Raw genomic sequence first — 57,671 nt, 5'->3', positions numbered from 1 at the left:
TATTCAGGGTGATTTCATTAAGAGACAAGAGAATCTCATTCTCTATGGAGGTGTTGGGACAGGTAAAACTTATTTATCTACCCTCATTGCCATGAATGCCATACATAGATATGGCAGCCAGGTGAAGTTTTTCACTGTGGCAGGCTTAGTTAATAAGCTTATAGAAGCAAACCAACAAGGGCAGCTACCGAAGTTGATGAAACAGCTAGACAAGCAACACGCGATTATTTTAGATGAATTAGGCTATATCCCTCTCAACAAAGAGGGAGCAGAATTACTCTTTCAAGTCATTTCCATGTGTTACGAGAACAAGAGCCTAATCATCACAACGAACCTTCAATTCGGACAGTGGAATCACGTCTTTGGTGATCCGGTATTAACGGAAGCTGTCATAGATCGACTCATTCATCATTCACATTTATTAATGTTTAGAGGCGATAGTTTTCGTTATAAAGAGTCATTAATTCATGAGTAGATAGTGATGGCAAGTGGCATACAAAATTAATTGCCGTTTAACGCAATTGTCTATTGCCTAATACATTCTATTGATATCGTTTGTCTTGGCGTTGGTTGTTGGATTTATTTGTAAAAAGAAAAGTTCACGACTGACGTTTCTAGCTGTTGTTCTTGTCTACATCGTCATTATTGGCCTTTATCTAGGTATTTTACCTATAATTAATAAGGAAGTGCGTGTCTTTGGCTATACAGATACGTCTGTGCCGGTGATGCTTGGACTTATACCCATCAGCATCTGGTTAAATATTGTGTTGATTCGAATAAAATATAAGCGTTAAAAAATAATCAATAGTGTCTTTGAAATCTTTTTTCATGTACACTGATTCCAAACGATATTTGATTCCAAAAAAATAAAGCAAGGAGTATGTTATATGACACAAACAAGCGTATATTTGGAGATTGTGATGGAAAAGGAGGATGTAACAAACTAATCCTTACACCCTCCTTCCCTCGAAGTGAATAAGAGGAGGCTATCACTTAACATGAATAAATTAACGATGTATGGTTTAACCGAACAATTTACGCAGGAAGCACGTTTATATGAAGATTTGGCTTTAGCACGCGTGATTTCCCAGTATCAAGGTATGTATAAAGTTGCTACAGCGATGGGAGAGAGAATGGCAGAAGTATCAGGCAAGTTTCGTTATGCCGTGACTGACCGCGCCGAATACCCAGCTGTTGGTGACTTTGTCATGGTCGATCATGAGAGTCAGGCATCAGATATTGTGAGGATTCATCATATTTTAACACGGAAAAGTCTGTTGCTGCGCCGAGCCGTCGGTGTCAGTCATCAAGCACAAGTCATCGCAAGTAACCTTGATTACTTATTTATCGCGATGTCTTTAAATGAAAATTATAATTTAAACCGGCTTGAACGCTATTTAACGGTTGGATGGGATAGTGGCGCAACTCCGGTGATTGTACTCACAAAAGCAGATTTATCGAACCGTGTCGAAGAGGCTCTCGGTGAGGTAGAAGCTATGTCATTCTATTCCGATGTTATTGTGACGTCGAGTAAGGAAGATAATAGAGAAAAGTTTCACCCGTATTTAACAACGGGTAAAACCGCTGCTTTCATTGGTTCTTCTGGTGTTGGGAAAACAACATTGATCAATATGTTGCTTCGTGACCGTCGATTAGAAACGAAAGCGGTCGGTAAAGAAGCGAAGGGACGTCATACAACAACTAGTCGTGATAGCTACCCGACTATCTTTGGTGGTGTGGTGATAGATACTCCTGGTATGCGGGAGCTTGGTATTGATCAAGCAGACCTAGCAACGTCCTTTCAAGATATTGATATGTTAAGTAAGATGTGTAAATTTAAGGATTGTTCCCATACAAATGAGCCTGGTTGTGCCGTCCAACAAGCGATACAATCAGGTGAGCTTGATGAAAGACGGCTAGACAGTTATGTCAAGCTTAAACACGAAGCAGACTATGCCGGTTTAACAAGTAAAGCGATTGAACAAAAGAAAACGGAACGCATGTTTAAAGACGTCGGTGGCATGAAGCAGGCGCGCAAATTCGCAAAACAAAAACGAAAACAATGATGAGGGGGATACGCTTGAAGGTAACTGTTAGACAAGAACAACCTGAAGATTTCGACCGAGTGGAGACCGTCTGTCGCGACGCATTTTGGAATCTTTATATACCAGGAGCAGAAGAACATGCGGTGGTGCATAAACTTCATCATCATAAAGATAGCATTCGTGACTTGACCTCTGTCATAGAAGTTGATGGTGAGATTGAAGGGGCGATATTTTATACACCGTCACAAATTGTCACACCAGCCAATCATGTGATCGAGACCATTAGTTTTGGTCCAGTATTTATCTCGCCAAAGTATCAACGCCAAGGGTTAGGAAAAGTCCTCATCACAACAACAATCAAAGAAGCACAATCCTTAGGCTACCGGGCGATTATTACGCTCGGCTATCCGCATCATTATCAACCTTATGGCTTTAAAGGTGGAGAACATTATCACCTGTCAATGCCAGATGGTCTGTATTATCAAGGCTTATTAGTTCTGCCACTATATGAAAAGGCGTTAAATGGAATAGAGGGACATGTTGTGTTTTCTGATGCGTTAGAAGTTACATCAGAGGAAGTGGATCAATTTGATCAACGTTTCCCTCAAAAAGAGAAAGAATATCAGCCGAGTCAAGATGATTATGCGGAAGCGATTATGCTGTTGGATGAGTAAAACTTTGTGTTAATGAATATATTCAAAGAAAAAAGTTGATGGAAGGATAAAACCTCCCATCAACTTTTTTACTGCGCAATTGTCTGTGATAATCCATGATAGCCCCCCATGACGTGAGTGAAAAGGACGCTACGTTTGGATCAGAACAAGTGACAAAACGACATAAGTCAGGGGAGGTACTTGAAAACATGTCAGCGTCAAAACCCTTATACTTCATGTGTTACAAGACATTATTCGCAGTTGTCATATCGGTTATTTTAATCTTGTCAACAATTAGAGTGACAAATATGCGTTTACAATGTCTTGTATATCCCTATGTAAACGCTTTATTATTAAGGTGTACTTACTATTACTTTTATAATTTGAAAGGGGAATTTTATTATGGCTAAAAAGGGAGCAAGAGCAAAGATTCAACAGTTCGGTAGTTATTTAAGCGGCATGATTATGCCGAATATTGCAGCATTTATCGCATGGGGGCTAATCACGGCCTTTTTCATTCCAGATGGCTGGTGGCCAAATGAAACAATGGCCGAACTCGTTAGTCCAATGATCACGTATCTGTTACCATTACTCATTGGTTATACAGGTGGTAAGATGGTGTACGGTGCCCGTGGTGGTGTCGTTGGTGCCATTGCTACAATGGGGGTGGTTGTCGGTGCGGGAGGCACGCCAATGTTCTTAGGTGCGATGCTTATGGGACCACTTGCGGCATTCCTACTGAAAACAATTGACAAACCATTTTTACCAAAAATCCGTTCCGGATTTGAAATGCTTTACAACAATTTCTCAGCGGGTATTTTAGCCGCTATTCTAGCTGGTGTTGGTGTTGTCGGTATGGGACCAATCGTCAGTGCTTTAAACGAAGCGTTAGGTTCAGGTGTAGAGGCGATTGTTGATGCTGGGTTATTACCACTTGCAAGTTTACTCGTAGAACCAGCTAAGATTTTATTCTTAAATAACGTTATTAACCACGGGGTGTTTACGCCACTTGGTACAGAAGCAGCACTTGAAGCAGGTAAGTCTATTCTCTTCTTAATTGAAACAAACCCTGGACCAGGTTTAGGTATTCTGTTAGCCTTTGCGGTATTTGGTAAAGGGGCATCTAAATCTTCTTCATATGGTGCGATGTTGATTCACTTTGTCGGTGGTATTCATGAAATTTACTTCCCGTATGTGTTAATGAAGCCAAGCTTAATTATTGCAGCGATCGCCGGTGGTATGAGTGGTGTATTCACCTTCTCATTACTTGATGCAGGTCTGGTTGCTTCTCCATCACCAGGTAGTATCATTGCCTTACTTACAATGACACCACGTGGTAACTATATTGGCGTTCTTGCCGGTGTGCTTGTTGCTACAGCGGTATCGTTCTTAGTTGCGTCAGTTATCTTGAAGCGTGATAAGAGTGAAGATGACGGTGATCTTTCAGGTGCGGCAGAACAAATGCAAGCAATGAAAGGTAAAAAGAGTAGTGTATCTGACTCATTTACACCATCTGCTTCAAAAGAAATTAACCAAAACAATGTACAAAAGATTGTCTTTGCGTGTGATGCTGGGATGGGATCAAGCGCTATGGGAGCGTCTCTATTAAGAGATAAATTCAAAAAAGCGAATGTCGATGTCGAAGTAACGAATACAGCCATCAACCAATTACCGGAAGATGCTGATTTAATCATTACACATAAAGATCTAACGGATCGTGCGAAGAATAAACGACCAGATGCGATTCATGTATCGGTTGAAAACTTCCTAAACAGTCCGAAATATCAAGAATTAATTGATCAGCTTTCTAAATAGATAACACGTTCAACCTTACCTTCTGGTGATAAAGCTAAAGTATCAAGATACTGATAGCGCCAGAAGGTAAGGTTTCTTTTGACGTTTGAGGGGAATAAGGAAGTAGCGTATATATGTAGGCGGTCGGTAGAAACATTTAAACTTTGTCACAAAATATGTTTATAAAGGTAAGTCTTCATCACGTTTGTGACAAAACTTATTAAATCTTGTCATCTTGTCGCGCGACAAAATTGAAACTTCAATACATTGTAATCGCTTTATTTCTGTCTTATCATAAAAGTAAGGTAAGACTAAAAGCAAACAATGACTTGAGGTGAGGAGGTACACGGTGTATATATCAGGCAGAGAAAGAAGAATACTAGAAGAGTTATTAGCACATCCAGACGGTTTAACGGTTGAATCGATGGCGCAAACGTTAGATGTTAGTACACGTACGATTCACCGAGATTTAAAAATTGTCGAAGACATTTTGACGAGTTATGACTTAGCGCTAGATAAAAAATCAGGCGTAGGCATTCATATTACTGGAGCAAAAGAAGCGAAAGCTAAGTTGGATTTAGCCCTTACTCAAGTCGCCTTTACGGATTATACACCAGAGGAGCGACAAGCAATTATTTTAACGACGTTACTCGAAACGAATGGATCGACAAAATTAATCGTTCTGGCGAACGAATTGAATGTAACCGTCGCAACCGTTAGTAATGATTTAGACAAAGTCGAAGACGTGTTAACGGAACATAATCTGGAACTCGTAAGAAAAAGAGGCTACGGGGTTGAATTGATTGGAAAAGAGTCAGATAAACGTGCCACATTGAGTTATCTTATCTTTAAATATGTTGATGAACTTGATTTTCTCACCCATATTAAAAGCAAGATGAAAACACAATCGTCAACGATTGATACGGTATCTGAACGCTTGTTAGGTCTTGTGGATCAATCGAAACTGATCACGATTGAAAAAAGTATCAATTATATTAAAAGTGATTTACCTTATGAATTCGCGGATAGTTCTTATATTGGCTTAGTGGTTCACTTAGCCCTGGCGATTGAACGCCTTCAAAAGGGTGAACAAATTTATTTTGATCATGCTTATTTAGAAGAACTTAAACGGTCTAAAGAATACGCTGTTGCAGAAAAAATCATCTTGAGCTTAAGTGAAGCTTTTGAACTAGAGATACCAAAAGATGAAATCGGCTATATCACGATGCATTTATTAGGGGCGAAACTTCGTTCTGATAAAGGCATTATTATTGAAGAGTCCGCTGTCAATGTGTTGTATTTAACAAAACAACTAATCGTAGCGGTAGGAGAAAAAATAAATGCGACATTTGTCAGCGAAGACCGTTTATTAAAAGATCTTTTAACGCACTTGAAACCAACATTGTACCGGATTCAAAAAGGGATGTATATCGGAAATCCATTAAAGGATGATATTAAACGGGATTATCCAGATATATTTGAAGCGATTAAAGACAGCTGTGCTGCGATTTTCGATGCGGATTTCCCGGACGAAGAGATCGCCTATCTTGTTTTACATTTCGCCGCCGCAACAATTGAACGAGCTTCACCGCAGCACTTAAGTGTTCTCGTGATTTGTTCGAGTGGCCTTGGGACATCGAAAATGGTGTCATCCCAATTGACAAATAAAATAAGTGGCATTAGTCGCATTGATCAAGCGTCGTTATTTGAATTAGAATCAAGAGATTTAGCAGACTATGACTTGATTTTATCAACCATCCCGTTAAAAGATTATGTAGAAAAGTATACGTTGATTTCGACGATTTTAACTGAAGAGGATATTGAAAAAATCAATGTCTTAATCAAAGGGAAACAGTTAAGGCAAGATTTGTTGAAGCGGAATTATATTGAACCGAAAAAAGATGACGCGTTTAGTCTTGATCGTCTAGAGAAAATGCAGCTGTATTCAAATATTATCTTGAACATATTAGGTACGTTTTATATTGGAAAGATTGAAGTCACGGATAAAAAAGCGATACTAAGTAGGATTAGTCAGCGACTAAAGATGGAGCAACTGATTCATGATGACGCGGCGCTGACGCACGCGTTACTGGAAAGGGAAAAGCATGGAGGACTTGGCATACCAGGCACGTCACTTGCCCTTTATCATACCCGGTTAGCGAGTATTCAAAAACCATTGTTTCAACTATATGACTTGAGACACCCGTTAACACTCACATCAATGAATCAAGAAGAGATGACCGTCACGCGTCTAGTGATGATGCTCTCACCCATTGAGGTCAGTGATCATGTCTTAGAAGTGTTGAGCTTCTTAAGTACATTGATTATTCGAGATGAAGCGAGTAGTCGAGCATTCGAAATACTAGATGAGCAGGGGCTCAAACGCTATTTATCGCAAGAACTAAACAGTTTTATTAATGACAAACTATCATAAATACAAAAAATAAGAAAATGGAGTGATTCACATGGAAAAAGAAATTTTAACAACAGCCAACATTGAAATTGGTGTAAGTTTAAACACAAAAGAAGAAGCGATTCGTTATGCGGGGAAAGTCTTATTAGATAATGGCTATATTGAGGCAGCGTATATTGACAAGATGATTGAACGCGATAAAGTATCAACAACTTATATCGGCAACAAAGTTGCCATTCCTCACGGAACAGAAGATGCGAAAGAATCAGTAGAAGACACAGGCTTATCTATTGTGATCACAAAAGATAGTGTCTCGTTCGATGGTAATGATGTAAATATCTTAATTGGTATTGCGGCCAAGGGAAATGAACACTTAGAAATTTTATCTAAGATCGCGATTGTGTGTTCAGAAGATGAAAACATTGAAAGAATCATTCATGCGCAGAGTAAACAGGAAATTATTGATATTTTCGGAGAGGTGAATTAAATGAAAGCTGTCCATTTTGGTGCTGGTAACATTGGTCGCGGATTTATTGGCTTACTTCTATCACAAGCGGGTTATCATGTCAGTTTTGTTGATGTAAATGAACAAGTGATTGATGCAATTAACGATAAACAACAGTACAACGTCTTACTAGCTGATGAATCACAAGAAAAAATTCCTGTGTCAAATATCTCGGGAATCAACAGTATGAAAGAACCGGAAGCTGTTATAGAAGTCATCGTAGAAGCCGATATTATTACAACAGCAGTGGGGGCATCTATTTTACCAATCATTGCGGATCTTCTCGCAAAAGGTTTAACGAAGCGATTAGAAACAGCTAATGCTCCTTTAAATGTCATTGCTTGTGAGAACATGATTGGTGGTAGTGCATTATTAAAAGACGAAGTGATGAAAAAAGTGACAACTGAGGCCGCGAATGTATTACTGACGCATGTAGGTTTCCCTAATGCAGCCGTTGACAGAATTGTGCCTAATCAATCACACGAAGATATCTTAACCGTCTCAGTAGAACCGTACTCTGAATGGGTTGTCGATCAATCGATGATGGTGGGAGACTTGCCTGACATTAATGGGATGACACGTGTCCCATCACTTGATCCCTTTATTGAACGCAAACTATTTACGGTTAATACCGGTCATGCCGTCACCGCTTATTTTGGCTATCACTTCGGTTATCACACTATTAAAGAAACATTAGAAGATGAAGCTGTATTAGCTTTAGTAAAAGGTGCACTCAAAGAATCAGGTCAAGTGATTACTTCTAAATTTGATTTCTCTGAAGCAGAACATGAGAAATATATTGATAAAATTTTAGGGCGTTTCTTAAATCCGTATCTATCAGATGAAGTGACGCGTGTAGCGCGAGGACCGCTTCGTAAATTAGGGCAACATGATCGTCTCGTTCGTCCGGCTCGTCTTTATTATGAGTTAGTTCATGAAGAGCCAACACATTTAGCGAAAGCTATCGCAGCGGCTTTGTTGTATGATTACAAGGAAGATGAAGAGGCGGTTAAACTTCAAGCAATGATTGAAGCAGACGGTTATGAAAAGACACTTGAAGTGGTCAGTCACTTACATGATTCTGATTCACTGACCAAAAGCGTATTAAGTCAAGTGGACGCTTTAAAAAAATAAAAGTTAGTAACGCTCTATCACTTACAGTAATCTCTAATGTTGAGTATAAACACCCTGCCCGGTGTGAACCGTCTAATGCTTGTTATGGTTAGGCGGTTCTTTTTATTATTTTCTTTATGCTATACTAAAAAAGTCATCAACAGAGGAGGCTTAATATGAATCCAGTAGTAGATATGGTCATAACAGTTGTTTTAGGGTTTATTTTCTTTATCGTCATCTCTTCTATTTTCGGAGGAGAACCTCAAGCGGAGTCGTTTTTCTTAGCCGTTATCGTGGGGCATCTTTTTAATGATAAGTATCAACTAGCGACACGTTTCACAAACTTTTGGACGTGATTTACATTGATTTAAAACAGAACGGTGTGACATGAAGCATGTTGCGTTGTTCGGTTTTTTTTCACCTAAAATTAAACAGTAAGAAAAGAATAACCGTGATGAATGGTGAAATAATAAGGAGATGATAGAATGGATGTATTAAAAACAAGCCAGTGGATGAAACGACACGCCAGACCCTTAGAGTATGCACGGTGGAAGTATCTCTTTGAAGGTGGGGAAAGAGAATCGGTGAGAGACTGTTTACAAGCTTATCAAAATGATGATGGTGGATTTGGACATGGCTTAGAGCCTGATTATACGATGCCGTACTCTTCGGCGATTCAAACATGGTCGGCGTGTCGTATTATCAACGAATTAAACTTACCAAAAGAAGATCCGGTTGTTGAAGCGGTCGTTCAATATTTGATCAATACATTTGATGAAAAAACAGGTCTGTATCAAACAGTGGTACCTGATATGAATCAGTATCCACATGCGATGCATTGGCATTATGAAGACGGTGTTCAGGCGAACTGGGGGTATAATCCGACCGTTGAATTGGCAGCTTATCTAAAGCTATGGTCCGCTGATGAGCGCAGTGACATAATTGTTGACCAAATCCTCACAGGTGCTATTGAGCACTTATTGACTATTGAAACAATGAATTTTCACGAGTTAAACAATTACCAACAGCTGCTTATGTTATTAAAAGGACAGTTACCTAAAGAACAACAGCTACATGAGAAGGTAACGCATTTGAAAGAATCAGCCTTCAGCAAAGATCCATCGACTTTTGGTAAAACCTATCAAGGCCTACCAATGGATGTGATTGAAGACCAAAAAGATGAGCTTTATCCGAAATATGAAAGCCTCATTCAAGCCCATTGTGACTACTTAAGCGAGAGCATCACAGAAGAAGGGATATGGCCTATCACATGGGAGTGGGGAAGGGATCAAGAAGCTTTTTTAATCGCTAAAAGATACTGGCAAGGCATTCTTGCGATTAAGCATGTTCAGTATCTAAAGCGATTTAAGTGAAAGAAGGACAAGAAAGAACAAGGCAATCGCTTGACAGTTTAAGATTACAGTTGTAAACTAAAGGTATTGAAAAAAGATTACAACTGTAAACAGTCAGAGGTATAGGCTATTCTTGTTCCTAAGATGAATAGATTGCCTGATGCTGTTTAACACTTAACATAGGGGTGAGAAGGATGGAAAAAACATTACCAGTGGAAGGCATGACGTGTGCATCTTGTTCGCAAACAGTAGAAAAAGTCATCAGTCAATTAGATGGTGTAAGTGAGGCGTCGGTTAACTTAGCGACAGAAAAATTAACCGTTCATTATAATGAAGCTAAAGTCACGCTAGAAGATTTAGCTGATACAGTAAAGGATGCTGGTTATGAACTGAAATTACCACGTGATGAGACGACGTTTATTGTCAGTGGGATGACGTGTGCGTCCTGTTCACAGACGGTTGAAAAAGCGGTGAATCAGCTAGCTGGTGTCGAAAAAGCACAGGTTAATCTTCCGACCGAAAAGCTTAACGTCGCATTTAATCAACAAGTACTGACAGAAGCAGATATTATCAAGACAGTCCAAGAAGCGGGTTATGATGCCAAAGTAGCTTCAGGCGCTTTAGAGCGAGAAGATACAAAAGTAAAAAAACAAGCCGAAATGACACGGATGTGGCAGCGGTTCTTTTATTCAACTATTTTTACCGTGCCACTGTTATATGTATCGATGGGCCATATGGTCGGTTTACCGTTACCATCCATTATTGACCCAATGATGCATCCGGTTATCTTTTCATTTCTGCAACTTATCTTAACCATACCTGTTATGGTACTCGGCTGGCCATTCTTCCATGTTGGGTTTAAAACGCTCGTGAAACGCCATCCCAATATGGATTCTTTAGTGGCACTTGGGACAAGTGCAGCCTTTCTTTATAGTTTAGGAGCAACTGTTGCGGTCGCATTAGGTGAGAGTCACTATGCGATGGACCTTTACTATGAATCAGCAGCGGTCATTTTAACGCTCATTACGTTAGGTAAATATCTTGAAGCACGTTCCAAAGGAAAGACATCTGAAGCCATTGAAAAGTTGATGGGTCTCCAGCCGAAAACGGCTAGAGTGACACGTGATGGCGAAGAAATGAAAATTCCGATTGAATCCGTTCGAGTAGGAGATACGATTATTGTTAAACCAGGTGAAAAGTTACCGGTTGACGGGATTGTCACTGAAGGAAAAACATCGATTGATGAAGCGATGCTAACAGGTGAAAGTATTCCGGTTGAAAAAACAGCGGGAGATCCTGTGATTGGTGCGAGTATGAACAAAAACGGCACGATACAATATGAGGCAACAAAAGTCGGTGAAGATACCGCCTTATCACAAATCATTAAGCTTGTGGAAGATGCGCAAGGGTCAAAAGCACCGATTGCAAAGCTGGCTGACATTATTTCAGGATACTTTGTGCCAATTGTGATTGTGATTAGTATTCTCTCAGGCCTAAGTTGGTTTATTGCCGGTGAGACAGGACTATTTAGTTTAACGATTGCGATTTCTGTCTTAGTCATCGCTTGTCCATGTGCGCTAGGCCTCGCAACACCAACGGCGATTATGGTAGGTACGGGTAAAGGCGCAGAAAATGGTGTGCTCATTAAGAGTGGTGTCGCACTTGAAACAACGCATAAACTCGACACACTCGTCTTTGATAAAACAGGTACCATCACAGAAGGTAAGCCTGTCGTCACCGATATTTTAACGGTAAATAGTACGGCAGAAGAAGAACTGTTACAACTAACAGCGTCAAGTGAGAAGGGCTCAGAACACCCACTTGGTGAAGCTATTGTGCGTGCCGCAGAAGATAGACAGCTGACGTTTTTAACAGTGGATCAATTTGAAGCGATACCAGGTCGTGGTATTGACGTCTCGATTAATCAGCGTACATTACTAGCAGGGAACAAAAAGCTCATGACAGAGCGCGGCATATCATTAACAGCTGTCGAAGAAGCTTCCGATCGCCTAGCAGGTGAAGGTAAGACACCGATGTATATTGCGATTGATGGTGAAATGGCCGGTATTATTGCGGTGGCAGATACGGTGAAGCAACATAGTAAACAAGCGATTGAAAAACTCCACCAGATGGGTATTGAAGTCGTGATGATCACCGGGGATAATTTACGCACCGCCGAAGCAATTGCTAAAAGTGTTGGCATTGACCGGGTGCTAAGTGAAGTCTTACCTGAGGACAAAGCTAATGAAGTAAAAAAACTGCAAGCCGAAGGCAAGAAGGTCGGGATGGTTGGTGATGGCATTAATGATGCGCCGGCACTTGCCCAGTCTGATATTGGTCTTGCGATTGGTTCTGGTACGGATGTCGCGATGGAGTCAGCGGATATTGTCTTGATGCGTAGTGACTTAATGGACGTGCCGACGGCACTTGAACTGAGTCATGCGACGATTAGAAATATTAAACAAAATCTTTTCTGGGCTTTTGCCTATAACGTGATTGGTATTCCGATAGCGATGGGACTCCTTCACATCTTTGGTGGCCCTTTGCTTAACCCGATGCTCGCAGGGGCCGCGATGAGTTTTAGTTCAGTCTCTGTTTTAGTCAATGCGTTAAGACTGAAACGGTTTAAACCAACCCGCACAAAGGCGGTGTAACGATGAGTAAAGCAGATAAACTCGTTCTCTACACCCGTCCTCTGTGCGGGGACTGTCAACAAGCGAAAGCTTATCTCAATGATCAACGCATCGTTTATGAGCATAAAAATGTTGAAGACAATCCAACGGTTGAAGCTGAATTGGTTAGCCTGACCGGCTCAAAGATTGTCCCAGCGTTTATCTTCTTAAAGCGGAATCTTTTGGGTAAGCAAAAAGTCGAAAAGACTTTTATCGGCTTTGAAAACAAAAGACAAGCCATTGAATCTTTACTTTTACAATTTAAATAATGGTAACAAACATATATTAACACCAGTTATTCTTACGTATAAGGAGCTGGTGTTATTTTTTAGGTTTACAAATCAATGGATGTCCGCTATACTATCGTTAACTAATTAATAACGGAGGTTAACAATGAATTTAAAAAAATTGATGTACATATCGATCTTTGTTGCTGTGATGGGCGTGCTCGGTTTACTTCCGCCGATTCCTCTTGCTTTTTCACCTGTTCCGATGACACTGCAAACACTTGGAGTTATGCTGTCTGGTAGTATTTTAGGGTATCACCTTGGGAGTAAATATGCAGGTATGAGTCTCGTTGTATTCTTACTTCTCGTCGCTATTGGGCTGCCACTTCTTGCGGGAGGGCGTGGTGGATTAGGGGTGTTTGTTGTTCCATCTTCGGGTTATCTCATTGGCTATCTGTTTGGTAGTTACTTTATCGGCCTGATCGTTGAACGGTTTAAAGGCCCTTCGTTTTTCAAGTTTTTTATGGCTAACTTTATTGGTGGCGTATTGGGCGTGTACCTTTTCGGTATCCCGGTACAAGCCTTTATGATGGAGATATCACTATTTGAGGCGCTTGTATTAAGCGTGGTTTATTTACCAGGTGATATCTTAAAAGTTATCATTGCCTCACTTGTCGCTTTGAAAATGTCGAAAGTACCGCTAGTGAGTAAAGAGAAGACCCGAAGCCTCTAAGTGCACAGCACGTTATGACGATTCACTTTTCGGAGTTTCAAAGACTTAATCATGAAGACAAGAAAAAGTCCCAAGTAAGCGATAGTTACTTGGGACGTGATTTAGTCATGTTAGCGAAAGTTAAAGGTTATAGCGCTTTTTTCACTCGGAATAGGATCATGATGAGCGTCACTGCTAACACGATGTGCCCGATGCCTGATATGCCAGAAATCGACGCGTTTAGTGCACTTGACATAGTCGTGCCCAGTACCTCGGTTACACCACGGATCAAAAATCCGATAATACTAATGTTCAGTCCTATGTGATAACCAATCACAAGGCCTTTGGTCTTTGGAAAACGTGACCAAGCGAATTGCTTTTCTAGAATCAATAGAAACAAGAAGAAAAATAGACCTAAGCTGATATAATGCCCATGGATTAAAGATAGGCGAGTACTTTCTGTATAGCCCGATAACTTAGTAAACTCACGATAAAAAACACCTGATGTGAGTCCTAAAATAGTATAAACGATAGCGGCATTAAGATAATGTTTCATTGGATGGTATCCTCCTTAAATGAATGGTTATTTTTAGTCCGCCAAGCGGACTTTTTTCTGCTTTTATACGCCCTTCATGAGCCTCCACAATGTCTTTTGCAATGGCCATTCCCAGTCCACTGCCCTCACTTTTGGCCTGTGTATGTGTTCCTCTGTAATAGCGTGTGAATATATGGTCTAGTTCCTGATCACTTACCCCTACGCCATTGTCATCAATATGAATGGTTACCCAATGCTCATCACGACTGTCCACATGGACATTCACCGAAACAGGCGCTTCATTGTGTACAAAACTATTGTAAACTAAATTGAGCAACGCGCGTTTAAATAGTGACTTATCTAGTTTAACTGAGACGACATCATGCGTGTGTGTAAAGGCCACTGTATGGTCTTGGTTTAAAAGACGCGGACTGTTGAGTACGTCAATTAAATCACGCTTAATCTCCTGTATAAGATTAACGGGTTCGCACTGCAAAAAATGATCAGAGTGTTTCAAGCGCGTCGTTAAATTTAAGTCTGCAAGCAATGTTTCAATATACGTGCCTTTTTTTACTATCACTTCTTTATAATGTTGCCGTTCTTCTTCGCTCATGTCATCACAAGCTTCACCTAACAGTTCTCCGTACCCCATCATAGATGTTAACGGCGTCTTGATATCATGAGACAGGTTTGAAATCCATTCCTCACGCATGGCATCAGCTTCTTCACTTGCTTTTCTAGACGCAGCGAGTTGTATGCTCAGCTGATTCATTGCCTTCTCAACAACGGCATAAATGCCACGTCCTGGCTCTTTGGTTTGATAATCGCCTTCTGAAAGCAGGACAATTCGGTTGGTGATTCTATGAATAGGTCGGCTTATGCTATACGTATAAATATAACTGATCATCAACAAGACCATGACATTCATCCCTAACAGCCAATACATATTGTAAGCTGCGCTAACTTTTTTTGTATCTGAGGTGTACAGTGTTCGCTTAACTTGATCAGGATGGTAAAATAGCAGCGCCGTGTAGGGCGTTTCTACGATTGAAATCGTTTCAACAAACGTTGTAACAGCATCATTCTCATAAAGTTCAATAATGGTATTAGGACTGTACACAGTTGCGGTGTCTGTAGGAACATTATAACGAAGCACTTCTTTAAACTGAGGATTTAGCAATTGTAAACCTACAGTTGTTTGATCTAAATGCTCAGCCAGTTCGGGAGTGAGGCTAAACGTGTGTCCTTCTTCATGCAAAATACCTTGATCAATCTGAGTCAGCGTTGTCGATGGGGTAAAGTGGTATAAATCAGCTTCTTTATAGACATAGCTCCGCATGTAAAAAATATTGATGATGACGATAAACAAGCAAGCGATAAAAAAAGAACCGGCATAATGCATCATAATTCTAACCCTCATGCATCCCCACCTCTTAAGACAAACTTGTAGCCAAGCCCTATCACCGTTTGAATCCATTTAGGACGAGAAGGTTCCTCTTCTATTTTGAGTCGCAATTTTCTCATATGCACAGAGATGGTGTTATCAAATCCAATGAAGTCTTCGCCCCATACGGCATCACAGATCATTTCTTTGCTTAGAATTCGATTGGGATTCTGTACGAGATAAAGGAGTAACGTGAGCTCTTTTGCCGTAAAATCTAATATTTCGCCATTCTTATACACTATTCGCGCTTTAGAATCGACGGTTATGTTGCCAAAGGTGATGTTTGAATGCGGGTCTTCTTTTTTTTCATTAGGTGTGACCCTCAACCGAGCTTTCACCCGAAAGGCGACTTCTTTTGCGCTGAAAGGTTTGGTGATGTAATCGTCTGCCCCCATAGCAAATCCAAGTAGACGATCCATTTCCTCGTCTTTTGCGGAAATAAATAAAATAGATACGGGTTTGATTGCTTGCAGTTTTGAAAACAAATCATAGCCGTTGCCATCAGGCAACATGATATCTAGTAGCACCAAGTCAGGCATGATGCTCTTAAAACTTTCTAGTCCATCTTTTGCGGTATGAGCAGTATGAATATGACTAAACCCCTCACGCGTTAGCACTGTTTTAAGCAAATCGGCAATGTCTTGTTCGTCATCTATGATGAGAATGGTCGAACGATACGTTTTTTCATTCATGACATCGACCTCCAATTTTTTTCATTATACCATAGCCAGTCATTTTAAATGGTGAACCTTAACCGATTTAAGATGAAATTAAGATGCGCTTAAAGCAGGTTTTAATCGGCTTCTCTATACTAAGATTATCACTACACTTACCTCAAAAAGGAGCGTTTTTATGCAAGCAATTATGGAACCAATTTTTCATGTCCCGTATCTTACCACTGTCGTCCTTATCGGACTCACAATGATAAGAACATCTAATGGCAACAACTATTTTAAATGGTTTGGCATTATGTCTGTCACATTGGGTTTAGGTGATGCTTTTCATCTGATTCCTAGAATCATTGCCTTAGTAACGACAGGTTTTGAAGATCATGCTGTCTCGCTTGGTTTTGGCAAGTTTGTTACGTCAATAACCATGACCATTTTTTATTTAATCCTCTATACGCTTTGGAAAAAACGTTACGCTATTTCAAACGTTCCAAAACTGGATAGTGCAATGTGGCTTCTTGCCACAATCCGCATTGCTCTTTGCTTCTTTCCGCAAAATCAATGGTTTATTCATGAACCAGCTGTCACATGGGCGATTCACCGCAATATCCCTTTTGCGATTATGGGTCTTATCATCATCGTTCTTTTTTATAAAAGTGGGGTCCGACACAACGATAAAAACGTTAAAAAAATAGCGCTTGCTGTCGTTTTATCTTTTGGTTTTTACATACCTGTTGTCCTTTGGGCGCACGTTCATATGCTCATTGGTATGCTGATGATTCCAAAGACGCTCGCCTATGTATGGATCATATTCATTGGATTTGGAGAGTTTCGACAATCGCGTCAATAAACATATGCTGAATTTTAAATGTGACCCGTTCATTTAAAGCAAACAGATGGAATTAAAAAGATTGGGTCTATCAAAAAAATCTTAGACAATATGAATAGCGTCACATCAAAGGGAAAGTTTTGATGTGACGCTATTATGTTTGCGCCTCTATTTCGAGTGTTCTTCAGAAGATTAGTTATGTGGAAAAGCAATTAAATCATACGTTATCGCAATAGCCGCCCCGCCAACAGCGCCGTTAAAAGAGTTATAGGGTTCTACCAGAACGTCTTGTCGTTGTTCAAATCCTTTTAGTAAAGGTTTAAAAGATAATTGTTCATGCAGTAGGTCAATTAAAGGTGCATATTTAAACAATTTCCCATGAACATATACTTTTTCTGCATCAATCATCATATTTAAATTTGTTAACGATACAGCTAAGTATTTAATCGCTTGATGCAGTAAAGTCGTCATTGTTCGGTCACCGAGCTTAGCCGCCGTAAGCAAATCATCCATTGTTAAAGCTTCTTTATTATTACTTAACTCTCTAAGAAAGGTTGTTTGGTTAGCGTCATAAACGAGTCGCGCTTTTCTCATTAACCACGTTTCACTCGCGTAAGTTTGGAGACAACCGTATTTACCGCATTCACATAATTCACCTTCTGGATTTACGATCGTGTGTCCCATCTCTCCAATTAAAAAATTATCTTTTCGATATAACTTATTTTCAAACATATAAGAATAATGCATGCCATGTCCAACATGGAAATAAATAAAGTTTTCTGATTGTATGTCTGTTGTAAATAATCTCTTAGCTATAGTCATCGCGTTTACATTATTATCAAAATACATCGGTTGTGAAAAAGCCGCCTGTAACGTCTTTAAATTAAAGTGTTCCCAGCGCTTATTATTCGTGAGGATCTCATCCGGCTTTTGTTGATTATAATGTCCAGGTAAACTAACACCTATGGCTCTGACTTGTTGATTAAATGGAGATAAGAACGCCTTTAATGTCTGAATGTAATCAGTCACGGAGTGCATAGATAACTGATCAGAAGGATAGTGTTTTTCTCTTGTTATAACGTCACCTGTATTATCCGTTAGCACAAAACTAAATCGAGATTCTGATATTTCTGATCCAACAAAATAAAAACGTTCTTTAGGAATATCTAATAGAATCTTTTTTCTTCCAGCTGTTGGTTGATTATTCATTTGTCCTGTTTCTACAATGCTTTCTTCTTCTAATAGATCAGCTGTTATTGTACTGACTGTTGCTGGAGTGATGCCAGTATCTTTAGCGATATCTATTCGAGATATCGGTCGCTCAGCATAAATCTTTTCTAATATCGTTGCGCGTATGAGTTGTTGTTTTTTTGTTAAAGACATCGTGTCCGCCCCTTTAATCGTGCTATTTCTAGATTATAGCATAAATTAATTATAAATAATAATTAATTGACCAAAAACTATTGACAACGGTTTCAGTCTAGTTCTATAATAACAAGGTAATTAATTATAAAAAGTAATTAATTATATCTTTAATATTAATAAAGTCATTTATTTGATTATAAAAAATAAATAAATGACAAGAAGAGGAGGATTTTGATGAAAAATATTAATCAGGTGTTACAAGAAAAATTAATGCCGTTTGCGGGTAAGTTAGGAAACAACAAATTTTTAATTGCGATCCGCGATGGGATTACCATGGCTATGCCACTCATCATCATTGGTTCGCTATTAATGGTCATTGCCAGTTTTCCTGTTCCCGGTTGGGAAGATTTCTTAGGTACGATCGGCGTGTCTGGTTACTTATGGAAAGGTGTAGACAGTAGTTTTGGGTTGATTGGTTTAATTGCTAGTTTTGGTATTGCTTATAGTCTTACTAAACAGTATAAAGTTGATGGTGTCGCCTCAGGTATTATCTCACTGGCAGCCTTTATAACGGTTACCCCCTTTGTTACATCAGATATGGGCGCAGGGATGCCAACGACGTTTATGGCTGCGCGTGGGTTGTTTGTTGCTATTATTTTAGGTCTTACCAATGGTTATGTCTATCAATGGTTTATAAATAAAAACATACGAATTAAATTACCGGACAGTGTGCCACCAGCTGTCGCAAAAAGCTTTAGTGCCATTATTCCAGGCGCCGTCATTATAGTTTTTTGGTTATTTGTCTACGGTCTAATTGATACCTTTAACTGGCCACATATACACGAGCTAGCCCAAGTCGTGTTAGGTAAACCGTTAGGTCTACTCGGTAATAATGTATTTGGCGTCTCCATTTTAGTCGGTTTAAATAGTTTGTTTTGGTTTGTAGGTATTCACGGTGGAAATATTGTGAACTCGGTTATGCAACCCCTTTGGTTGTCCAACCTTGATCAAAACCGTGCGGCATACCAAGCGGGAGAAGAACTCCAACATATTTTCACAACGGTTTTCATGGACAATTTTGTTTACATTGGTGGTGGAGGAGCAACGATTGGTTTAGTTTTAGCTTTAGCCTATTTAGCAAAGAAAAAGAATGCCAGCCGTCAATCTCGTGTCTTAACCCCGTTAACAGTTGTCCCGGGCTTGTTTAATATTAATGAGCCAACAATGTTTGGTGTACCGGTTGTCCTCAATGTGCTATTGATTGTGCCGTTTATTTTAGCGCCTATCTTTAACTTAGTGATCGCTTATATAACGATGTTATCAGGGTTGGTACCACTTACGTATACCGCACCATCATGGACGATGCCGCCAATTATCAGTGGTGTTTTAGCAACGGGTAGTGTGAGTGCATCCATCTTACAATTGGTGTTAATTGTTATCGATATTTTACTATATTTACCGTTTGTGTTAGCGGTTGAAAAAAGGTTTAAAGCGGATGAATTATCTAGTAACTAAAAGTATATTTTAAGGAGAGAACAACATGGTTAAGCGTCTCATAAGTGCAAATGCTTCTGACATTTTAGCATTATCGAAAGAAGAACTAAAGTTAAGTATAAAAGCAAGTGAGGGTCGGGTTATTTGTTCAGAAAATGTCGCCCCAAGGGAATCGTTCATTGGTGATATAACAAATGCAGAAATGGCGCGTGCTTTCGGGGCAGATCTTATATTATTAAATGGTGTCGATGTATTTGAACCTGTTATTTTTGGTTTAGAGCATAGTGCATGTGACTTTGTTGAAAAGCTTCATCACTTAACAGGAGCACCAATCGGTGTGAACTTAGAGCCCGTTGATACAGAGGCAGAAATGAACGAAGACACGCTAGTGATTTCTAAAGGTCGACAGGCTTCAAAAGCATCTTTTGAACAAATTGAAACATTAGGGATGGATTTTGTCTGTCTAACAGGGAATCCGGGAACAGGTGTCAGTAACAAAGAAATTGAAAAAGCGATTGAATTAGCCAAAGAACATTTTTCAGGATTAATTATTGCTGGAAAAATGCATGGTGCTGGTGTGAATGAGCCGGTTGTTTCAACAGCACAAGTTAAAAGCTTTATCGATAAAGGTGCAGACATTATTTTAGTCCCAGCCGTTGGGACGGTACCCGGTTTTGATGCGGCAACATTAACAGAAATTGTTCAACATGTTCATGCGCATGATGGTTTAGTGATGACGGCAATAGGCACCAGTCAGGAAAGTTCTGATGAAGATACGATTAAACAGATAGCGATTCAGAATAAAATTTGTGGGGTTGATATTCAACATATCGGTGATGCGGGTTATGGCGGTCTCGCGCCCGTTGAAAATATCTTTGCTATGAGTAAAGCCATTAGAGGTATGCGTCATACGGTCTCTCGTGTAGCAAGATCAATCAATAGATAAGGGGTGTTAAATGTGGAAAATAAACAGATCATGTTAGTGTGTGCAGCAGGAATGAGTACAAGCTTGTTGGTCGGAAAAATGCAAACTTTTTCTAAAGAAACGGCACGTCATCATAATATCTTTGCGCTATCTTCTTCAGAAGCCGATAGTTATATTAAAGAGTCTGCGGTTGATGTGATTTTACTGGGACCACAAGTGCGTTTTATGTTAGATGACTTTAAGAAAAAAGTCGCAGGTTTAGATATACCGGTTGATGTTATTCCGATGTCAGACTACGGTATGATGCACGGGGAAAATGTGTTATTGTTAGCAGAAAAATTAATGAAGTAAGGGTGTAAAATATGGATAACAAAAAAATTATGGCAGTCATTATGGGGATCATTACACATAGTGGGGATGCAAAGAGTCATGCGATGGAAGCGATTAAAGCGGCACGTGAGGGTGATTTTGAAAAGGCAGATGATTCAATTAAGCAAGCAGAAAGAGCGTTTGTAGAGGCCCACCATAGCCAAACCGCCTTACTGACAAAAGAAGCGCAAGGGCAGAAAACAGAGGTGTCATTACTTATGGTACACGCACAAGATCATCTTATGACTAGTATGACATTTACGGACCTAGCAAAAGAAATCATTTTCCTACATCAAAAGTGAAAGAGATAAGAGAGAACTAAAAAGTAAAAAAACAAAAAGCATAAAAGTAATGAAACGACGGTCTTATATCAATAATAAAAGAAGAGCCGATAGCTTAGCTATTTGCTCTTCTTTTATGTTTAAATCGTGATAAAGGCTATTGGTAATTTCTTTAAATGTGACGGATACGTTTAAGTTGTCAAATGGTGATGCATTCGGTACGCTTATAGTAATCATGACAGATAAGTAAAAGAGGTTAACGATAATGAAACGTCCATTAATTATATTTTTGATACTTACTAGCTTAAGCTTAGTCGTGTTAGGTTTCCAGTCATTGATCAGAGAACCAATGGTGGCTGTTGATATTAATAAGCATGTCACATCGGTTGTCGAATCAGATGAAGAGATTGCTATCATGCTGGCAACGGATTTGCATTATTTAACGGATGCGTTAATTGAACAAGGACCCGTGTATGATGATTTATTTCAAGCTGGTGATGGGAAAATGTTATATGATTTAGAGCTCATTGTCGATAGCTTTGTTAGAGAAGTTCTTAAAGTAAAACCTGATGCCGTCGTAATCAGCGGTGATTTAACGCTTAACGGTGAAAAGTTAAGTCATGAACATTTATCAAATAAACTTGAAGTATTAAGAGAGAAAGGTATCGCGGTGCTTGTTATTCCAGGTAACCATGACATTAATAATTATCATGCTTCACGCTTTACAAAAGATAAGGTGTTCCGGGTAGAAAAAACATCGCCTGACGATTTTGACCAAATTTATCAACAAGATATCACGCAGGTTGTTTCAAAAGATGAGTCCTCACTTAGTTATGTCGCAGCATTACGTGACGATCTATGGCTTGTGATGCTTGATACCGTAAAATACGAAGATAACAGTAAACAAACCCCGTCACAACCGTCAGGTAGGGTAAGACAAGAAACAGAGCTGTGGTTAGAAAATGTACTAGAAGAAGCAAGCATACAAGGTGTCCAGCCGATTGTTGCCTCGCATCATAATTTACTTGAACATCACCCTCACATGAATCGCAACTTTACGATTGAACATAACCACCGCATAAAAGAACTATTTCAAACGTTTGGGGTAAAAACACATTTTAGTGGGCATATCCATGTACAACATACAGCGGTGGAAGATGATTTGTATGATATTGCCACCGGTGCCTTAAGTGTTTATCCGCATTTGTATGGTTTAGTAACGATTGATGAAGATCAAACATTACGGTACGAAGCGGTCTCGTTAGAGGTGCCGGGTGAATTTTCATTAGCAAATGAGGATCATCAAGATACGGATGAAACAGTTAATTTTCATATGTATAGCCAGGCTACGTTTGAATCTATTAGTTATGATAAAGCAATGAGCCGTGTCTTATTGTATGATTTACCACTGGATGAGACAAGACAAATGGCGACGGTTTTCACTAAGTTTAATACGAGCTTTTTTAGTGGAACTTTAAAAGATGATCACGAAGCAATCAAAGCCTTACCAGGTTATCCATTATGGGATCAAACGGGTGATACATCACTGAAGTGGTATATGTTTAGTGAGTTAGAAGGTCCTTTTTTTGATCATCAGACGATAGATATATTACATGAAAAATAGTTATGAGGTTTTTGGTGTGAGCTTAGATATTCGTGGAGTAGATGTGTCAATGTTAGCAGCAGTTGAAAATGGAGGTGGGAATTTTTGCAAAAAGGGTCAAGCAACGGATATATTTACTATTCTGAAGTCCTCTGGTGTTAATTTGATTCGCTTAAGATTATGGGTGGATCCTTACAATGAGACTGGTCAACCGTATGGCGGGGGCACGAATGATTTACAGACAACGATTGCCTTAGCAAAGCGTTTAAAAGCAGAGCGTCTCGCCTTTATGTTAGATCTTCATTATTCAGACTTTTGGGCAGACCCTGGAAAACAAATGAAACCGAAGGCTTGGGAAAAATTAAGCTTTGATGACTTACAAAAGCAAGTCTATAGTTATACAAAACATGTTCTTCGTCAATTAGAAGAAGAAAACGTTTTGCCAGAGTATGTTCAAGTGGGCAATGAAGTGACGAACGGGATGTTGTGGCCTGATGGAAAGACGCCAATTTTTTCACCAGAAGCTAACCAGTTTGAAGATGAACAAACCGGTGCGTTACAAAAGGGGCAGCAAGCATTTGATCGTTTAAGTATATTGTTGAAAGCAGGCGTTAAAGCGGTGCGTGAATATCCAAATATGAAGGTACTCCTTCACTTGGATTTTGGTGGGGCTAGTTATTTATATGAACGCTGGTTTAAAGAAATCATCGCCCGTGGGGTTGATTTTGATATTATTGGCCTATCGTATTACCCGTTTTGGCATGGGACATTAGCGGATCTAACAAAAACAATGACACTAGCGGGTAAGCTGTTTGAAAAGGATCTCATGATCGTTGAAACGTCCTTTGGTTTTACTGATCAGTCACCTAATGGAGAAGTGAATATTTTTTCAGATACACTGGCAAAAATCGCTGGATATCCCGCCAGTACCGAAGGTCAAACGGCTTTTTTAACAGACTTAATTGCCACGATTGATGAGGTGAAAGGTGAGGGTTATAAAGGTTTAGGCTTCGTTTACTGGGAGCCTAGTTGGTTACCTGTTAAAGGGGCGACATGGGCAACAAAAGCCGGCATGGCCTATATTAATGAAAATGCGGAAGAAGGCAATCACTGGGCTAATCAGGGTTTATTTGATTTTAAAGGTGATGCTCTACCAGGATTAGATGTATTTAAGCAATAATTAATTAATAAAAAAGCATCCTCGTTACGCGAGAAGTCTCTCTAACGCCGACGCATGCTTTCTATATCTTAGTATAGCTGATGAAACCCGTTTCATATCAAGGGATTATTAGTAATTATTTACGGATATCAGAAACGTCATAACAATAAAAGTGATATTGAGAGGGAAATCAAAGACAATGAAAGGGGTGAACTATGCATAATGACGAATATAAAAGATTTAGCTAAACGAGCAGGTGTATCAGTTACAACGGTCTCACGGGTATTAAACCATCACCCCTATGTCAGTGAAGCGAAGCGAATAAAGGTTGAGCGGGCTATTGATGAAACAGGGTACTTACAAAATATGAATGCGGTTCATTTGAGTAAGGGGAAGACGAACGTCATTGGTGTTATTTTACCTTTTCTTGATCACCCGTATTTTGCTCAAGTGCTGATTGGGATAAGTGAAAAGGCACAAGCAAAAGGACAAACACTCATGCTATTTCCGACAAACTATGATGCAGAAAAAGAACAAGAAGCGCTACTCATGTTGCGGCAAAAACAATTGGACGGGGTGATTGTTTGTTCGAGAGTGACGCCGCTTCATGTGTTAGAAGATTACGTTCAGTACGGTCCGATTGTCTTGTTAGAACAACGAAAGTCCGATCAGTTTTCGTCTGTCTTTGTGGACCACCAAGATGTTTTTAACCAAGCTTTAGAATATTTATATCAAAAAGGTCATCGTAACATTGGCTATACAATCTACCGCCGAAACGGCACGCATTCAAAAGTACGAGAAGAAACTTATCGTGCATTTTTAGCCCGCCATGATCTCCCCTTTAACAAAGACTATTGTTTTGATGGTGCCTTGTATTTGGAAGATAGTATCGATGTGTTAACAAAGCTGATGAAGCTAGAGCCCTCACCAACTGCATTACTTATCACAAGTGATCAAGTCGCAGCGGGATTTTTAATTCATGCTAAAGCATTTGGTCTAACTATACCAGAGGAGTGTGCAGTTATCGGACTGAATGATGAGCCTATCGCAAAAGCATTAAAGTTAACAACCATCCATATCCCGCTAAAAGCGATGGGAGAAGCTTTGTTAGACCAAGTGTTATCACCACATCGAGAGAATAGGCCATTTGATATTACTCTGATTGAACGGCAAACCGTTTGACTTGTTATAGCACACACAAATCATTCTACAAGGTGACAGAACGGAGTAGAAACAAGAAAGCTTCTTTTACACTATAATTATTTGTCATAATCTAATATCGCTTTTATCTACTGCATTTTTCGGGTAATGTACAGTATACAGATAGTCTAATGATGAAACAATTGTATATACTACATTAGTTGAGTGATAACATCTTTAGATAGGAGTGAGGAAAATGAGAATTGATCATGTTGCTTTATGGGTCAAAGACCTAGAAAAAATGGTGTTTTTCTACACAAAACATTTTGGTGCAACGGCGGGTAATCGCTATACGAATAAAGAGAAAGGTTTCCAGTCATATTTTCTAACGTTTGAATCCGGAGCACGCTTGGAACTAATGTCGCGGACAGATGTGACCGAAAAAGATGATGAACAGGTGTTAGGTTGGGCGCATATAGCGATTAGTTTAGGTTCAAAAGAAAAAGTTGATCAATTAACCGATGAACTATGTCGGAAAGGTTACTGCCATATGGACGGTCCAAGAACGACCGGGGATGGTTATTATGAAAGTGTCGTTTTAGATCCAGAAGGGAATCATTTAGAATTAACGATTTGATGTGCGGAATATAAGAATTAAAAGCTCAATCTTATTGGTTGGGCTTTTTGTTGTATAACAGATTTTATTGCTGTTGATAATGAAATGGTGATGAAAAATTGTCTTCACTTTATGATTCTGTGTTAGGATAAAATTAATATTTACTTGTCAGAATGAATAAACTATGATAGAAAATAATTGACCTTAAGTTTTAAAATGACAGACTGTGACATGAGCGATAGGGATGTAGAAAAAATCCAACAGGGGTGAGAAAGTGGAGATTTTGAAAGTATTGAACAACAATGTCGTCACCACTTTGAATGAGAATGGTCAGGAAATGGTTGTGATGGGGAGAGGTCTTGCGTTTCAAAAGAAACCTGGTCAGACGATTGATCCATCAGCTATTGAAAAACAATTTATCTTAAAAGATAAAGAGACATCAGGAAAACTTGACCAACTGTTAAAGTACACATCAGAAGAGTATTTAGATTTAGCATCAGAAATTCTCATTTATGCACAAAAGCACGTGCCGTATGAACTGAATGAATATTTATATGTCGCCTTAACTGATCACTTGAGTTTTGCGATTGCGCGGTTCAAACAAGGCATTGAGTTAAAGAACAATTTGTTGTATGAAGTGAGAAAGTATTATAAGCGTGAATATCAAATCGCTAAACGTTGTTTAGATATTATCGAAAATAGAACCGGTATTCGTCTTAATGAAGATGAGGCAGGCTCGATTGCCCTGCACTTAGTCAACAGTCAGTTGACGGGTGAAAACATGCAGGCGGCGGTTCAAGTAACCGAGATGGTTGATAATATTTTAAATATCGTCAAGTACTTTTACCAAATGGAACTCGATGAAACAACGATCAACTATGAGCGCTTTGTCACACATTTACGTTATTTCGCCGTGCGCTTTATTCGCAAAGAAGTACCAGAAGACACCGTGGATGACTTTATGCATGAACAAGTGATGCGAAAATATAGTCAAGCGTATCAATGTACTGAGCGGATTAATCTGTATTTAGAAAAGAATGTTGATTGGCCACTCTCACAAGATGAACGTGTCTATTTAACCGTTCATATTCACCGAGTAACGTACCGTGAATATAAAGAAAATCAACAAAAGCAACAGTAATCATCATTTAATTGTAAATATATTCAATTTAAATAGTTCTTAATGATTAAAAGTAAATAAATTATGAAAACGCTTTAAATATTTGTTGACAGATGTTTTTCCTCATGATAAATTGAAGTTGTTAATTAATTAACACGACAAACTGAATATTAAACATTTAGGAATGTTACCTTTTTGGGCATAACCTGGATCAATCTTACGGACACGACACGTGTGTGTCTCTGTGATTGATTCAGGTTTTTTTATTACCCAAATACAAACAACCAAAACGAAAGGGTGTTAAACATGAAACATGAACAATTAGCAAAAGACATTATTGAACGTGTCGGCGGTAAAAGCAATGTAAAAAGTGTGGTCCACTGTATTACGCGGTTACGTTTTAAATTAAAAGATGAGAAGAAAGCGGATACAGAGGCGCTAAAAAATATGGACGGCGTTGTGACCGTCATGCAGAGCGGGGGCCAGTATCAAGTCGTTATTGGTAATCACGTGTCTGACGTATACAAAGCGGTTGTTAGTGTCGGTGGATTTAAAGATGGAAGTGCAACGGATGACGAGGCAACCGATGAGCCGAGTGGTAGTTTATTTGATCGGTTTATTGATTTAATTGCTGGGATCTTCACACCAATTCTTGGCGTGTTAGCGGCATCTGGTATGATCAAAGGTCTCAATGCCCTGTTTGTAGCACTAGAATTTTTAACAGACACAAGTGGGACTTATCAAATTTTAAATGCAACAGGTGACGGACTCTTCTACTTCTTACCAATTTTACTTGGATATACAGCCATGAAGAAATTTGGTGGCACACCGTTTCTTGGTATGACCATTGCGATGGCGCTTGTCTATCCAGCACTTGAAGGTATTCCAGGTGCGACAGAGCCACTTTATACGTTGTTTAGTGGCACGATGTTTGAGTCACCCGTCTATATTGAATTTTTAGGTATTCCGGTTATTTTAATGACGTATTCTATGTCGGTTATTCCGATTATTATTTCAACGTTCTTTGCGGCTAAACTTGAAAAATTCTTCGCAAAAGTTGTACCATCTGTTGTTAAAATGTTCTTAGTGCCGATGTTAACTTTACTCATTATTGTACCCATCACCTTTATTGTCATTGGTCCAATTGCCACATGGGCAAGTCAGTTACTCGGTCAATTTACGGTTTGGGCGTATGATTTAAGTCCAGTGATTGCCGGAGCCATCTTAGGTGGTTTCTGGTTAGTGTTTGTTATGTTTGGTCTCCACTGGGGACTTGTGCCAATTGCGATTAATAACTTCGCAACACAAGGGTATGATGCGATTTTAGCGCTAGTTTTTTCACACTCTTGGGCACTTGCGGGTGCGATATTAGCTGTGTGGTTAAAATCTAGAGATAAGAAGATTAAAACATTAAGTGCACCAGCGTTTATTTCGTCGATCTTTGGTGTAACAGAACCTGGTATGTACGGTATTGCCTTACCTTTAAAGAGACCATTTATTATTACGTTGATTGCATCCGCGATTGGTGGAGCCATCTTAGGTTTCTTTAGAACAACAGGTTATGTCATGGGTGGACTTGGTGCCTTCCAGTTCCCAAGCTTTATTTCACCAGAAGGTTTTGATATGGGATTCTATGCCGCTGTGATTGCTGCTGTGTTAGGTTTTATTTTGGCTTTCGCCCTAACATGGGTATTCGGTGATATTAATAAAAAAGAAGCTGAATCACCTGTGACAGGTGTTAACACAGGAAAAAAGTAACGACGCCTGAAGCAGGTTTGGTTGAAACAACCGTTGTAACAAGTCCAATCAAAGGTCAGTTTGTAAAATTAGAAGATATTGATGACCAAGCGTTTAATTCAGGCGCACTCGGTTTAGGTATTGCGATTGAACCGACTGAAGGATTAGTTGTTGCACCTGTTTCAGGTAGTGTCACATCGCTTTTCCCAACGCATCATGCGATTGGGATCACATCAGATGAAGGCGCAGAAATTTTAATTCACGTTGGAATGGATACGGTTAGGTTAGAAGGTGAGCATTTTACCGCACACATTAAGCAAGGCGATCGCATTGAACGTGGTCAAAAACTCCTTTCGTTTGATATTGAAAAAATTAAAGCAGCTGGTTACCCGCTGACAACACCAGTGGTCGTAACAAATGCATCAAACTACCACGTCGAAGTAACCGTACCAGCAACAGTATCGACAGATGATTTAATTTTAGAACTTATTAGTAAAGGCTAAAGTAAGTCACGTTTTATTTATAGGGAAAAACTTCAGGTCAAAGAGCAAGTGAAAAAACGTGAAAACAGAGGGATTAAAAGTATGTGTAAGCAATAAAAAGGAGGACAATAATTATGAGTTATCCATTTAAAGAAGATTTTTTATGGGGCGGGGCAACTGCCGCCAATCAATTTGAAGGTGGTTTTAACGAAGGTGGCAAGGGCTTAAACTTAGCTGATGTGTTACCAGGTGGGAAAGCGCGTTTAAAATTACTCGCAAGTCCTGGATTTGATTTTGAAATTGATGAAGCAAACTATTCTTATCCAAACCATGAAGGTATTGATTTTTATCACCGTTATAAAGAAGATATTGCGTTATTTGCTGAGATGGGCTTTAAAGTGTTCCGCATGAGTATTGCGTGGAGTCGGATTTTTCCGAATGGTGATGAGTTAGAGCCAAGCGAAGAAGGGCTTGCCTTTTATGACCGCGTCTTTGATGAGTTAGCAAAATATGATATTGAGCCACTCGTGACGATCGCCCATTATGAAACGCCCCTGCACTTAATTAAAGCATACGGCGGTTGGAAGAACCGCCAGTTAATTGACTTCTTTGATCGTTATGTCGAGACAATCTTTACGCGCTATAAAGATAAAGTGACATACTGGCTGACCTTTAATGAGATTAACGGGGCGACCCATATGCCGCTCTTTGGTCTAGGTTTCTCACCGTCAAGTGAAGAAGCAAGATTGCAGGAGAGCTTCCAAGGCTTGCATCACCAGTTTGTCGCGAGTGCACGTGCGGTACAAAAAGGGCATGAAATTATTCCTGGCTCACAAATTGGTTGTATGTTAATTTATGCGCCTGTCTATAGCTATGACTCAAATCCTGACAACGTCATGCATACGAGACGTGAAACGGATCTCTTTAACTTCTTCTGTGGTGATGTGCAAGTGCGCGGAGAATACCCGTACTTTATCGATCGCTACTTTGAAGAAAATGATATTAAGGTTGAAATGGAAGAAGGCGATCTCGATACCATTAAAAACGGGACCGTTGACTTTATTTCATTCAGTTACTATATGTCACGGACTGATAAAAAAGAAAAGACACCAGAAGAACTTGGTCAAGGGAATCTTATTGGCGGGGTGAAGAATCCATTCCTAAAAGCAAGTGACTGGGGCTGGGAAATTGATCCGGTTGGCTTACGTATCAGCTTAAATGAACTGTATGGTCGTTACCGTAAACCACTGATGGTCGTAGAGAATGGTTTAGGTGCGTATGATGAAGTCGAAGCTGATGGCTCTATTAATGATGATTACCGGATTGACTATTTACGTGAACATATTAAACAAATGGGTGAAGCAGTGAAAGACGGTGTTGACTTAATCGGTTACACGTCTTGGGGTTGTATTGACCTTGTCAGTGCGTCAACAGGGGAATATTCTAAACGTTACGGCTTCATCTATGTGGATAAGCATGATGACGGGTCTGGTACGTTAGAACGGAAGAAGAAAAAATCATTTGATTGGTATAAGAACGTCATCAAATCAAATGGTGCGCAGTTATAATTTTTAAACAAAGAGTTGCTATAAAAATGAGAAGTCCGCACTTATAAAGTGGACTTCTCATTTTTATTTTAAAGGTATTTATATTGTACCTATTAATCAAAACAACCAGTTATAAAGAAGGCTACCTAGAATAATAACTAAAATAACAAAAAACATAACAGTAGGATTACCGAAAAACGTCCGATCAAAAGTGTCTTTATGTTTATCATGGTCTTTAGGTGGAATGGTGTGTCGCATATTTTTCCGCCTTTCTATGTTTTTTTATCTGCTCTTCTTTTTATCTATATAGATAATTTTAACATATCTATTATTCATTTAACATAATTTTCTGAAAAAATATAGTGAGCGACTGCATTTTGGTAGAGATGGAAGAGTGTCAATTAAATTTGAGTGATGGGAGGTCATCGGCAGTGTCTAATACATGCGGATGTGCTATAATTGAAAAGCGCTTACTAGTTCGTAAGTCATCATTCATTAACGGTTAAATATAACTAATCCGTGTAGCGTTTACATGAAGTAAACATAGAATCTAATATAGATAGAAAAGCCATAAGACGTATAGATTATATAGGGGGGATGGCGCATGAAAAACAATTATCGATTTTTAACATTAATGATTGCGATCATTATTAGTGCCATTGTATTGATATTCCAAATCGTATCGCACAATGAAACAGAAAAAGTATATGTCAGTCAAATTGAAGACGTCGCACTTGAACTTAAAAAAGATTTTTTAAAAGATACTGTCAATAACATGATTAGTCAAATTGAGCGCTTACGCGCATCGAAACAAACCGTTTATCAATTGAATACAAATAAACGATTAGAACGACTATCGACTTTAGCTGAAAATATGTCAGAAACCGACTTTGTTGAACTTTATCAACAGGAGTTTCAGGTAAGTGAAGATCATTTATGGACCGCCTACTTATTTGACCATAAGACAGACACACTCGTTTTTTCAACCGAAAGTGGTGGGCAAGTAATGTCTAAAGAAGAGATTGAATCAGCCCTAGCAACAGAAGTGACGCTTGAAAAGGGGTCATTAACCGGTGTTTTTGGTGTGAATCATCAGTATATTGACGCAATCGTTCAGTCAGATATTAGAGATATTATATATCATCAAAGATTTGAAAATGATGCGTATATTTGGGTGAACGAAGTCATTAACTATGAAGGTGGAGAGGATTATGCGATACGTCGTATTCATCCGAACTTGATTGAATCAGAAGATGAATTCCTCTCAACAGATACGACAGATACAGTCGGCAACACACCTTATTTAACAGAACTGAATGGGATAAATAATGACGGAGAATTATTTTTTACGTACTATTTTAATAAATTACATTCAGACAAATCCTCGAAGAAAGTAACTTATGCCAAACTCTATGAGCCTTACGATTGGATTGTAGCCATGGGGGTTCATTTAGATGATTTAGACGGTTATGTGAGTGAAGTGCGTGAAGAAAGCGAAAAATTATTAACGCAAACTGTGCTGAATATTTTACTGTATTTAATACTGGTGCTTGTGGTAGGTTTCTTTTTAGTCTATTTCGTTATGGAAAGAAACTTACGTAAGTCAACGAAAAGATTAAGAGAAGAAGCAAGTACAGATCCACTGACAGGGGCTGAGAGTCGACGTTATGGCGAGCGCATTCTTGCGCATCAATTTGAGATGTATCATCTGAAGAAAAAACAAGCATACTTAGCGATGTTTGATATCGATGATTTCAAACAAATCAATGACCAATACGGCCATGAAGCAGGAGATAACGTATTAAAACACGTGACAGCTATTGTTCAAGAGATTGTAGGAGAAGACGGTCACTTGATTCGCTGGGGTGGGGATGAGTTTGTTATCGTGCTCGATCAGTTAACAAAAGAAGAGACGGTTATGCGATTAGATCACATCCTGTATTATTTTGACACGCATCCCTTTGCATTAGAATCCAATCAGATCACGATATCACTATCGATTGGATTGTCAGCTTTTTCGCCAAAAGATCGTGACTATCAAGCAGCTATTAAACGAACCGATGAAGCAATGTATGAATCGAAACAGCACGGGAAATGTCAACTCACTGTGCGTGATTAATTATCTACTTTGAGCATATCATGCCTCTCCCTTTGTATAACTAATGTATAATGACAATGATACTATTTATTACAGAGGAGAGAATATGATGACAACAATATATGATTATGAAGCACTAACAATTGAAGGTGATCTTGTATCTTTAGAACGATATAAGGGTGACGTATTACTGGTGGTAAATACTGCCAGTAAGTGTGGGTTTACCCCGCAGTTTGAAGATCTGCAGAAGCTATATAGTAAATATAAAGATCAAGGCCTGACTATTTTAGGTTTTCCATGTAACCAATTTAACGCACAAGAACCAGGCACAAATGAAGAAGCGGCTGAATTTTGTCAAATGAACTACGGGGTAGAATTCCCTATTTTCAGTAAGATTGATGTCAATGGCGCGAAGGCTCATCCATTGTTTCAATTCTTAAAACAAACCCAACCCTTCCTTGGGTTTGATGAGACAACGATGAATGGGAAACTCATTAAAAAAATTATTGAAGATAAGTATCCAGAGTGGGTTGTTGGGAACGATATTAAATGGAACTTTACTAAATTCCTTGTAGGTCGTGATGGTGAGATACTAAAGCGTTTTGAACCAACAGACGAACCGATGGATTTTGAGAAGGATATTCAAGCTGTTTTAGCTTAGTAGATGACACGTGTAGCATAGTTGCTGCGCGTGTTTATTTTTTTTTTAAAAAGGTATAGATCTGTCAGTATAGCTAGTATCAATGAGTTAAAATATGGTATAGTGGTAAGATAACTAACGACATAAAAAAGAAATGAGGCAAAACGATGTCACTCAGTCAAAAACGTATCATGGGGATGTTATTTGGGAATCTATTATTAGGAATGGCGATTGGTGTGTTACGAATCGCCGAATTAGGAACAGATCCTTTTGCGACAATGAATTTAGGTGTCAGTGCAACACTTGGATTATCTTTCGGATTTTATTCTGTTTTGTTTAACTTATTATTGTTTGTCTTTCTATTTATAAATAGCCGGGAGCTTATTGGGTTCGGGACCTTTATTAATATGTTTCTTCTAGGTTACACGGCTGACTTTATCGTTTATTTCTTTCAGACGATGGATGTAGGGGAAATCGGGTTAGGGATTCGCTTTATTTTGCTGTTTGTTGGTGTATTCATCTCATCAACAGGTCTATCATTATATGTCACAGCGAACTTAGGTGTTTCACCTTATGATGCTTTGCCACTTATGATGCAAGAAATGACGAATAACCGTATTCCTTTTGGGATAGCGCGCTTAATTGTCGATGCAACGGCTGTATTAATTGGGTTTTTCTTCGGTGCGGTTGTTGGTGTAGGGACACTTGTCGTGGCTGTCTCGTTAGGACCGTTAGTCTCTGTCTTTAATAAATATTGGTTTGAGCCGATATTAAAGCCAGAAACGCTTAAAAAATAGCCGATAAGCGTTAAATGAGGTGACAACATGAGACTAGCTTTTATAGTAAATCCGACATCAGGTAAAGGTGTGAAGGCCTTTAAGACATTCAAACAAAAATTAACGATTCCGTACCGTACATATATGACCGCCTACCCTGGTCATGCGACAAAAATTGTCAAGCATTTAATAAAAGAAGAGAAAATATCGTTAATTATTGTTGTCGGTGGGGACGGGACCATACATGAGGTGTTAAATGGCATTGGCCTTCACCCAATCACGCTAGGTGTGATTAAAAACGGATCAGGTAATGATTTTGGTAGGTATTTCAAAACATTTGAAGACCCAAAAGAAATCGAGCGATTCATCCGTCATCCGAAGAAATCACACGTAGATGTTATAAAGGTAAAACACGGAAATTTTAGTCGATTGATTGTGAATAACAGTGGCATCGGTTTTGATGCGTTAGTCTGTGAGTACGTCAATCAATCACGACTAAAAAAGGTATTGAATAGGTTCAAGCTTGGTCATCTCGTCTATCCTTATTACGTCATCAAAGCTTTAAGGACGTTCAAGCCATTTTCTATGATGGTGTCTATGAATGGTGAGGACACCTTGTATGAGCGCGTATGGTTTTTAACGGTGAGTAATCAACCTTATTTTGGAGGAGGCATGCAAATCGCCCCGTTAGCTAAGGCTGATGATCAATGGCTTGATGTCACGATTGTGCACGGTTTAGATGCGAATACTTTCTTTAAAATGTTTTGGCTCGTTTACCGCGGAAAGCATCTTGATTTACCCTACGTTAGTCAGGAACGAGCGCCAGCTGTTTCTGTCGCCTTAGCCGACCGAATCGTCTGTCATAGTGATGGTGAATCATATTATATGAATGGGCATTTTCCGATTGATTACACCGTCTTACCAGCTCAATTGCGATTAGCTGAACCAATGCGAAGGAAATAGTAATCACATATAAAACACGAAGCTAAAGATAAAGTTAGCTTCGTGTTTTGCGTTCAATTTTATTCTGGTACATTAACTGGTCAACATGATGATAGAATGGGGTATAACTTGGCCACTCATCTTTGTTGAAAACGTCACTTCCAACGGCAACATCAATAGTATAAGGCAGACTATGTGAGTGTTCGTTTAGCTGTTTTCGTAAAGTAATCAGTTGGCGCTGATGAAGGTGTTTGTCCAATCGATCGCTTAACACAACAAATTCATCCCCACCGATGCGATAACAATGTTCGTCTTCGAAAGAATCAAGTAAAGCTTGATAGACGGTCTTAATCGCATGGTCACCGCTTGTATGTCCGAAGTTATCGTTAATATATTTGAGGTGATTTAAATCGATCAGCACTAACCGGAAAAACTTCTCTTCCTCAAGTCTTTTCTTTAGATCACGTTCATAAGCGGTTCGATTTAATCCGTCTGTGAGTAAGTCTTGATAGGCGAGTGTTTCAAGCAATTGATTTTTACGCGTTTGTTCAGCACTTTGTTTGATATACTTATATGTGTCGATAAATAAGAGAATAAAAAATATCAAAACTCCTATCAGTAACATGCTAGAGATCGATTGAAAAGTTTTAGTGTAAAATAAAACGGCTTCAAGTATAAATGAGATGATTAAAAGTGCCACGTAACGCGCGACTTTTTTAATTTCTTCGTTTTTATCGTAGTGATATTCGTATAGTAGAGCGGTTACTTGAATAATGGCAGCTATTAAAATGACACTTAATAAGATCGCCATTAATTCAATGAAATTTAACAGATTGAATTGTTGGAGTACTAACATTAATAAGGCAATCATCCAAAAAGTAACCGCTACTCCACGAAATAAATGGATAAAGCGTTTCGTAATAACTTCTTTAATGTATAAGGCAATAAAACTGACAATGAGCGGAACCATTAAGTAACTGATGCTACCAATAATAAATGGATTGCCCGTCATAAATTGAAGAAGTTTTGATTCCCCAATAATCCATAGACTCGTTGTTAAACTAAGTAAACCTAGGTATAATAGCCGGTTATCGCCAAATTTTCGTTGGGATAAAGCAATCATTAAACAAGTAAGAGCGAGAATAAATAAAACTAATCCAACGGTAAAGTTTAAGCTTTGATTTTTAATCATATCAAACAACATGGCATCCGCTGAACCAATATGAATGGGATTAATGGTTCCGGCAAACGCCTTTGTTTCAGAGCGAATTTCCAACGCGAGCGATTTACCTTGATAATTATGAGGTAAATAGACGAGCTCCCAAGAACTGGTCAAAGGTGTTCGAAACAAACCGTTGCGGTTATTAATTTTTTCATGGATCTTCTCGCCATCTAAATAAACAACAAGGTCCTGAAGTGATGCCCGTATCAGAAGATGATCATAACTATTAGGTGTATCAGGTAGAGTAGTTGTCGCAAAGTAGGTCGTGTTTTCTCCTACGTTAATCTCTGCGGGTAAATCAACAGTCTGAACATACATCTCCCCAAAGTAGATATCCCAGTTATCATTTAGTGTCGTGAAGCGATCAGGTAAAAGCTTTAGTGTATCTGAGCGGTGAATATATGAAAACATAATAAATATTAATAAAAAGGCTAAACTAAAGCTTAAAACAATCCGCCGATTTCTTAAGTAATTTTGCATATCCTCACCCCGCCTTTTTTCACATTAGGTCTTTAGGTTTATTTTATCATAAAAACAGTGATTTGTATGCTATCGCACTGTCGAGTCATGTTGGTGCATCGAAAATTAACAGCGAAAGTTTTCGTAAAAGCATAAAGAAGGCTTGACTTTAGTTATAAATGGTATTTATAATAGAGACGAAAACGCTTTCGTTTTCTAAGGGAGGTGTAAACAATGGCTGTCACAATTTATGATATCGCCAAAGCAACAGGATTCTCTATTACGACTGTGTCAAAAGTATTGAATAATTATCCTGATGTAGGTAAAAAAACAAGGGAAAAAATACTTAAAACCGTTGATGAAATGGGATATTATCCGAGTTCTTATGCAAGAACATTGACAACGAAAAAATCTTATACACTAGGTGTTATTTATATGGAGTCATTAGGCATAGGACTTAAACACTCTTTCTTCAGTGCCATTATTCAATCGTTTAAACAAGTGGTTGAATTAGAAGGGTATGATTTATTATTTATTGCCAATAAAATTGGTGATGAGAAGAAGAGTTATCTTGATCACTTCAAATACCGCGGGGTTGATGGTGTCGTTGTCTTTAGTTCTGAAAATGATGATGATGAACTTGAAAAAGTGATAGAATCTGATTTACCATCGGTTATTGTCGACTTAGACAGCGCGAATACTAATGTTATTTATAGTGATAATTATCAAGGGACAGAAATGGCACTGAAATATTTAATGGCATTAGGCCACAAGAAAATTGCACATATTGCGGGACATCAAAATACCTTTTCGGGGATTGAACGTATGAAAGGCTTCTTAAAAGCTACAAAACAGTTAGGTATCCAAATTCCGCCATCCTATATCGTCAATGGAGGTTTCTTCTCCGTTGAAGGTGGAAAGGAAGCGATGCAACAGTTGCTTGTTTTAAGTGAGCGGCCAACAGCAGTCTTTGCAAGCTCAGATACGATGGCGCTTGGTGCGATGGAAGCAATTAAAGAAGCAGGCCTTCGGGTACCTGAAGATATATCCATTATCGGATATGACAATGTCGAATGGTCAGATTACATTACCCCGAAATTAACGACAGTAAAACAAAATGTCGATAAGATTGGTGCGGATGCGGCAAAAATATTGTTAAATAGTATTAATGGCAAAAATGCTTCATATATTAAAGAAGTTGTACCTGTCTCATTAATTAAACGAGATTCATGTAGCGAATTATAACTCGCTACATATTTTTTAACAAATACAGAAAGCGCTTTAGGTGGTGAATGTATGTTATGGAAAAATAGAAGTATTGGGTGGAAATACTCGCTCGTCTACGTCATTACGATTGCCTTGTTTTTAGCTTCTGCTGGTCTTATAACGTATTATTTAATTGATGTTGAAACAAAAGTGAATGAGATGAATGAAGAAGTCCATCAAATGGATAAATTAAACGAAATGGACATCCTTATTCAAGAGCGATTTGTCTTACTGAGCCGTTATATGGTTGCTCCGGATACCACTCAGGTCAATCAATTTAATGATACAGTAAAAACGTTTGATCAATTAGCAGAAGAAGTAAATCAACACATCACAAAACAAGAAGAAAGACAGTTGTTTGATGTCGTGATCGCCCAAGATCAACAGATTAGAACGTTGTATCAAGATTATATTCAAATTAGAGATCGTGATAAAACCGAACAGCTTGATTTTCTTACTTTAAGAGATGCAGGACGTAATTATTCACAAGCAAGTTTTGCTTTGACTGAATTAAAAAATATCGTAGATGAAGATTTAGCGCAAGATACACGTATCATTTTCACAAGGTTTACGGATACGCGGCTGATCTTTTTAATTGCGATTGCTATCTCGCTTGTTATAGGGACAGTGATTCTCGTAATCGTAAACCGTGATGTAACGAAAAAAATGAACAGCATCACGACGTTTGGTGACGCATTAATGCAAGGGGATTTAACTTCAGAACCTATTGAAATCAACGGGACAGATGAATTCTCAAAACTCGGTTCAATTTTAAATAATGTTCAAACAACCTTCAAAGGTATGATTGAGCGTTTATCTTCTGTAAGTAACCATTTAAATGAAGAAAGTACCCAACTGGAAGAAGGTGCCCGCACATTACAAGCGAAAAATAAAGATGTAAAGTCGCACGTAGGTGAGCTCAAGATGGCGGTCCGTCATCAGTCAGATTTAACACAAGATATCGTGAGTTATTCAGAAACATTTAATGAACGAATCGGTGTCATCGAAGAAGAAAGTAACGAGATGCGCTACAAATCTAAAGGTGTTTCTGTTCAAACCGAACAAGGTATTAAAGTGATGAATGCATCGGTGAATCAAATCAACACGATGTACGAATTAATTGATCAATCAACTAAAGAAATTATGAAACTAAAAGAAAATATTGGACAAGTATCGGATTTATCAGCGCTCGTAAATGATATCGCCAAGCGAACGAATCTATTATCATTAAATGCTTCAATAGAAGCGGCGCGTGCCGGTGAAAAAGGCAAAGGATTTGCGGTTGTTGCCAGTGAAATTCGTCAACTATCCCAAGATGTGAATGCATCAATCACAGATATGAACAATATTTTATCGACCATTCAAACCGGTGCTGAAGAAGTCAGTGAGGGTCTTATTCAGTCAAGTGAGGGAATTGCCACTGAAAAAGAAAATATGGATAAGAACATCAGTGTCTTAGAAAAAATGCAACAGTTCATTGATGAATTAACCGATCATGTGGACACAAACTACGATAGTTTACAGATTATGATTAACGAAAATCAACAACTTTCACAAGCCATTCGAGAGATGCAAGTCTCATCTAAACAAACTTTCGAACAACTGAATTTATCTGATCAAGCGATTAAAGAACAGCGACATGGTGTGGCAGCAATTGCCTCGCAATCAGAGGCTTTGAAAGCGGAATCAATGCAGTTAAATGAGTTAATAGAGACGCTCAAAGAAAAAAACGAAAAAACATCAAATAACGGTTGACAAATGTTCATTATGTCTTTATTATAGTAATTACTAAAGCGGTTTCGCAAGCGCTTTCAAATGTATTATTATACTAAATCATAAACGTGGCGTTGAGTCATCGATCGTGCGTTTATTGATTGAAGAGACAATGTTAATCAAGCTTTCCGCAACGTATCTGCTGCCAATAAAGATACTGAAATCAGGATCGTTGAGAAGGCATTATCTTTTGGATTAGTTATAAAGCGCTTTCGGATAATTGGCGTGATCAATGTTTCCTAAAGGGATGACAATGTCGTTTGACTGTAAAGGAAAGAGGGAACTTAAGGGGGTGAGTCAATAATCACAACATGTTAATGATTGAAAATGCTTAAAACTTTGAATTGCTAATAAGAGTAGGGGGAAATGAATATGTCAAAATTATTAAAAGTATTTTTAGTAGGGTTACTGAGTGTGTTATTGATGACAGCGTGTGGAGGAGACGATGATACGTCAAGTGACGATACATCAAATGACGATACAACAGAAGATACATCAGGTGATACTGGTGATGAAAAAGAGGATGTCACATTATCTTTTTGGGAGTTTGGTAACACAGGTTACGATGTATTGATTGAAGAATACATGGAAGCAAATCCACATGTGACGATTGAACTTCAAAACATGGACCAAAACGATTTACACGATAACTTATTTACATCATTATCAGCTGGTTCAGGTGCGCCTGACGTTGCGATGGTTGAGGTAAACCAATTAGAGCGTTACCGTGATGCAGAAGACAGATTCCATAATTTAAAAGATTACGGTGCAGCTGACGTTGAAGGAAACTTCTTAGATTGGGTATGGCAAACAGGTGAAAATGCCGACGGTTCATTCATGTTTGGTTTACCAACAGATATCGGTCCAACGGTTATGTACTACCGTACCGACGTATTTGAAGAAGCTGGTTTAGAATCATCACCAGAAGCTGTTGGTGAAATGATTCAAACGTGGGAAGATTTTGAAAGTGTCGCACAAGAAATCTATGAAAAAACAGGTAAGCAAATGACCGATGGTGCGGAACTTGTCTTTAACGCACGCCGTGACCAAGCGCCGGAACATTTCTTTAACACAGAAGATGAATTAATTGTTGAAGAGCATGACTATATCCGCAACGCTTATGATTACACTGTTAGCTTAATTGAACAAGATCTTATTGGTGATATTCAGCTATGGACGCCAGAATGGTTCGCAGGTATGGGTGAAGGTACTTATGCAACACTATTAGGCCCAGCTTGGATGCAAGGGGTTATTAAAGACAACGCTGAACCAGGTGTATGGTCAATTACAACACTTCCTGAAGGTGCCGGTAACTGGGGTGGTTCTTACTTAACAGTACCTGCAGAATCTGAACATCCAGAAGAAGCATATGCTTTTGTTGAGTGGATGACAGCACCAGAACAACAATTAAAATCATTCTTAGATTACGGTCTTTTCCCATCAGCGCCATCTGTATATGAAGATCCTGAATTCTTAGATTACTCAGATGAGTTCTTTGGTGGCATTAAAACAGCGCAAGTATTCTCTGAAGCAGCCGAAGCCGTTGTGCCTGTATACAAAGGTAAAGGTTACTATACTGTAAACGATGTATTACAAGAAGCCGTTTCTAACGTAAACGCGGGTGCTGATCCTGATGAAGAATGGAACGCAGCAATCGAACAAGCGAAAAGTGCATTAGCACGTCAATAAAAACAAAACTGGTTAAAGAATATGGTTTGGGCCATATTCTTTAACCCATATTAAGGAGGGACACTCATGAAAAAAAGCCTCGAAGAAAAAAAGAAGACTGCACGGACGGCCTACTTATTTATCTCCCCGTTTTTTTTACTTTATGCTGTATTCGGGTTATTCCCGATGCTATTTAGTTTCTACTTAGCCTTCTTCAAATGGAACGGTTTAAGTGAGATGACCTTTGTCGGAATGGAAAACTTTAATTTTATTTTTACTGATCCAATCTTTTATGAAGCGATTAAGAACACCTTTATTATTGGGTTATTAGGGACAGCACCACAGATTATTGTCGGTATTTTACTAGCTTTTGCCTTAAACTCAACCTTGATTAAGTTTAGAAATACGTTCCGTACGATGATTTTCCTACCGTATGTAACCTCTATTGTAGCCGTCGCTATTATCTTTGGTGTTATCTTTAGTAACCAAGAAGCTGGTTTCATTAACTATATTTTAAGTTTCTTTGATATTGAACCAATCAACTGGAATATTCAGAACTGGCCAGTTAAAATCACGATTTCCATCATGGTATTCTGGCGTTGGGTTGGTTATAATACCATCATCTTCTTAGCTGGAATGCAAAGTATTCCAAATGCTTTATATGAAGCAGCTAAAATTGATGGGGCCACAGTTTGGCAACAAATCCGTCTGATTACGATTCCGATGCTAAAACCAACAATCACGTTCGTGGTCTTCACTGCAACCATCGGGGCACTACAACTCTTCACTGAACCACTTGTCTTCTTAGGTCGCAACTTGAGACAAGAAGGTATTACGATGGTAGCCTACCTTTGGAAAGATGCCTTTGTCTATAATGCCTTTGGTACAGCGTCAGCTGCGGCGATTGTCTTGTTCTTTATCATTATCATTTTCACAGGCGTCAACTTACTGTTAACCAACCGTATCGGTCGGACAAAGAAAGCACGATAGGAGGGGAAAAGAATGAACAATACAGAAAATCATACAAAAAAAAGAAACATTCAAAAAGCATTTGTGTATCTCTTTTTAACATTCGGCTCGCTCTTGTCACTGTTTCCGTTTTACTGGATGTTTACGATGGCAACGCGTACCAACAGGGAAATAAATTCGTTCCCACCGCCATTTACACCAGGTGCCGACTTAGTTAATAACTTTCAAAATGTTTTAGCTAATATGGACTTTTTCGGCTCAATGGCTAACTCGTTATTTGTCTCAACAAGTATTACTGTTGGTGTGTTATTCTTATGCTCACTCGCAGGTTATGCTTTTGCAAAATTAGAATTTAAAGGTAAGAAACTATTATTCTCAGTAATCTTAATTACGATGATGATTCCACCGCAATTAGGATTAATCCCGCAATACTATATCATGACGCAGTTAGAATGGATCAACACATTCCAAGCGGTCATTGTACCAGGGCTTATCAATGCGTTCGGTATTTTCTGGATGCGCCAATACATTCAAGACGCTGTACCTGATGAATTAATTGAAGCAGCTAAGATGGACGGTTGTTCAACATTTAGAATCTATTGGAATATTGTTGCGCCAACGGTCTTACCAGCTTTTGCGACACTTGGTATTATCGTCTTTATGCAAGCATGGAACGACTTCTTATGGCCATTAACTGTTTTAAGAGAGCCTTCCATGCATACACTACAAGTCGCGTTACGTACATTAAATGATGCGCGTCAGATGGACTACGGTATGATTATGTCTGGGACATTCTGGGCGACAGTACCACTGATTGTCATCTTCTTAATGTTCAACAAACTCTTTATTCAAAGTCTTTCTGAAGGTGCTGTAAAGAGCTAACTTTTAAAATTTATGGGAGGAAATAAACATGTCAAATAAAATTCAAATGGTTGCTGGATGGTTATCACAATTTATTATTTTAAATGTTTTATGGTTTATTTTTACTGTCCTTGGCCTTGGAGTTTTAGGGTTCATGCCTGCGACTGTTGCGGTATTTAGTGTCTCGCGTGACTTAATTAATCGCAAAGAAGGTGTGTCAATCCCAGTTTATTTCTTCCGCTATTATAAAAAGATGTTCCTATTATCAAATGGTTTTGGAGTCTTGTTTGCTTTACTCGGCTATATCGGCTATGTCAACTTTAAATTTATTCCATTCTTTTATCCTGAAAACATTCAAGTATACTTGATGGGTATCTTTATCGCAGGAGCTGTTGTTTTGACACTAACATTTATTAACTTATTTTCAGTGATGGCTCATTATGATTTAAAAGGATTTCAATACGTGAAAAATGCCTTTAGTCTCGTGTTCGCTGAACCAGGATTAATGCTGATGCAGTTATTTTGGATCGTTGCTTATGCACTTATTCTTATTTTCTTACCTAAAGTAACAATATTTATTGGTGTTAGTATGTTTAGTTATTTAATTATGTCGATTCATCTATCTCGCTTTGAGCGAATTAAACGAAAAAATGAAGCAAAAGCTATGCTTCTGAATGCATAATAGCATAAAGAAAGTGAGGGATCTATTTGTATCAACTCGATCAACACCACCATTTTAATATAGAAAATTATTCACATCAGCCAACCTTCTCCAGTTTTTTGCCGGGAGTGGCAGGCAAAAGTGGCTTACCGATCTGGGCCTTTTACGTTAACCGCGGTCAAGGGATTGCGAGTTTTGGTGTCCAAGATAAAGATCACGCCATTATGGAGTTTTTACCGGCAGATAAATCATACCAACTTGTTCAAACGCAAGGTTTCAGAACATTTATCAAAATTTTAAATGATGACGACACTATTGTCATTGAACCATTCGCCGCGCATGACACAACCGGGCATACACGGATGGAGATTGCTGAGAACATGTTAACTCTGCATTACCACCACCCCATTCATCAGTTTAAACTAACCATTAACTACTTTGCATTACCGAATACACCGGTGGCCGGTCTCGTGCGTGATGTGGCATTTACTAACCTCGCAGAAAATACTCGTCAATTCGAAATCTTAGATGGTTTACCAAGTATCTTCCCAAGCGGTGTTGAAAATGCGGCTTATAAAGAATTAGGTAATACACTAAAAAGTTGGTTTGATGTTAAAAACTTAGAGAATCATATGCCCTTTTATTTCTTACGTGGCAGTACAGAAGACTCTGCTGAAGTAAAAAGTATTACCCAAGGAAACTTCTATTACAGTACCGTTTATCAAGATGGTAAGGAAACAATCGCAAAACCAATCATTGATAAAAACCTCGTATTTGGTATGGATACAACATTACAAACGACCGTACCATTTAACACAAAACCACTTCAAACGCTCACAAAAGAAACAGAACAAACAACGAATCGTGTCTCTGGTGGGTTTACGCCAATTGAGACAAGTTTAACGTCTAAAGGAAGCATTCAGTGGTCGACGGTTGTGGGTTATGCGACGGGTTTAGACCATGTCAATCAGTACGTAAAAGAAGAACTAAACTTTGCTATGCTTCAAGAGAAAAAAGCAGAAGCCCTTACGATTACGGATGATATTACGGCCCCAATTACGAGTTCAACAAATGAACCGTTATTTGATGCATACAGTCGTCAGAGCTATTTAGATAATGGCTTGCGTGGTGGTTTCCCTCATGTGTTGACACACGATAATAAAGAAACGATATATTATCTTTATTCACGTAAACACGGCGACCTTGAAAGAGACTATAACTTCTTCTCGCTAAGCCCGACGTATTATTCTCAAGGGAACGGTAATTACCGAGATATTAACCAAAATAGACGATGTGATGTGTTTTTCGAACCACGTGTAAAAGATTATAACTTGAAAATGTTTATGAATTTGATTCAGTTGGATGGGTATAACCCACTCGGTGTTAAAGGGGTTAGATTCACGTTAGATACCCAAGCGTTTGACCTTAGTGCTTATGTTGATGAAGAAGATAAACAGGTGCTAAATACGTACTTTAAGTCAAGCTACACGCCAGGTGAGTTAAAACACTTTATTGAAGACGAGCGTATCTCGTTAAAGACAGATTTTGACGTGTTCTTAGCACACGTGCTAAGTGAATCAAAAGAGAACTTTGAAGCGGCCTTCCATGAAGGGTTCTGGGTTGACCACTGGACTTATAACCTAGATCTGATTGAAAGTTATCTAGCGATTTATCCAGATAAAACGGAAGAACTATACTTTACTAAGGATTATATTTTCTTCAATAGCCCAGCTGAAGTGAAAAAACGTGAAGATAAATATGTGTTAGTGAACGGACAATTAAGACAATACCATGCGCTTCACATGAATAAAGATAAGCCAGAAGCGGATTGGGTTAAAGTAATGAAAGACCCAAGTAGTATCTATCAGACAACGTTATATAGTAAATTGTTAACGCTTGGTCTTGTAAAGACGGCGACACTTGCGCCATTTGGACTAGGCATTGAAATGGAAGCGGATAAGCCAGGTTGGAATGACTCATTAAATGGCCTACCAGGGATGATTGGGGCTTCAACGTCAGAGTTATATGAAGTGAAACGCCTATTTGATCTGATGCTTGCAATTGATGAGGCAGAAGACATTTCGTTACCGATAGAAGTGAGTGATTTATTAAGACAAGTGCTTCAATCCATCCAAGCATTTAATAACGGTGAATTAACTGAACAAGCGTATTGGCATGAAGTATCGACGCATCGTGAGAACTATCGCGAGCGTATTTACGAAGGACTTTCAGGTGAAGAAGTCACTTATACAACCGCAAGCTTACGTGAAAACATGGCGTTACTTAATAATCGTATTAAACAAGCGATTATGGCAGTAGAAGCATTTGACGCTGAACTGATTCCAACATACTTCTATTTTGAAGCGAAAGATGGAAAAGTCAGCTATACCGAAGCGGATAAAATTGATGTGAGTGCACTTGAATTTGAGGCGAAAGCTGTGACGCCTTTCTTAGAAGGCTTAGTTAAAGCACTGAAGTTAAAAGATAATCAAGAAGAAGCAAAAGCTTTATATGATCAAGTGAAACAATCAGCGGTTTACGATGACAAATTAGGTATGTATAAAACATCGATGTCAATTAAGAACGAACCAGATGAGCTCGGTCGGGCTGGCGCCTTTACGCCGGGTTGGTTAGAGAATGAATCTGTTTTCCTTCATATGGAGTACAAGTATTTACTTGCGACTTTAAAATCTGGTCTAACGAAAGAATTCTTTACTGATATGAAACAAGCGTTAATTCCGTTCTTAGACCCAGCGAAGTATGGACGCTCGACTCTCGAGAACAGTTCATTTATCGCCAGTTCAGCCAATCCAGATCCAAGTCTTCATGGACGGGGATTTGTCGCTAGACTGAGTGGGTCAACGATTGAATTTATGAATATGTGGTTTGTGATGATGACAGGTGGAAAGCCGTTTGAAGTAGAAGACGACACACTTGCCCTTAGACTTAACCCGCAGCTAGCAGGTTGGATGTTTAAAGAAAATGGCGAGCTAACCGCTACGTTCTTAGGACAGACGGAGATTACTTATGTGAATCCAACGCGTCAAGATACGTTTGGTGAAGCGGCAGTTAAGCCTGAGCGTTACGTTGTTACATTTACCGATGGTTCAACAGAAACAGTAGACAGTGCGATAGTTAAAGGTGATATCGCTTACTGGGTACGTCAAGGAGAAGCGACGAGAATTCGTTGTGAGTTATCTTAGTGATAGGGAAAAGAGATCGAAAGGTCTCTTTTCTTATGACACAAAAAGAAAGCGCTTTCGTAACTTTCGTTGAAAAAAGACGGAATTTTCGTAAAATTAAAGGAGGTGATACGAAAATAGCATACATGCCGGAAGGGTACACTGTTTTAAACACAAATCAAGGAGGAACGTAGATGAAAAAACCTTTAAGTAGCCTGATTGTTTTAGCATTTATCACATTATTATTTATTGGGCCGCCAAATTTGATGGCGGAAGGAAACACCTCTGATTGGGAATTAACGTTTGAAGATAACTTTGAAGGTGACATATTAGATACTGACATCTGGTCATATGATATTGGTAACGGTTTTTACGAACCTGACGGTACCTTTGTGCCTGGCTGGGGAAACCAAGAATTACAATCGTATCAAGAAGATAATGTACGTGTGGAAAATGGTCAATTAATCATTGAAGCGAAAAAACAAGTCGTTGAAGATGGTGAAGGTACATACAACTACACATCAGGCAAAATCCACACGAAAGGCAACTTTAGTCAAACCTACGGTCGCTTTGAGGCGAGAATGTCCTTACCAGAAGGTCAAGGATTTTGGCCAGCTTTTTGGATGATGCCAGAAGATGATGTGTATGGTGCTTGGGCGGCATCAGGTGAGATTGATATTATGGAGAATGCCGGTGCGACACCTAATAAAGTTGGTGGGGCGATTCACTACGGCTCGCAGTGGCCAAATAATACGTATACAGCCAGTGACTATCATTTTGAAGATGGTTTTGACACGACAGACATGAACACCTATGCGGTGGAATGGGAACCAGGCGAAATTCGCTGGTACGTCAACGATGTCTTGTATCAAACTTTAAACAACTGGAGTGCTAAAGATAGTACGAATGCAACAAAGTTTAGCTACCCAGCGCCATTTGATCAAGACTTTTATATGATTTTAAACTTAGCTATCGGTGGTTGGTACGGCGGCGGTCCTAATGAGGAGACGGCTTTCCCTAACCAAGTAAAAGTAGACTATGTACGCGCATATGAAAAAGCCAGTTATGACGCGCCAATGGAACCTTCTTTTGAGGCCGAAGAGCTACCGGCAGATGCCAAAGTAGCTGTTGATGGTAACTATGTCTATGACACAGATTACAATGAAGGCTTTACGACGCTTCAGACAAATGATGACGTCGCAAATAACTGGGACGCCACTTACTGGAACTTCTTAAAGCTTGATGAGTTCGGTGGCGATGGTTCTGTTAGTACAGAGACAATAAATGATGATACCTTCGCAAAAATCGATGTGACGAATGGCGGCAGTCAAACGTATTCATTGCAACTTATTCAAAATGTGACCGTAGGTAAAGGTCGCTATTACAAGTTAAGTTTTGATGCGAAAGCGGATGCCAATCGTCCAATCAATGTCAAAATTGGTGGCGGTGCTAATCGTGGTTGGACGGCTTATTCACCAAGTGAAGATTATGATTTAACGACGGACGTTCAAACGTATGAGATGGTCTTCCAAATGCAGCATGATACAGACCCATTAGCTCGACTTGAGTTTAATGTTGGTAACAATACACAAGGTGTCTCAATTGGTCACGTTGTATTGGAAGAAATAGATCCAGTAGACCCATACAATGAGAGTAATCCAAAGAAGCCATTACCGAATGGTAACTATATTTATAACGGAACATTCGATCAAGGGGCGATGGACCGGTTAACTTACTGGGATATTGCGGCACCATCTGCAGAGGCAAATGCGTATGTACCTGAATATACACGCGTATTTACTGCCATAATCACGGATGGTGGAGATAGTGCGGAGGCGTTAAGATTAGCGCAAACAGGCCTTCAATTCACACCAACCGATGACTATCAGTTGACATTTAACGCAAAAACAGACGCAGCGCGTGATATTGAGATTGGTTTTGTGAGCGCTGATGGTAGTACCGTTTACGCAAAAGAAACGGTCGCTTTAACGGAAGTGTTTGAAACAAAAACAATCACACTAACGATGACGGATGTAGAAGACTTAAATGGTCAATTCGTCTTCTTCTTAGGCGGAAGCGATGCGGATGTGATGTTAGATGATGTCGAATTAATTCGTCTAACAAACAACAATACAAGTCTGACATTAGGAGAGCGTTTCCCATTACGTAATGGACGATTCAATCAAGGTTTAGAATACTTTGGTGTCCATAATCAGGGCGAACATGAACCGACGTCTGTCGCAACGCTTGGTGTAGAAGAGGGTACTTTTGTCGCAAATATTGAAAACACTGGTTGGGAACCATGCCACTTAATGTTAATGCAGAATGCGATGACTTTAAAAGCAGGAGAAACCTATACCGTTTCATTTGATGCATCGTCAACAGTTGAGCGTCAAGTAGATGTCGTTGTAGAAAATGCTGGTTATCATCGTTACTTCTCAGATATTGTGACACTAACGGAAGATACACAAACATTTGAGTACACATTTGAGATGACAGAAGACGATACCGTTGATTTTAAATTCTTACTTGGTGCTATTGAAAGTGTTGCTGACTTACCCGCGCATGAAGTGACAATTGATAATATCGTTTTAGAGGTTGAGGGTTCAAGTGAAGCTGCCTTCTTATTAGACAATGCCGATTTCAGTCAAGGTTTTGAAGGGTGGATTACGCATTACCAAGGTCAATACGATGGTCCATCACAAGCTGATTTTACTGTAGAAGATGAGATGGCGAAAATTTCTATTGATCATGTTGGCACAAATCCATGGGATATTTCCCTTTCTCAAGAAGGGAAATCAGTCACAGCTGATCAAACCTACATCGTCTCATTTGATGCTTATGCAACTACTGCTCGTGATATTGAAGCGGTGATTGATAATGGCGAAGCAGGCGGTTATGTACGCTCTTTAAATGAAACAGTATCATTAACAGAGGAAGTACAAAACTACAGCTACGAAGTAACGATGCCACAAGATGATATTGTCGGTCTTAAATTCCTTCTAGGTGCTTTAGAAGGCGCACCAGCTGATTCTCATGATATATTCATTGATAATGTAAGATTTGAATTAGCTGGTGTACGTGATTACCTATATGGCACTGAAATCAGTACACCAGACGAGGACCAAGATCAAGTTGAGGACCAAGACGAAGATGAAGACCAAGATCAAGATGTTAATGGCGATACGATTATCGTGAATGATAAGGCAATTGAAGCCATTCAGAAAAATCAACCCTTTAAGATTGAAATAACAGATGGGAAAGTCACAAAGGTAATAATTTCGAAAAAACAACTAGATATGTTGAAAGATAAAGGTGCGATAATCCAGATTGAAAAAGCAGGCGTTCAAATGATTATGCCAGCAAGCAACTTAAATGGCGATATTACCTTTGATGTCGCACCGAGTAATGAAGAAGGTCTGACACATCAAAGCGATGCTTTAAGTGACGTTTATAGCTTCAACGTTAGTGAAAACGGCGTCGTTAAAAAAATATTTGAAACACCCGTTACTTTGAGTTTTAAAGTTAAAGACACAGATGCTGATACATCAACTTTAAAAGTGTACTACTTTAATCCAGAAACAAAGACTTGGGAACTCGTTGGCGGAGAATTTGTTGACGGTGAAGTTGTTGACGGTGAAGTTGTTGTAGATGTTGATCACTTTAGTACGTATGCTGTATTTAGTACAGATACCTTTGTGGTAACTGATGCGAATGAGGACTCTGAAGAGGTAGTAAACACACCACCAACTGATGAGTCAACAGATGAAACAACAAATGAGACACCTACGGATGAAGAAAATGTTACCGAAGATACAACGAATACTGATGAAGTAGTGGGCTCAGAGAGTGAAACAGCTGAGACAGATGAAAGTGGGGACCGTTTACCTAAAACAGCAACTAACCTTTACTTATTGATGCTTGTAGGGATGATGTTGTTACTAATGGGTGGGACCACACTCATCTTTAAAGAACGACGCGTAAGAAATTAATTTATCCCTCCTTAATATGTATAGAGTAACAGGCGTATGTCTTAGGCATACGCCTGTTACGTGTTTACAAGCCAAGTTTGAGATAAGGGGGGAGAATGAACATATTAACGATCATTGACAAACATTCAAACGATGATTAAAATGAAGTTAATCAAATGAACGTTTGAATGAAAGGGTGTTAAGATGACAAACCAAGCAAAAGAAACATGTGATGTGGCGGTTTTTAATGAAGATAAAGTCTATCGCGTCAAGGAAATGGTTGAGAGTGAAAACATTTTAGCCGTGAGCGAGATGTTTAAAGCGTTATGTGATGAAACAAGGTTAAAGATTGCTTATGCCTTAACGCAAGAAAATAAACTCTGTGTCTGTGATGTTGCGCATATCATTGGTTCCTCGACAGCAACAGCGTCTCACCATTTACGTCACTTAAAGAAGTTAGGTCTAGCGAAAAGCTACAAAGAAGGAAAACAAGTGTATTATCAATTAGATGATGATCATGTGAAGACGTTGATCACGATTGGATTGGTACACCAGAAAGAGGTGGAACGACGTGACAACCTCATCTGATTTTGACGCACAAACCTATCGGGTCAAAGGATTTTCTTGTGCGAACTGTGCCAAGACCTTTGAAAATAACGTGAAAGACTTACCTGGTGTTTATGATGCCAAAGTTAATTTCGGTGCATCAAAAATTACTGTCAGTGGTGAAGTATCGATTGATGCGCTCGAAAAAGCAGGCGCGTTTGAGGGATTAAAACTATCGGTAGATGGTATAAAAAAAGCAAGTCAAACTACTGAAACACCAGAAGTATTGCCGTGGTACCAACAATATGAAACAGAATTATTTGGTGTGTTATTTTTGGTGTTAGGCATTGTCTCAAGTGTCATGAGTGGTCATAGTCATCCAATGACAGCGATGCTTATTCTTGTCTCAAGTGCGACATTAGGTTTACAACTCTTTAAAAGCGGGATGAAGAATCTGACCCGTTTCACCTTTGATATGCGAACATTAATGACGGTAGCTGTCATAGGTGGTGTCCTCATTGGTGAATGGTTAGAAGTAGGGATTGTCGTCATGTTATTTAGAGTAAGTGAGTTACTTGAGGCTTATTCGATGGACCGCGCGCGACAGTCGATAGCGTCACTCGTGAATATGGCACCAACACAAGCGCAAATCAGACGCCCATCGGGTGATGAGATGGTGGATGTTGACGAGATTCAGATTGGGGACGTTATGGTCGTGAAGCCAGGTGAAAAATTGGCGATGGACGGCGTAATTATAGAAGGAACCTCACTGATTAACCAAGCGGCTATTACCGGAGAGAGTATGCCAGAAGAAAAAGTCCCTGGTGACGATGTCTATGCTGGAACGCTCAATACCGATGCCCTATTACTCGTTCAAGTAACCAAACGTGTTGAAGATACAACGTTACAAAAAATCATTCATTTAGTTGAAGAAGCGCAAGGAGAAAAAGCCCCAGCCGAGCGTTTTATCGATGCGTTTGCGAAAGTGTACACGCCGATGATTATGCTGATCAGTGTAGTCGTCATGAGTGTCCCTCCGCTTGTTTTCAATCAGGACTTCTCAACGTGGTTCTATCAAGGGTTGGCGATCTTAATTGTCGGTTGCCCATGTGCCCTTGTTGTCTCTACCCCTATTTCGATTGTGTCAGCGATTGGGAACGCGGCTAAGCGCGGTGTCTTGATTAAAGGTGGTGTTCACTTAGAGACACTGGGTCGCATACGTGCGATCGCTTTTGATAAAACAGGTACGCTAACCAAAGGCGAACCCTTTGTCACGGACACTGTCATGATGGATGGAGTGAATGAAATAGATGTCTTTCGTATTGTCTACAGCTTAGAAAAGGATACGACGCATCCACTCGCAAAGGCATTAACTTCAAAGGCAGAAGCGTTGATTGATCCAACGATGGCTTTTCCGCTAAAAGCCATCACTTCTTTACCTGGTCGTGGTATAAAAGGTGAAGACCAAGGGGTCATCTATACCGTTGAAAGTCCGAAAAGATTTATGGATAGTCTCTCACCATCAGTCAGTGAGGCCATTCAAGCGTTAGAAACAAAGGGTCAAACTGTTGTTGTCGTAACAAAAGACACACAAATCCTTGCCTACATGGCCATTGCTGATGAGGTACACGAGAATGCACGCGAGACATTACGTCAGCTTCATGACTTAGGTGTAAAGAAAACTGTTATGTTAACGGGAGATAATCACCGTGCCGCAACAGATATCGCCAACAGACTGGGAATAGATGATGTCATGTCGGAACTCTTACCTGAAGATAAGTTAGCTGTCATTGAACAACTGACAACTGAGTATCAATACGTGGCCATGGTCGGTGATGGTGTCAATGATGCGCCTGCGATGGCTAAAGCAAGTGTGGGTATTGCGATGGGAGCTAAAGGCACAGACACAGCCCTTGAGACAGCGGATATGGCTTTAATGACCGATGATTTAACGCTATTATCTTTTGCTGTTCGTTTAAGTAGACAATCCCTACGGATTATAAAAGCAAACGTCACTTTCTCACTCCTCATTAAGTTAGTCGCGCTATTATTAGTCATCCCTGGCTGGTTAACGCTTTGGATCGCGATTGTGTCAGATATCGGAGCGACTTTACTTGTGTCGCTTAATAGTATGCGTCTAATGAAAGTTAAACCATAACGATAATTAACCCGCCCAGAAACAGCTGTTTCTGGGCGGGTTGTCTATGCGCTTTAAATTAAATATTGTTCCGATGTCTTTTTATGATTCAAGTATTCATGATAGAAATGCGTGACGGTCGCTTTAGTGACGGCATACATAGGTACGGCTAAGATAAACCCGATAAAACCAATCGTCGCTCCAGCGGCAATCATAATGACAACAACAGTGAGAGGATGAACATTTAACACTTTACCCATCACGTTTGGTTCAATCAGGTTGCCTTCAATTTGCTGGACGACAATCATCACAACAGCCGTCCAAACGCCTGTCATCGGGTCTTGAAAAAAGCCAATCAGAACAGCAGGAATGGCAGAAAGCCAAGGACCAAGGTAGGGAATCACATTCATAAACAAAGCAAAAATCGCCAGGATAAGTGCATATTCAAGCCCAACGATTAAGTAACCAATCAGTAACATTGTTCCGACGCTAAAGCTGATGATCATTTGCCCTTGAATGAACGAGCCTAATGAATTATTAATGGAGGCAAACAAACGTTCTAAACTATCTTTTTTCTTTGGACTAAAGAATTGTGTGACAAACGGGATGAATTTCTTTGAGTCCTTTAACATAAAGAATAAGAAAAAAGGGATGAGGACAAACGATACAACAAAGTTAAAAATCGCCCCAATCGCATTAAAAATCGAGCCAACGGCTTCTTGCGCATAACCACTTAGTTGATCAATGATATCATCAACCGAGGTGTTAAATTCATCAGGGATATATTGTTGATTTGTTTCAACCCAACGGAGGGCTTCCTCGAGCCACGAACGAAAAGCAGGTGCGTTATCTGATAGTCTGTTTAATTGTTCTTGAACCATTGGGATGAGGAAATAAACGCTAAAGGCAACGACAAGCATAATCACCACAAACACAAGTATAACCGCGAAAATTCGCTTTATATTAAAGCGTTCAAACAACCGAATCAATGGCTCGGTCACATAGAACAAAAATCCCGCCCCAATAATCGGTAGCGCGATGGACGTTATGACAGTCCCAATCGGTTGAAGAATAAAATCAATTAATGATAGAAAATACAAGATCGCTAGAATAAGTAACGTATATACAAGAAAACGAAAAACCTTCGTCTGTGTCAACAGTCTCACATTCCTTTCTGCTATTTTTTTGTCTTTACATCTATTCCCTTTAAGCGGTGGGTTTTAAACAAAAAATGCATCAATAGACCAGTGTATGACCCGACATAAACGGGAACAGTACAAGTAGAGAGGTGCGAGAAGAAAAAGGGGGAAAACAATGAAAAAACTATTGGCTTTATTGTTAGTGATTCTACTCACCGTTGTTGCGTGTAATACGTCAGAAGAACCAGAGGACCAAGGGGCTGAAACACCATCTGAGACAGAGACAGAACAACCAACAGATGAAGACACAGAGGGTGATACAGAAACGGAGTCTGATGATGAACCATCTGATGAAGAAGACGATGGTTACACAGAGGTAGACTATGAGGCAGTAGTCCCGGTAGTCACGCATGTGTTTGATGAAAATGAGGAAATGATGTTGATTCATATGGAGACATCAGCCGATCCGTTAAACCAAGATGAGGCGTTGATGATGAGTTTACAATTGAGTGATCAAACAACGAATGAGGCATTTACGGGACTCGTGTCTGTGGAGATAGCTGATAAAGAGGCGACACTGAACTTTGAAGGTGGACAACCGTTTGTGTCTCTGGCCTCTGCTGAACATATGATGCTCGATCAGATGTTTTATCAACTCGGTGCATTTTATAATATCGATACCTTTATCTTTACGGTAGATGGTGAAGCGGGTGTCGATTACGGTCAGGTAGGTTTCATTGAAGCATTACCAGTAGAGGATATGGCTGTGACAGGTGTTGTCGAGGTCACGAATGAGACCTTGTTAGAAGGTTATCAGGCACCTGTATATCGCTCGATTCGTGACATGGTACCACTACAATTAGACTCATTTGAAGAAACGCTTAATAAGACAGCAACCTTTGTCGCACCAGAAGGGTATAAACGCGTTTTTGAGGGTGTAACGATCGTTGATGTAAAAGAAACCGGTGCTCAGATAACGTTGACCGTGACTGGTGAAATAGAAGAGGATACCGCTCTGGTGCATGCTTTAGCTATTATGGCGACCGCATTTGATTTTGATACACTCACCGTGGTCAACGAATCAATGATGACACGAACAAAAGTCACCTTGTACTAACACAATTATAGCCACAAGTAAGATACTATGTACTAGTCTGATTTGTGGCTATTTTTTACAAAAAAGATATGTTACAGTGGAGGTGGAGTTATTTAGAAAGGAGTTTTTATATGGTTGATTACATACCTATGATCGTTTCGATTAGTATCGTACTTATTGTTAATCTCGGCTTCTGGTTGTTTTATCGAAAACGGCATAAGAAGGATAAAGGCTTTGTGTTCGCTTACTATCACCTAAGCTATCGCCGACGTTTTAAGCGTAACCTCTGGACAATGCCAGTCATTATTCTCAGCATCGTAGTTGTTTATATAGTAGACTTTTTACCGCCATGGTTTAAGCACGGTTTTCTAGTCGCTGCCAGTATTATAACAGTTGTTGAATTAGTATATAATTATAGAAAAGCAAAACAAGAAGAGCACAATACGTCTGAATAACAGGACGACGACAAAAACGCGCGAAAAAAGAGTGCTCTCTTTCTCGCGCCTAAATATCTATGAATTAAATAAAGCGGTAATGTCTCCTGTTTCAGGGTCAACAAAATACCAATCAAAAGTGGAGGTATGCGTTTCACCATTACCATGATCAACCACTTCAAAAACTTGGATGCGGTAATGGCCATTATCATCTTTACCATCATATAGGTAAGTCATGTCCATATAAAGACCTTCTGCTTTTAGGTAGTCTTTTACTAAGCGAATAGCATCATCTGAACTATAACGTCCACCCGATTCACTATTGTCAGTCTCGTGTGATGACTCGGTGTCATCTGTCGTGTCGTCCGGATGTGTGTCCTCTGCTGTTTGGTCGCCATTATTTGCCGACTCATCCGATGCCTCAGGATCTTCATCTGTTTCATCGTCCGCCTCTGTTGCGTCATCATTTTCTTGGTTATTTTCTGTTGTGTCTGTGCCATTATCCTCATCTTGTTGGTTTATATCCGAATCATCAACAGGTTCTGTATCTTCGTTACGACAAGCCGTCAAAATCAAGCCAAAAGCAAGGATGATATAGACTGATTTTTTCATTTTCTAAAGCCTCATTTCTCTATGATTACTTGTAGTTTTTCTTCTCATAATAGTAAGGGGAATAAGTGGTAAAGTCAATCGGCCTTCTGGTTGATTTTCATGGTAGTTTATCGCTTTAGGGCGAGAAGACACCTTCCTCAAGTGCGTCAGCACTAGGCGGGTGATGAATCGATTTTTTGAATATTTTTGAAGTGACAAACATATATTCCGCGTGGTATAATTAAAACATTAACAGTGACCGTCACAAAACAAAGAGAGGATGGGTATCATGGGCATGAAGGCCATTTTTTCAAATCGCTTATATAGGTATAAGATCGACCCTGACTTTGTTATGTCCATGGATCACACCCTTCGGGTGTTTAATCAAGCCAAACATTTTCGTTATCAAGCGGAGGTCCGGGAGCTTAGGGGCGTGAAAG

47 protein-coding genes and 1 pseudogene (1 of these 48 running past the window's edge) are annotated in these 57,671 nt (G+C 39.3%); 41 read left to right on the top strand and 7 right to left on the bottom strand.

Annotated features, from left to right (window positions below; genetic code table 11):
* The 13 genes from istB to BM390_RS11215 all read left to right on the top strand — a co-directional run.
* Positions 1–475: part of an IS21-like element helper ATPase IstB coding region (gene istB, locus BM390_RS11270; RefSeq protein ID WP_089854854.1), annotated on the top strand (this coding region is incomplete at its 5' end). The annotated region extends 245 nt beyond the left edge of the window; the window shows 475 of its 720 annotated nt.
* An 85-nt stretch (positions 476–560) separates the two neighbouring features.
* Positions 561–794 (top strand): hypothetical protein, encoded by a 234-nt coding sequence (locus tag BM390_RS15310; protein WP_143103173.1) that lies wholly within the window; start codon positions 561–563, stop codon positions 792–794.
* Between the two features lie 204 nt (positions 795–998).
* Complete coding sequence (gene rsgA, locus BM390_RS11265) at positions 999–2,066, top strand: ribosome small subunit-dependent GTPase A (protein ID WP_062322043.1); 1,068 nt, start codon at positions 999–1,001, stop codon at positions 2,064–2,066.
* 14 nt (positions 2,067–2,080) lie between these two features.
* Entirely contained in the window at positions 2,081–2,719 is a 639-nt protein-coding gene (locus BM390_RS11260; protein WP_062322045.1) for a GNAT family N-acetyltransferase, read from the top strand.
* A 381-nt stretch (positions 2,720–3,100) separates the two neighbouring features.
* Positions 3,101–4,513, top strand: coding sequence for a PTS mannitol transporter subunit IIBC (locus tag BM390_RS11255; protein WP_089854850.1), 1,413 nt, complete (start codon positions 3,101–3,103; stop codon positions 4,511–4,513).
* Between the two features lie 328 nt (positions 4,514–4,841).
* Positions 4,842–6,926, top strand: coding sequence for a BglG family transcription antiterminator (locus BM390_RS11250; protein WP_177220715.1), 2,085 nt, complete (start codon positions 4,842–4,844; stop codon positions 6,924–6,926).
* Between the two features lie 31 nt (positions 6,927–6,957).
* A complete protein-coding gene (locus BM390_RS11245; protein WP_089854845.1) occupies positions 6,958–7,392 on the top strand; it encodes a PTS mannitol transporter subunit IIA in 435 nt (144 codons plus the stop codon).
* Complete coding sequence (locus BM390_RS11240) at positions 7,393–8,544, top strand: mannitol-1-phosphate 5-dehydrogenase (protein ID WP_089854842.1); 1,152 nt, start codon at positions 7,393–7,395, stop codon at positions 8,542–8,544.
* 155 nt (positions 8,545–8,699) lie between these two features.
* The gene (locus tag BM390_RS11235; protein WP_062322047.1) at positions 8,700–8,879 is read left to right on the top strand and encodes a hypothetical protein; all 180 of its coding nucleotides are present in this window, start codon (positions 8,700–8,702) and stop codon (positions 8,877–8,879) included.
* 129 nt (positions 8,880–9,008) lie between these two features.
* The gene (locus tag BM390_RS11230; protein ID WP_089854839.1) at positions 9,009–9,896 is read left to right on the top strand and encodes a hypothetical protein; all 888 of its coding nucleotides are present in this window, start codon (positions 9,009–9,011) and stop codon (positions 9,894–9,896) included.
* Positions 9,897–10,069: 173 nt separating this feature from the next.
* A complete protein-coding gene (locus BM390_RS11225; protein WP_062322051.1) occupies positions 10,070–12,529 on the top strand; it encodes a heavy metal translocating P-type ATPase in 2,460 nt (819 codons plus the stop codon).
* A 2-nt stretch (positions 12,530–12,531) separates the two neighbouring features.
* On the top strand, positions 12,532–12,816 hold the full coding sequence (locus tag BM390_RS11220; RefSeq protein WP_082394515.1) for a glutaredoxin family protein: 285 nt from the start codon (positions 12,532–12,534) through the stop codon (positions 12,814–12,816).
* 124 nt (positions 12,817–12,940) lie between these two features.
* The gene (locus tag BM390_RS11215) at positions 12,941–13,507 is read left to right on the top strand and encodes a biotin transporter BioY (protein ID WP_062322053.1); all 567 of its coding nucleotides are present in this window, start codon (positions 12,941–12,943) and stop codon (positions 13,505–13,507) included.
* 127 nt (positions 13,508–13,634) lie between these two features.
* Here the strand turns inward: BM390_RS11215 and BM390_RS11210 are convergent, their stop codons facing one another.
* From BM390_RS11210 to BM390_RS11200, 3 genes are read right to left on the bottom strand one after another with little or no spacing between them, the layout of a single operon-like run.
* On the bottom strand, positions 13,635–14,042 hold the full coding sequence (locus BM390_RS11210; RefSeq protein WP_062322056.1) for a DUF2871 family protein: 408 nt from the start codon (positions 14,040–14,042) through the stop codon (positions 13,635–13,637).
* A complete protein-coding gene (locus BM390_RS11205; protein ID WP_062322058.1) occupies positions 14,026–15,441 on the bottom strand; it encodes a sensor histidine kinase in 1,416 nt (471 codons plus the stop codon). The genes BM390_RS11210 and BM390_RS11205 overlap by 17 nt, the downstream gene beginning before the upstream one ends.
* On the bottom strand, positions 15,438–16,157 hold the full coding sequence (locus BM390_RS11200; RefSeq protein WP_062322060.1) for a response regulator transcription factor: 720 nt from the start codon (positions 16,155–16,157) through the stop codon (positions 15,438–15,440). Before BM390_RS11200 ends, BM390_RS11205 begins: the two co-directional genes overlap by 4 nt.
* A gap of 160 nt (positions 16,158–16,317) precedes the next feature.
* Between BM390_RS11200 and BM390_RS11195 the strand changes: the two genes are divergently transcribed.
* Positions 16,318–16,983, top strand: a complete 666-nt coding sequence (locus BM390_RS11195) for a hypothetical protein (protein WP_062322062.1) — start codon at positions 16,318–16,320, stop codon at positions 16,981–16,983.
* A gap of 171 nt (positions 16,984–17,154) precedes the next feature.
* On the opposite strand, the gene BM390_RS11190 is transcribed toward BM390_RS11195, so the two are convergent.
* Positions 17,155–18,345, bottom strand: a complete 1,191-nt coding sequence (locus BM390_RS11190; RefSeq protein ID WP_062322064.1) for an ROK family transcriptional regulator — start codon at positions 18,343–18,345, stop codon at positions 17,155–17,157.
* Positions 18,346–18,561: 216 nt separating this feature from the next.
* Between BM390_RS11190 and BM390_RS11185 the strand changes: the two genes are divergently transcribed.
* From BM390_RS11185 to BM390_RS11115, 15 genes and pseudogenes are all read left to right on the top strand, one after another.
* Positions 18,562–19,842: a PTS sugar transporter subunit IIC gene (locus BM390_RS11185; RefSeq protein WP_062322066.1), complete on the top strand. Its 1,281-nt coding sequence runs from the start codon at positions 18,562–18,564 to the stop codon at positions 19,840–19,842.
* 25 nt (positions 19,843–19,867) lie between these two features.
* Positions 19,868–20,767 (top strand): DUF7916 family protein, encoded by a 900-nt coding sequence (locus BM390_RS11180; protein ID WP_062322068.1) that lies wholly within the window; start codon positions 19,868–19,870, stop codon positions 20,765–20,767.
* Positions 20,768–20,779: 12 nt separating this feature from the next.
* Positions 20,780–21,097, top strand: a complete 318-nt coding sequence (locus BM390_RS11175; RefSeq protein ID WP_089854835.1) for a PTS sugar transporter subunit IIB — start codon at positions 20,780–20,782, stop codon at positions 21,095–21,097.
* Between the two features lie 11 nt (positions 21,098–21,108).
* Positions 21,109–21,417, top strand: coding sequence for a PTS sugar transporter subunit IIA (locus BM390_RS11170; protein ID WP_062322070.1), 309 nt, complete (start codon positions 21,109–21,111; stop codon positions 21,415–21,417).
* Positions 21,418–21,661: 244 nt separating this feature from the next.
* Positions 21,662–23,020 (top strand): metallophosphoesterase, encoded by a 1,359-nt coding sequence (locus BM390_RS11165; protein WP_062322072.1) that lies wholly within the window; start codon positions 21,662–21,664, stop codon positions 23,018–23,020.
* 16 nt (positions 23,021–23,036) lie between these two features.
* On the top strand, positions 23,037–24,179 hold the full coding sequence (locus tag BM390_RS11160; RefSeq protein WP_089854857.1) for a glycoside hydrolase family 53 protein: 1,143 nt from the start codon (positions 23,037–23,039) through the stop codon (positions 24,177–24,179).
* A 201-nt stretch (positions 24,180–24,380) separates the two neighbouring features.
* Positions 24,381–25,340 (top strand): LacI family DNA-binding transcriptional regulator, encoded by a 960-nt coding sequence (locus BM390_RS11155; RefSeq protein WP_089854832.1) that lies wholly within the window; start codon positions 24,381–24,383, stop codon positions 25,338–25,340.
* Between the two features lie 214 nt (positions 25,341–25,554).
* Positions 25,555–25,935 carry a VOC family protein gene (locus tag BM390_RS11150; protein ID WP_062322074.1) on the top strand — a complete coding sequence of 127 codons (381 nt, stop codon included), beginning with the start codon at positions 25,555–25,557 and terminating at the stop codon, positions 25,933–25,935.
* Between the two features lie 253 nt (positions 25,936–26,188).
* A complete protein-coding gene (gene licT / locus BM390_RS11145) occupies positions 26,189–27,055 on the top strand; it encodes a BglG family transcription antiterminator LicT (protein ID WP_062322075.1) in 867 nt (288 codons plus the stop codon).
* Between the two features lie 285 nt (positions 27,056–27,340).
* Positions 27,341–29,274: pseudogene (locus BM390_RS11140) on the top strand (beta-glucoside-specific PTS transporter subunit IIABC).
* A 113-nt stretch (positions 29,275–29,387) separates the two neighbouring features.
* Entirely contained in the window at positions 29,388–30,821 is a 1,434-nt protein-coding gene (locus BM390_RS11135) for a glycoside hydrolase family 1 protein (RefSeq protein ID WP_089854829.1), read from the top strand.
* Between the two features lie 583 nt (positions 30,822–31,404).
* Entirely contained in the window at positions 31,405–32,919 is a 1,515-nt protein-coding gene (locus tag BM390_RS11130; RefSeq protein ID WP_089854826.1) for a sensor domain-containing diguanylate cyclase, read from the top strand.
* An 88-nt stretch (positions 32,920–33,007) separates the two neighbouring features.
* Complete coding sequence (locus BM390_RS11125; RefSeq protein WP_089854822.1) at positions 33,008–33,559, top strand: glutathione peroxidase; 552 nt, start codon at positions 33,008–33,010, stop codon at positions 33,557–33,559.
* Positions 33,560–33,705: 146 nt separating this feature from the next.
* Positions 33,706–34,335: a YczE/YyaS/YitT family protein gene (locus tag BM390_RS11120; RefSeq protein ID WP_062322081.1), complete on the top strand. Its 630-nt coding sequence runs from the start codon at positions 33,706–33,708 to the stop codon at positions 34,333–34,335.
* 27 nt (positions 34,336–34,362) lie between these two features.
* A complete protein-coding gene (locus BM390_RS11115) occupies positions 34,363–35,277 on the top strand; it encodes a diacylglycerol/lipid kinase family protein (RefSeq protein ID WP_062322083.1) in 915 nt (304 codons plus the stop codon).
* A gap of 34 nt (positions 35,278–35,311) precedes the next feature.
* Here the strand turns inward: BM390_RS11115 and BM390_RS11110 are convergent, their stop codons facing one another.
* On the bottom strand, positions 35,312–36,958 hold the full coding sequence (locus BM390_RS11110) for a GGDEF domain-containing protein (protein WP_062322084.1): 1,647 nt from the start codon (positions 36,956–36,958) through the stop codon (positions 35,312–35,314).
* A gap of 213 nt (positions 36,959–37,171) precedes the next feature.
* Here BM390_RS11110 and BM390_RS11105 point away from each other — a divergent pair, with 213 nt between their 5' ends.
* The 10 genes from BM390_RS11105 (at position 37,172) to BM390_RS11060 (ending at position 53,992) form a co-directional block, all read left to right on the top strand.
* Positions 37,172–38,182 (top strand): LacI family DNA-binding transcriptional regulator, encoded by a 1,011-nt coding sequence (locus BM390_RS11105; RefSeq protein WP_062322086.1) that lies wholly within the window; start codon positions 37,172–37,174, stop codon positions 38,180–38,182.
* 51 nt (positions 38,183–38,233) lie between these two features.
* Positions 38,234–39,958 (top strand): methyl-accepting chemotaxis protein, encoded by a 1,725-nt coding sequence (locus BM390_RS11100; protein WP_062322088.1) that lies wholly within the window; start codon positions 38,234–38,236, stop codon positions 39,956–39,958.
* Between the two features lie 390 nt (positions 39,959–40,348).
* On the top strand, positions 40,349–41,665 hold the full coding sequence (locus BM390_RS11095; protein WP_062322091.1) for an ABC transporter substrate-binding protein: 1,317 nt from the start codon (positions 40,349–40,351) through the stop codon (positions 41,663–41,665).
* A 66-nt stretch (positions 41,666–41,731) separates the two neighbouring features.
* Positions 41,732–42,634 carry a carbohydrate ABC transporter permease gene (locus BM390_RS11090; RefSeq protein WP_089854819.1) on the top strand — a complete coding sequence of 301 codons (903 nt, stop codon included), beginning with the start codon at positions 41,732–41,734 and terminating at the stop codon, positions 42,632–42,634.
* Positions 42,635–42,646: 12 nt separating this feature from the next.
* The gene (locus BM390_RS11085) at positions 42,647–43,495 is read left to right on the top strand and encodes a carbohydrate ABC transporter permease (RefSeq protein WP_089854816.1); all 849 of its coding nucleotides are present in this window, start codon (positions 42,647–42,649) and stop codon (positions 43,493–43,495) included.
* Positions 43,496–43,523: 28 nt separating this feature from the next.
* A complete protein-coding gene (locus tag BM390_RS11080; protein WP_089854813.1) occupies positions 43,524–44,156 on the top strand; it encodes a YesL family protein in 633 nt (210 codons plus the stop codon).
* Between the two features lie 26 nt (positions 44,157–44,182).
* Positions 44,183–47,338 carry a hypothetical protein gene (locus BM390_RS11075; protein WP_089854810.1) on the top strand — a complete coding sequence of 1,052 codons (3,156 nt, stop codon included), beginning with the start codon at positions 44,183–44,185 and terminating at the stop codon, positions 47,336–47,338.
* Between the two features lie 173 nt (positions 47,339–47,511).
* Positions 47,512–51,309 carry a carbohydrate binding domain-containing protein gene (locus BM390_RS11070; protein ID WP_062322095.1) on the top strand — a complete coding sequence of 1,266 codons (3,798 nt, stop codon included), beginning with the start codon at positions 47,512–47,514 and terminating at the stop codon, positions 51,307–51,309.
* A 183-nt stretch (positions 51,310–51,492) separates the two neighbouring features.
* Entirely contained in the window at positions 51,493–51,876 is a 384-nt protein-coding gene (locus BM390_RS11065) for an ArsR/SmtB family transcription factor (protein WP_062322097.1), read from the top strand.
* Positions 51,860–53,992, top strand: coding sequence for a heavy metal translocating P-type ATPase (locus BM390_RS11060; protein ID WP_062322099.1), 2,133 nt, complete (start codon positions 51,860–51,862; stop codon positions 53,990–53,992). Before BM390_RS11065 ends, BM390_RS11060 begins: the two co-directional genes overlap by 17 nt.
* A gap of 53 nt (positions 53,993–54,045) precedes the next feature.
* On the opposite strand, the gene BM390_RS11055 is transcribed toward BM390_RS11060, so the two are convergent.
* Positions 54,046–55,128 carry an AI-2E family transporter gene (locus tag BM390_RS11055; RefSeq protein ID WP_062322101.1) on the bottom strand — a complete coding sequence of 361 codons (1,083 nt, stop codon included), beginning with the start codon at positions 55,126–55,128 and terminating at the stop codon, positions 54,046–54,048.
* Between the two features lie 157 nt (positions 55,129–55,285).
* On the opposite strand from BM390_RS11055, the gene BM390_RS11050 reads away from it, so the two are divergent.
* Positions 55,286–56,227 carry a hypothetical protein gene (locus BM390_RS11050; RefSeq protein ID WP_089854806.1) on the top strand — a complete coding sequence of 314 codons (942 nt, stop codon included), beginning with the start codon at positions 55,286–55,288 and terminating at the stop codon, positions 56,225–56,227.
* A gap of 128 nt (positions 56,228–56,355) precedes the next feature.
* Positions 56,356–56,661: a hypothetical protein gene (locus BM390_RS11045; protein WP_177220714.1), complete on the top strand. Its 306-nt coding sequence runs from the start codon at positions 56,356–56,358 to the stop codon at positions 56,659–56,661.
* Positions 56,662–56,718: 57 nt separating this feature from the next.
* On the opposite strand, the gene BM390_RS11040 is transcribed toward BM390_RS11045, so the two are convergent.
* Entirely contained in the window at positions 56,719–57,252 is a 534-nt protein-coding gene (locus BM390_RS11040; protein WP_062322108.1) for a hypothetical protein, read from the bottom strand.
* Positions 57,253–57,671: the final 419 nt, after the last annotated feature.

This window comes from Halolactibacillus miurensis, assembly GCF_900116255.1.
GTDB lineage: Bacteria > Bacillota > Bacilli > Bacillales > Amphibacillaceae > Halolactibacillus > Halolactibacillus miurensis.
This window is presented reverse-complemented; position numbering and strand designations above follow the sequence as displayed.

Coding starts and splice junctions, on each gene's coding strand:
- rsgA (WP_062322043.1), top strand. CDS start 999: ATGAATAAATTAACGATGTATGGTTTAACCGAACAATTTACGCAGGAA.
- BM390_RS11255 (WP_089854850.1), top strand. CDS start 3,101: ATGGCTAAAAAGGGAGCAAGAGCAAAGATTCAACAGTTCGGTAGTTAT.
- BM390_RS11245 (WP_089854845.1), top strand. CDS start 6,958: ATGGAAAAAGAAATTTTAACAACAGCCAACATTGAAATTGGTGTAAGT.
- BM390_RS11240 (WP_089854842.1), top strand. CDS start 7,393: ATGAAAGCTGTCCATTTTGGTGCTGGTAACATTGGTCGCGGATTTATT.
- BM390_RS11235 (WP_062322047.1), top strand. CDS start 8,700: ATGAATCCAGTAGTAGATATGGTCATAACAGTTGTTTTAGGGTTTATT.
- BM390_RS11230 (WP_089854839.1), top strand. CDS start 9,009: ATGGATGTATTAAAAACAAGCCAGTGGATGAAACGACACGCCAGACCC.
- BM390_RS11225 (WP_062322051.1), top strand. CDS start 10,070: ATGGAAAAAACATTACCAGTGGAAGGCATGACGTGTGCATCTTGTTCG.
- BM390_RS11220 (WP_082394515.1), top strand. CDS start 12,532: ATGAGTAAAGCAGATAAACTCGTTCTCTACACCCGTCCTCTGTGCGGG.
- BM390_RS11215 (WP_062322053.1), top strand. CDS start 12,941: ATGAATTTAAAAAAATTGATGTACATATCGATCTTTGTTGCTGTGATG.
- BM390_RS11210 (WP_062322056.1), bottom strand. CDS start 14,042: ATGAAACATTATCTTAATGCCGCTATCGTTTATACTATTTTAGGACTC.
- BM390_RS11205 (WP_062322058.1), bottom strand. CDS start 15,441: ATGAGGGTTAGAATTATGATGCATTATGCCGGTTCTTTTTTTATCGCT.
- BM390_RS11200 (WP_062322060.1), bottom strand. CDS start 16,157: ATGAATGAAAAAACGTATCGTTCGACCATTCTCATCATAGATGACGAA.
- BM390_RS11195 (WP_062322062.1), top strand. CDS start 16,318: ATGCAAGCAATTATGGAACCAATTTTTCATGTCCCGTATCTTACCACT.
- BM390_RS11190 (WP_062322064.1), bottom strand. CDS start 18,345: ATGTCTTTAACAAAAAAACAACAACTCATACGCGCAACGATATTAGAA.
- BM390_RS11185 (WP_062322066.1), top strand. CDS start 18,562: ATGAAAAATATTAATCAGGTGTTACAAGAAAAATTAATGCCGTTTGCG.
- BM390_RS11180 (WP_062322068.1), top strand. CDS start 19,868: ATGGTTAAGCGTCTCATAAGTGCAAATGCTTCTGACATTTTAGCATTA.
- BM390_RS11170 (WP_062322070.1), top strand. CDS start 21,109: ATGGATAACAAAAAAATTATGGCAGTCATTATGGGGATCATTACACAT.
- BM390_RS11165 (WP_062322072.1), top strand. CDS start 21,662: ATGAAACGTCCATTAATTATATTTTTGATACTTACTAGCTTAAGCTTA.
- BM390_RS11155 (WP_089854832.1), top strand. CDS start 24,381: ATGACGAATATAAAAGATTTAGCTAAACGAGCAGGTGTATCAGTTACA.
- BM390_RS11150 (WP_062322074.1), top strand. CDS start 25,555: ATGAGAATTGATCATGTTGCTTTATGGGTCAAAGACCTAGAAAAAATG.
- BM390_RS11135 (WP_089854829.1), top strand. CDS start 29,388: ATGAGTTATCCATTTAAAGAAGATTTTTTATGGGGCGGGGCAACTGCC.
- BM390_RS11130 (WP_089854826.1), top strand. CDS start 31,405: ATGAAAAACAATTATCGATTTTTAACATTAATGATTGCGATCATTATT.
- BM390_RS11125 (WP_089854822.1), top strand. CDS start 33,008: ATGACAACAATATATGATTATGAAGCACTAACAATTGAAGGTGATCTT.
- BM390_RS11120 (WP_062322081.1), top strand. CDS start 33,706: ATGTCACTCAGTCAAAAACGTATCATGGGGATGTTATTTGGGAATCTA.
- BM390_RS11115 (WP_062322083.1), top strand. CDS start 34,363: ATGAGACTAGCTTTTATAGTAAATCCGACATCAGGTAAAGGTGTGAAG.
- BM390_RS11110 (WP_062322084.1), bottom strand. CDS start 36,958: ATGCAAAATTACTTAAGAAATCGGCGGATTGTTTTAAGCTTTAGTTTA.
- BM390_RS11105 (WP_062322086.1), top strand. CDS start 37,172: ATGGCTGTCACAATTTATGATATCGCCAAAGCAACAGGATTCTCTATT.
- BM390_RS11100 (WP_062322088.1), top strand. CDS start 38,234: ATGTTATGGAAAAATAGAAGTATTGGGTGGAAATACTCGCTCGTCTAC.
- BM390_RS11095 (WP_062322091.1), top strand. CDS start 40,349: ATGTCAAAATTATTAAAAGTATTTTTAGTAGGGTTACTGAGTGTGTTA.
- BM390_RS11090 (WP_089854819.1), top strand. CDS start 41,732: ATGAAAAAAAGCCTCGAAGAAAAAAAGAAGACTGCACGGACGGCCTAC.
- BM390_RS11085 (WP_089854816.1), top strand. CDS start 42,647: ATGAACAATACAGAAAATCATACAAAAAAAAGAAACATTCAAAAAGCA.
- BM390_RS11080 (WP_089854813.1), top strand. CDS start 43,524: ATGTCAAATAAAATTCAAATGGTTGCTGGATGGTTATCACAATTTATT.
- BM390_RS11070 (WP_062322095.1), top strand. CDS start 47,512: ATGAAAAAACCTTTAAGTAGCCTGATTGTTTTAGCATTTATCACATTA.
- BM390_RS11065 (WP_062322097.1), top strand. CDS start 51,493: ATGACAAACCAAGCAAAAGAAACATGTGATGTGGCGGTTTTTAATGAA.
- BM390_RS11050 (WP_089854806.1), top strand. CDS start 55,286: ATGAAAAAACTATTGGCTTTATTGTTAGTGATTCTACTCACCGTTGTT.
- BM390_RS11045 (WP_177220714.1), top strand. CDS start 56,356: ATGATCGTTTCGATTAGTATCGTACTTATTGTTAATCTCGGCTTCTGG.
- BM390_RS11040 (WP_062322108.1), bottom strand. CDS start 57,252: ATGAAAAAATCAGTCTATATCATCCTTGCTTTTGGCTTGATTTTGACG.